Here is a 55,257-nt window from a genome sequence, read left to right as displayed (position 1 = left end):
GTCGACGATCTCGTCGGCGGCGGCTCCCGAGAAGTGATCCGCCGTGACATTCCGAATGCAGTTGCCCGAGGTCTGGATGGCGTGCATCTCGACTTCGGCAAGCTGCTCGAGGATATCGGGAATGTCCTTCAGCCGCGGCCAGTTGAACTGGATGTTCTGACGCGTGGTGAAATGGCCGTATCCACGGTCATAGGTGCGCGCGATATGGGCGAGACGGCGCATCTGCCGCGCATCCAGCGTGCCGTAAGGAATGGCAATCCGCAGCATGTAGGCATGGAGCTGCAGATAGACGCCGTTCATCAGCCGCAGCGGCTTGAACTGGTCCTCGGTCAGATCGCCGGCGAGCCGGCGCCGCACCTGGTCGCGAAACTGCTCGACCCGTGCCGAAACGAAATGCGCATCGAATTCGTCGTAGCGATACATCGCTGTCTCCTGGATCGGCAGGCGCCGCGCATCCAGCGCCGGCGGCCCGAAGTCTGTCTGGTCTGGGTTGCCGGGTATCCGCTCCGCCTGCTCAGGCGGCCGAAACCTCGCGGCGGGCTTGCTTGCCAAGGTCGAGGCGCGTCGTCGGCCCCTTGGCGCGGATCCGTTCGCGGAACCGGACCGGTACGATCTCGTTATCCTCCCGCCGCAGGTCGATCAGGTACGGCTCGACAATCAGCCGCTGGGCAACGGCCTCGATCCCCAGCGCCTCTGCCTCGGCAATCGCCTCGGCGTTCTCCAGCAAACGGGCGACATCCAGCGTCTCGACCCACTGGCCGGCACGGCCCAGCCAGACAACCTCGCCATCGATCAGACGGTTGGCAGTAAGAGCTTTCATGCAGTCGTTCCTTATGGCGTGCTCAAGCGGCGGCGACGGCTCGGGAGGCGAGCATCGCGCGCAAGGGCTGGCTTTCGGGTAGATCGGCGTGGCCGACCGCCTTGCCGATGACGATGAGTGCGGGCCCTGTCACGTCGTCGCGCCCTTCAAAGGCCGCGAGATCGCAAAGCGTCCCGGCATAGAGGGTTTCGCCCCGCTGCGCGGCGTTCTCCACCACCACGACAGGGGTCTCGGCGGCAAGCCCGGCTTCAGCCAGACGTTCGGCGACGCGCGCGGCAACACTGCGCCCCATGTAGACGGCCACCGTGGCACCGCCCATGGCGAGCCCCGCCCAGCCGGGCAAGGTGTCGCCGGAGCGGTCATGACCGGTCGCAAACACCAGATCGGAGGCAATGCCACGCAACGTCAGCGGAATGCGCGCACTGGCGGCCGCGGCAAGCGCCGCCGTCACGCCGGGAACGATGTCATAGGCGACACCGGCCTCGCGCAGCGCCGCCATTTCCTCGCCGGCACGCCCGAAGACCAGCGGATCACCCGCCTTCAGGCGGACAACGCGGCGCCCGAGCGCGGCTTCGCGCACCAGGATCGCGTTGATCTGCGCCTGAGACACCGAATGCGCGCCCTTGCGCTTGCCGACCGCGATGCGCTCCGCATCGCGCCGACCCATCGCAATCACTTCGCCTGGAACCAGCGCGTCATGGACAATGACATCGGCTTCCTGAAGCACACGCTGCGCGCGCAAGGTGAGAAGGTCCTCGGCGCCCGGCCCCGCGCCCACGAGCCAGACGAAACCGGCATCGTCGCTGCGGCTGTTGAGCAGGCGCTGCGCCTCGGCGCGGGCCACGTCCGGCCGCCCCGCCTGCAGATGCGCAGCCACGGGACTGGAAAAGAAGCGCGCCCAGAAGCGGCGACGCTCCGCGGCGCCGACGATCACCCGGGCGACCGTGTCGCGAAAGCTCTCGGCCAGGCGAGCGAGATCGCCGGTCTCGCGCGGCAACAGCGCCTCGATGCGGGCACGAATGTGACGTGCCAGCACCGGTCCGACACCCGTCGAGGTGATCGCGATGGCAACCGGCGCGCGGTTGACGAGCGCGCCGACATAGAAGTCGCAAAGCTCCGGACGATCGACCGCATTGGCGGGAATACCGAGTTTCCGGGCCGCTTCGACGACAGCCGTATCCTGTCTTTCCTCGCCGCTCGCGGCGAAGACCAACGCAGCGCCCTCGAGGAGCCCGGGCTGGAACCTGGCACGAACCCATACGCCACCTGCGGTGTCGAGAGCCGCGGCCACCGCAGGCTTTATCCGCGGGGCGATAACCTCGATCCGCGCCCGCGTCTCGGCCAGAAGCCGAACCTTGGCAGCAGCCTCCTCTGCGGAGCCGACCACCACAACCCGACGTCCCTCGACCTTGTGAAAGGTCGGGAAGACGGCAAGCTTTCGATTTGCTGCGTCATCCTGGCGGGTCATTCGGCGCGGTCTCCGGCTGAATTCTGAGTGAACCTACAGATAGAGGCTCACGTGCCGATCCGCCGGGCATGGCATTTCAAACGAGACGAGAAGAGGAGAAAAAACATCCCCGGGCGGGCATGTCGACACGGCAAAGGCAATGCCGCGCCCCTGCCGGCCGACGATTTCCCATGCGGAAAATATCCGTGCGAAGGTTCCTCAGGTGAAACGCCGCCCGCCACGGCTTTCCGGTTCTGCCGGCGCTGCCATCCGTTCACGGCGCACCGCACCGATACACGTCTTGCACCTGCGGGCATCGCATCCAGAGAGGTGTCATGTCAGAGACGTGCCTGCCGCCACGGCGCGGACCGTGGGCGGTTCGCGCAATATTACCACCTCTGGTTTCTCTTCGCCTGCACCACCAGCATGTGGTTACAAGTTATTGCAAGACACCAACGCAACCAAACCAAAATCCAGAGACGCACATTCATTTCGTGCAGGCCGATGTTTTTATTTGAATCGAACGCGAATGACTTCAACTCGCAACCATATTTTTCACAACGACAGGAAAATTAGATTCTGCAACGAATCAATTTCAAGGATGCTACTATTGTTTCGAGGCCTAGCACTCTTGGTTGATTCTCGCATCCGGACAACTAATACTACGCTGTCGCGAGACGTTTCAATCAAATCAATATCGAGTGAATCCCGTGGTAAAAGCTATTTTCTTTGATGTATTCGGCACCGTAATCGACTGGCGTAAAGGACTTGCCCATGGTTTCGAGCGGGCCTTTGCCAAGAGCGGTCGTGAGATCAGTTCCCACGCGCTGGCGGACGCCTGGTATCAGGCCTACAGAGCCCGTGTGCGGGATCCGCTTGCTCAGGATGTGCGCGGTGACGAAGTCGCAAGCGCATCCCTGCAGGATGTTCTGGAAACCGGGAAACTTGATCGGGTCCTTGGCGACAAGGACACAGCGCAACTTGCAAGCAGCTGGCAACGGCTGCCGTCCTGGCCCGACAGCGTTCCCGGTTTACGGGCATTGCGCCGCGAATACGTCATTGCCCCTTGCACGGACATCCCGACCTCGACCATGACCTGGCTTGCCAAGCATGCCGGCCTGCCTTGGGACCTGGTTCTGGGAACCGATCTGGTCGGCGAGGGCCGGCGTGGCGGGTTGCTGGCCGGGGCGGTGCAGGCGATCGGCCTCACACCGGGCGAGGTCATGTACGCCTCAGCCCACAATGCCGATCTTGCCGTTGCACGCAGCGCCGGCCTGAAGACGGCCTTCTTTGCCAGGCCGAAAGAATTTGGAGCCGAGCAGACCCACGACCTTGCACCTGAGGATTCATGGGAAGTCGTGGCTTTCGACCTGCTCGACCTCGCCCGGCACATGGAATCGGCGATCTATTGAGCCGGCGCGCGGCAAAGGGAAAAGCAAACGGCGCGGAAGCCGTTGCCCCGCGCCGCGATCATCTGCACATATCATCCGCCCGACCAGGCATGTTCGCTCGCCCAAACCCGGGGTCGGTTCCCGGCGCGCATCCGTGCGATGCCAATGCCGATGACCGAAACGCCCGCGCCCCGACCCGAGGTTGTGCCGTTTCCCGACAGGCCTGGAACGAGCTCCCGATCCAGCTCGTTAGCGCAGCGGTTGCAACACCGACACGTAGTTGGCGACAGCCGCTCCACCCATGTTGAAAATGCCGCCGAGCCCGGCGTTCTTGACCTGGATATCGCCGGCCGTACCGGTCAGCTGCATTGCCGAGAGGACATGCATCGAGACCCCGGTGGCTCCGATCGGATGTCCCTTGGCCTTCAGCCCGCCAGAGGGATTGACCGGCAAACGCCCGTCCGGCTGCGTCCAGCCTTCCAGGATGGCGCGGTGGCCTTCGCCCGGCTTCGTTAACCCCATCGCCTCGTACTCTATCAGCTCCGCGATCGTGAAGCAGTCATGCGTCTCGACAAACGAGAGGTCGTCAAGGCCGACGCCGGCTGCCGACAACGCCCGCCGCCAGGCTTCGCCGCAGCCCTCGAACGCAAGGATGTCGCGCTTCGACATGGGCAGGAAGTCCTGGACATGCGAAAGGCCACGGAATGCAACCGCCTTCTTGCGTCCCAGCGCCGTTTCGACATCGGTGAGCACCAGAGCTGCCGCGCCGTCGGAGACGAGCGAGCAGTCGGTGCGCTTCAGCGGGCCAGCGACGAACGGGTTCTTCTCGCTTTCGGCGCGGCAGAACTCGAAGCCCAGGTCCTTGCGCATCTGTGCATAGGGATTGCTGACACCGTTCTTGTGGTTCTTCGCCGCGATCGCGGCCAGCGCGTCCGAGCGGTCACCGTATTTCTGGAAATAGCCTTGCGCGATCTTGCCGAAGACGCCGGCGAATCCGCCCGGCGTGTCGCCGTCCTCCGGCAGATAGGACGCCTTGAGCAGGTTTTTACCGATCTCCGGGCCAGGTGTCGTGGTCATCTGCTCGACGCCGACGACGAGCACCACGCGCGCCTCGCGGGAATTGATCGCCCGCACCCCCTGATGGACCGCGGCCGAACCAGTTGCACAGGCGTTCTCGACCCGCGTCGCACGCTTGAACCGCAGGGCCGGATCGGCCTGAAGAACCAGGGACGCGGTAAAGTCCTGCGCCGAGAAGCCGGCGTTGAAATGACCGAGCACGATCTCGTCGATATCGCCGGGTTCGAAGCCCGCATCGGCAATCGCATCGCGCGCGACGGTGACGATGAGGCTCTCGACGCTTTCCTCGGAATGCTTGCCGAACGGCGTATGCGCCCAGCCAACGATCGCTGCAGTCATGGCATTGCTCCCTCGCGGTACCGCTTGCCCTGCGAGATGGAGCGCAGCGGGCATTGGCCCGGCGCCTCGGCAGGCAAGCGTCTTGCTGTTCCAGTCGGGAGAGAAGATTCCACCTTGGAGGCGGGGATGCAAGCGGCTTATTTACGAGAACGTCAATATATTCTATTTACTGTAATTAAAACATATGCTTAGAACAAAAAAGAAGCGACCGAATAGACGCCATTACACCGCATGAACCAGGCCGATGGGACGCCTCTCGTCGAGGCAACGCCGTTGCAATGCGCCCAAAAGAAAAGGCCCGGCGGTTTCCCGCCGGGCCCTCAATCCGATCTAGGAGATCAGATTAGAACGTGCGCTGCACGCGGAAGATACCGACGAGATCGTCAGAGTCCGCGCCAACGACGTTGGTGTTGCGGTTGCGGTACTCGAGCTCGGCACCGACATAGAGGCCGGAGACCGGACGCCAGATCAGGTTACCCTGAACGTTCAGGTCGCGGATGTCCGCACCGCCAGCAGCCTGGTCGAGGCTGTTGTAGGACACGGTCAGAGCCGACGAGATGGCCGGGGTCCAGAAGTGGGTGAAGCCACCACCGATGCCCCATGCGCTCGACAGCTTGAGAGCGCCGGCAGCGTTGTAGGAAGCGTCAGAGAAGACGCCGTCCCAAGCCGAGCTCACGTAGCCGATAGCGCCCTGCGAGTACGAAGCCTGGATCGACACGTTGTCGCCCGGAGCAATCATCGGCAGGTTGAACGTGGCGCCAGCGCCGATCGCCCAGCCGAGCTTGCCCTTGCCGTTGGTGCTGATAACAGCGCCCGGGAAGTTGGTGGCGGCAGTGCCGGTACCCATCGTGGCAGCGTTCAGCGAACGGCCGTAGACGTGGTGCAGAGCACCCATCAACTGAGCCGAACCCCAACCCTGGTCGACGCGCAGGTTGGCGACGAAGTCCGGGATCTTGTGACCGCCGTAACCGTCGATCGAAGCAGCCGGGGTACCAGAGAGCGCAACGGTACGGGTACCGATCTGAGCGCCGTTGTAGAAGATCTGGCCACGCTTGTTGGCAACTTCCACCGAGGCCGAAGCCGAGAAGCCGTTGCCGAACTGAGCGGTGTACGCGAACAGGTTGGTCTCGCCGAAGTCAGCGAAGCCCTGGTCGAGCACGGAACCCCAGTTGTTGCCCGTGTAGAACTGGAAGTACGAAGCGGTACGACCAGCGACGAAGCCGCCGAGCTGGATGAAGGCTTCATCCAGGTAGAAGTCCGAGCCACCAGCGTTGTCGGTGGTCGACCAAGCAGCGACGTAGGTGCGCAGCAGGCCGTACTCGGTGTTGGTGCGGCTGTCGAAGTTCAGGTAGCCACGAGCACGGATACCGGTCGAGGTATCGGTGCGGGCGTCCCAAGCGCTGCCGCCGTCCTGGAGCATGTCGAACGCACGGAATTCAACGCGAACGCCGCCGCCGATCTTCAGGCAGGTCTCGGTGCCCGGGATGTAGAAGAAGCCGGTGCCGAAAGCGTCGCAAACGCGGACGTAATCGACCGGCTCCGGAGCCACCGGAAGATCGGCGGCCTGAGCGCCCGTGGCCGCCAGGGCGGCAGCGGAAGCGCCGAGCAGGATGCTCTTAATGTTCATTTTCCTGACCTCGTCGTTGTTCCCTAGTGACCTTGTGGCCAACGGGAGATGAGAGTTGAGCAAGCTTCCCCGCGAGCTCGACCCTGTTCTAAGCCGGGCCGGCCGCGCCTCGCAACCGGCAAATGCCTGTTTGCGGCACTCCACGGACACAGTGTGTCTTTGCGGTGACACCCCGTTAAGCCTCTGTTAGCAAATGAGCCCCGTTTCCCGGCATTTCCGCCGTTTCGCGGCTTTTTGCGCAAACCGGGAGGTGGAGCACGCCGCGCCGCTTGCCGTCCGTCCGGCGCTTGCACCGCGATCCGCCTACATGCTTGATGACGGGAGAATCGCCACTTAAAGAAGGCGCGCGCGGTTTGCAGTTGCATCGCTCCCGCCTTTCCGGACTGACCGGGCGGGCGCGATTCGGCACGATCCCGTCGCAGAACCAGGAAGGCCGTTGCCTCAATGAGCGAAGCCCAGGCGATTTCCGTCTTTATAATAGCGCGGGACGAAGCGGACCGGATCGGACGCGCCATCGACAGCGTCAAACCCTTCGCCGACGAGATCATCGTCGTCGACAGCGGTTCGCGGGACGGCACGAGGGAGGTCGCCGAGCGGCACGGCGCGCGCGTGATCGAGAATGCCTGGTCCGGCTACGGACCGCAGAAGCGCTTCGCGGAAGACCAGTGCCGCAATGACTGGCTGTTCAATCTCGACGCCGACGAGGCCGCGACGCCCGCACTGGCGCTGGAGATCGAAACACTGGCGCGTTCCTCCGCCCTTGTTTCCAACCCGTTCTGGCAGGTGTCGATCCTGGATGTCTTCGCGCACGAGGACGGGCCGGCGCCCTGGGCCTACGGTTATATCCAGATCCGCCTCTACGATCGACGGGCCGGACGCTTTTCCGATTCGCCCGTGCACGACACCGTACGGCCGCCCGAGGATGCGCGACCCGCACGGCTCCGGCAGGCTATGGAGCATCGGTCGATCCGCTCGGTCGCCTTCCATGTCGAGAAGATGAACCGCTATTCCACGATGCAGGCGCTCGACATGGCAAAGCGCGGCCGCAAGGTGGCCCGCTGGCGCCTTCTCACCGAATTCCCGCTTGCCTTCCTCAAGGCCTATGTCCTGCGCCGCTACATGCTTTACGGATGGTGGGGGATCGTGATTTCCGGGAACTTCGCCTATACCCGTTTCCTGCGGATCGCCAAAGCCTACGAAGGCGACCTCGCTGCCCGCCGCGAGGCCGGGCCGCAACCCCGGGTCTGAAGTTCACCCCACTTCCCGGCAGGCTCTGAACGAACTTCCATTTCACCACACCGGGAATCAAGTCATGGGGAACCAAGTCATGGGCATCGCCAAACCCGCCGTTGTCGTTGTCGGCGCCGGCCCGGCCGGCCTCATCGCCGCCGACCATTTGTCGCGGCGCGGCGCGGCGGTGACCGTTCACGAGAGCATGCCCTCTCCCGCCCGCAAGCTTCTGATGGCCGGGCGCGGCGGCCTCAATCTCACCCACAGCGAACCTGTCGAAACCTTCCTCGGACGCTACCGCGAGGCTGAAGACCGGCTGACGCCAGTCATCAGGGCGTTCGATCCGCAGGCGCTGCGGACTTGGTGCGGGGAGCTTGGCATCGAGACCTTTGTCGGCTCGAGCGGGCGCGTGTTCCCGCGGCAGATGAAGGCCTCGCCGCTGGTGCGCGCCCTGCTCGCCCGCCTGGCGGCAAACGGCGTCCGTCTTCAGACCCGCTCAACCTGGACAGGCCTTGGCGAGGATGGTGCATTGCATTTCGAGGGACCGGACGGCTCCTCGCAGGCCCGTGCCGATGCCGCACTTCTGGCGCTTGGCGGAGCAAGCTGGCCACGACTTGGCAGCAATGCGCAGTGGGTGCCGCTGCTTGCCTCGCGCGGCGTCGCGGTATCGGACTTGCAGCCGGCCAACGCGGGCATCTCCGTTTCCTGGTCGCAGCACCTGCGCGAGCGTTTCGCCGGCACTCCGCTGAAGCGGATCGCCATCACCGTGGGCGACCGGCGGATCGCGGGCGAAGCCGTGGTCACGGCTTCCGGCCTCGAAGGCGGCGCCGTCTATGCCCTGACGCCGGAGCTTCGCGCCCGAATTGCGAATAGCGGGCGGGCCGATATCTCCATCGACCTGCGCCCCGATCTCGACCTCGAGAACCTGCGCCAACGCCTGTCGCGGCCGCGCGGAAAGCAATCGCTGTCGAACCACCTGCGCAAGAGCACCGGGCTTCCTCCCGTTGCCGTCGCGCTCCTTTCCGAACCCGGCGCCCGCCCGGCCGACCCGGAGCAACTCGCCGCCAGGATCAAGGCCCTGCCGCTGGTGGCCACCGGCTTTCCCGCCCCGGAACGCGCCATATCCTCGGCCGGCGGTATTATGTGGGATGCAATCGACGACACGTTCATGCTGACAGCCCTGCCCGGCATTCACGTCGCCGGCGAGATGCTGGATTGGGAAGCTCCGACCGGCGGCTATCTTCTTCAAGCCTGTTTCGCGACGGGACTGGCGGCCGCTCACGGGGCCGCCGCCCGGCTCGGACTTTAAAACTCGATTCAAATCGCACCTTTGCCCGCTAGCTGCTGTTTACGACAGCAGGTCTGCGATGGGTACATCCTCTCTTCGAACCTTGAAGCCCTGCGTCCTCTACGGCAGGTTCCGGCATCCTTCGCTTTTTTCGCGATGCACGGCACCCAGGACCGATCAACGGGACCGGCCGGGTCGGGCAGATCAGGTCGGGTCGAGATGCATGGACGGTTGACGTGAACGCACCGAAACCCGCGGGCAAGGTCAGGGCAACCATGGCCCCGGCAAGCAGATTTGAGGCAGGACCAGCCACAGAGTTGCACGCTCCGGCGACCGACGAAGACACCAGGCTCCATGCCGACGTCGCAATGACCCGGATATTGCGGATCGCACGTCGCTTGTGCGAGGTCGATGCCGTCTTCGTCTATCTGCCCGGTGGGCACGGTACGCGCGATCTGCATCGGGAGGGATGCAACGATCCGCTTGCCGCGCTGGCCCACGCGATCGCACGGGCCTGCGTGGCGACCGGGTCGTTCCTCTGGTCGCCCGGCACCGGCTCGTCCCATCGAGGCCTGCCCGACGAGGCCCGGCTTGCCGGCACCAGGATGACACTCCTCGCCGGGTTCCAGATGCGGGACAATGAAGGCCGCATGGTCGGATCGATCTGTCTCGCCGATGGCCGAAGGCACTGTCTCTCCCGACAGGACCTTGACGCGGTCGAGGACGTCGCCCAACTCGTCCTTCGCGAGTTGCAACAGGTGGCGGCCGAGCGCATCGCCACCTCGTTCTGGGAAACGCTCACGGAATCCATCGAGATCCTGCCTGACGGCTTTGCCCTGTTCGACGCCGATGACAGGCTGCTGATCTGCAATGAGCAATACCGGCGGGTCTATCCGGAACTGGCCCACGCCATCCGGCCCGGGCAGCACTTCGAGGAAATCCTGCGCGAGGGCCTGAGATGCGGGCAGTTTCCGCAGGCTCGCGGGCGCGAGAAGGATTGGCTTGTCGAGCGTCTCGCCGCCCACCGCACCTCCGCCGAGGCGATCGAGCAGTTGCTGCCCGACGGGCGCTGGATCCGGGTTCTGGAGAAGAAGCTCCCCAACGGGGGCACGGTCGGTTTCCGCGTCGACATCACCGCCCTGAAGCAGCGACAGGCGGAGCTCTATGACCTGGCTCATCGCGACGAGCTGACCGGCGCCATGTCGCGGCGGGCCATCCTTTCGGCGGCAAGGCACCTTGCCGAGCAGCCCGACATCGTGGCGGCCGGCCTTGGCGTCATTCTCCTTGATCTCGACCACTTCAAGCAGGTGAACGACTGCCACGGCCACCTTGCGGGAGACACTGTCCTGCGGGAGTTTGCCGGGCGCGCGCGCAGACTGTTGCGCGAGGACGATCATTTCGGCCGCCTGGGGGGCGAGGAGTTCCTCGTCGTCATGCCGCATGCCGACGCAGCCGCGGTCATGGCAATGGCGGAACGACTGCGCCTCGCCCTGACAGAGGCACCCGTCCTGTTCGGCGGCACTGCCATCACCGCGACCGTCTCCGGCGGGGTCACGGCGGTCGTGCGGGCAGAAGACATCGACGATACGTTCAACCGCGCCGACCAGCATCTTTACGCAGCCAAGCAAGCCGGCCGAAACCGCATCGCCGGGGACCGGCGCCAGTTGCCCTGATCTGAAGTTCTTGTCGCAGCTTGCCGCAACCAGTCTGACGAATTTCAAGCCCGCCGCGCCGGCGGGGCGAAGCATGCACGGGAAAAAGGCCGGCAAAAGCCAGCCTCTTCCAGGTTCCTGTCGACAGTTCCGCTCAGCGGCAGAACTTCACACGACCCGAATGGGTGCGGAAATAGCCGGTCGCCGGGTCGAACGAACGATACCTCGACGAGCAGTAGCGGTACCATTCGGGAGTCCACGGGGCCGGACGGCCATAGTAGGCCGGAGCCGGGACGTATTGCGGAGCGGGCTCGTAGTAGCGCGGCTGCGTCAAGGCGGAGCCGACAATGGCACCTGCGACGAACCCGCCGGCTGCTGCCCAGCCGTTCTGGTGATGCCAGCGACGCGCCTCGGCATCGGTGGTGGCGGAGGCCATAACCGCACCGGCGGTCAGGGCAACTGCAAGACTTGTGACTGCGATCTTCTTCATCATGACTTCATTCCCTCTGTTTGATGCCGCTCTTTTTCCTGTATGACGCCGCTTTTTCCTGCGTCCATGTTCTGAAGATAGCCGGCATTTCTGCAAATGAATGTGATCGCCATCACGAAGCGACGTAATGCGCAATTTCGCCATCCGGCGGGGTTTCGCTCCACCGATTGACATGAAACATGAATCATGCGTCATATATACGAGGTGCAACGAGGCAGACATGCTCGCGGAGGAACGGGCACGGCTTGCATGCGCCAACAGGGAGTAACGCCATGCACAGACAATTCGCCTTGGTGGCCGCGCTGGCCGCCGGCTTTGCCGCCGCACCGCTGGGTGCCGCCGCATTCGCGCAGGACATCAAAATCGCCCATGTCTACGGCAAGACGGGCGCGCTTGAGGCCTATGCCAAGCAGTCGCATACCGGCTTCATGATGGGGCTGGAATACGCGACCGACGGCACGATGGAGATCGACGGCCGCAAGATTGTCGTGATCGAGAAGGACACCCAGCTGAAGCCTGACATCGCCCGCGCGGCCCTGGCCGAGGCCTATGGCGACGACGAGGTGGACCTCGCAGTTGGGCCGGTCTCCTCGGGCGTGGCGCTTGCCATGCTTCCCGTTGCCGAGGAGTACGGCAAGCTGCTGATCGTCGAGCCGGCCGTGGCCGATAGCATCACAGGCGAGAACTGGAACCGCTACATCTTCCGCACCGGGCGCAACTCCTCTCAGGACGCCATCGCAAATGCGGTGGCGCTCGGCAAGGAGGGCGTCACCATCGCGACCCTCGCCCAGGACTACGCTTTCGGCCGCGACGGCGTCGCCGCATTCCGCGAGGCGCTTGCCGGTACCGGTGCGAAGCTTGCCTTCGAGGAATACGCCCCGACCGACACCCAGGACTTCACGGCCAGCGCCCAGCGCATCTTCGACGCCCTCAAGGATGTCGAGGGCCGCAAGTTCCTGTTCGTCATCTGGGCCGGCGGCAACAATCCGATCGGCAAGATCAAGGCGATGGAGCCGGAGCGCTTCGGCATCGAGATCGCCACCGGCGGCAACATCCTGGCCGCGATGAAGGCCTACAAGGCGCTGCCGGGCATGGAGGGCGCCACCTACTACTATCACGATATCCCGAAGAACCCGGCCAATGACTGGCTCGTCTCCGAGCACGAGAAGCGCCACGGCTCACCGCCGGACTTCTTCACCGCCGGCGGAATGTCCGCTGCCATCGCTGTCGTGGAAGGCATCCGCAAGGCCGGCTCGACCGACACCGAGGAGCTGATCACGGCGATGGAGGGCATGTCCTTCGAGACACCGAAGGGCACCATGACCTTCCGTGCGGAGGACCATCAGGCGCTGCAGTCGATGTACCACTTCAAGATCCGCGTCGATCCGGACGTCGAATGGGGCATTCCCGAACTGGTCCGCGAGTTGAAGATCGAGGACATGGCGATCCCGGTCCGCAACACACGCTGATCCGCTTGGTCCGCCCCCGCCCGCATGCAAGCGGGGGCGGACGGCCACGATTGCCTGCGATATTCCACCCAACTGCCGGAGATCCGCGCCGTGACTCGCGAACCGCCCGTTCTCGAGACAGAGAACCTGACGATCCGCTTCGGCGGCCATGTCGCCGTCGACAACGTTTCCTGCGCTTTCGAGCGCGGCACGCTGACGGCCATCGTCGGGCCGAACGGCGCCGGCAAGACCACCTATTTCAACCTGGTTTCCGGCCAGTTGCGTGCAAGCGCGGGACGCGTCCGCCTCAACGGCGAGGACATCACCCGCAAGGGCGTCGCTGAACGGTGCGACCGTGGCATCGGCCGTGCCTTCCAGCTCACCAACCTGTTTGCGAACCTCAGCGTGCGGGAAAACGTTCGCCTCGTCGTGCAATCCCGTGCCAATCGCGGGTTCGACATCTTCTCGCGCGCTAGCGCCCATGTGGAACTGATCGAGCGGGCCGAGCACGTGCTTGCCGAGGTGCGGCTCATCGACAAGCGCGACATGCCGGTCTCGGCCCTGCCCCATGGCGACCAGCGCAAGCTGGAAGTGGCGCTGATGATCGCCCTCAGCCCTCAGGTGCTGATGTTTGACGAACCCACGGCCGGCATGAGCGTCGACGAGGTTCCCGTCATTCTCGACCTGATCCGCGACCTCAAGAAGGATCGCGACCGCACCATCCTTCTGGTGGAGCACAAGATGGACGTCATTCGCACGCTCGCCGACAGGATCATCGTGCTGCACAACGGCGCGCTGGTCGCCGACGGCGAACCGGGCGAGGTGATGTGCTCGCCGATCGTCCAGGAAGCCTATCTCGGCAAGGCGCCCGAAGCGGCAAGCACGGAGGTGGTCCATGGCTGACATGCTCCTGCGCCTTGCCGGCGTGCACACGCATATCGGTCCCTACCACATCCTGCAGGACGTCACGCTCGACGTGCCGCGCGGCGGCGTTGCCGTGCTGCTTGGTCGCAACGGAGCCGGCAAGTCCACCACGCTGCGCACGATCATGGGGCTGTGGCGGGCGAGCGCCGGTGAGATCCTGTTCGACGGCAAGGCGATCCATTCCCTCGCGACACCCGAGATCGCTCGCTCCGGCATCGCCTATGTGCCAGAGAACATGGGTGTCTTCTCGGACCTGACCGTGGCGGAAAACATGCGGCTTGCCGCCGTCGACGGCCCGTTCGACGCACGCCGGCTCGCCTGGATCAAGGAGCTCTTTCCGCCGATCGCAACGTTCTGGGACAAGACGGCCGGCACGCTGTCGGGCGGACAGAAGCAGATGCTCTCCGTTGCCCGTGCAATCATCGAGCCACGCCGACTGATCCTGATCGACGAGCCCAGCAAGGGGCTTGCCCCGGCGATCATCGCATCCATGACCTCCGCCTTGCGCGAGCTCAAGGAGACCGACACCACCATCCTGCTGGTCGAACAGAACTTCGCCATGGCCTCGGCGCTTGGCGACACCGTCTCGGTGATGGATGACGGGCGCATCGTCCATGCGGGCGACATGCGCGCGCTCGCCGCCGACGCCGGCCTGCAGGAACAGTTGATGGGCCTCAGCCTGGAGGAACACCAATGAGCGAAACCGCGATCCGCCCCAAACTCGTCGGGCCGACGCCGCTGGAGCGGGTCAGGCGGGCGGCACCCTTGCTGCTTGCCCCCGTCATGGCGCTCGCCGGCCTTGCCGCCATCGGCGATCCCTCCGTGTGGCTCACGCTGACCGTTGCCGGCCTTGCCATGGGGCTGATGATCTTCATCATGGCATCCGGGCTGACCGTTGTCTTCGGCCTGATGGACGTTATCAATTTCGGCCATGGCGCCTTCGTTTCCGTCGGCGCCTTCGTCGGCTTCACCGTGCTCGCCTGGCTCGCCGGCTGGACCCAGAGCCCGGCCGTCATCCTCAACCTTGCCGCCGTCTTCCTGGCGATCCTTGCATCCATGGCGATCACCGGCGCTCTCGGACTTGCCTTCGAGCGGGTGATTGTCAAACCGGTCTACGGCCATCATCTGAAGCAGATCCTCGTCACCATGGGCGGGCTGATCGTCGCCCAGCAGCTCATCCACGTGGTCTGGGGGCCTGACGCGATCCATGTCGCCCGGCCGCAGTCGCTGCAGGGCTCCTTCATCTTCGGCGAGGCCGCGATCGAGAAGTACCGCGTCTTCGCCGTCGGCATCGGCCTCGTGCTCTTCCTCGCCATGCGCCACGTGCTGCGCGCCACGCGGCTCGGCCTGCTGGTGCGCGCCGGCGTCGAGAACGGCGAAATGGTGGAAGCGCTTGGCTACCGCATCCGCCGGTTGTTCCTGCTGGTCTTCATGGCAGGGTCCGCGCTTGCCGGCCTCGGCGGCGTCATGTGGGGCCTCTACCAGGAGACGATCACCGCACACATGGGCTCGGAAATCATGGTGCTCGTCTTCGTCGTCGTCATCATCGGCGGCCTCGGCTCAATCGAGGGCTGTTTCATCGGCGCGCTGCTCGTCGGGCTGCTCGCCAACTACATGGCGTTTCTCGCCCCCAAGATCGCGCTTGTCTCGACCATCGCTCTGATGGTCGGCGTGCTGATGTGGCGACCGCAGGGCCTCTATCCCGTGGTCAAGGCGAAATAGGTCCAACATGATCAACACGCTGTTCTCCGGGGACCGTCCGCAAAGCCGCATCCTGGCCGCGATCCTGATCCTGATCGGCCTGGCGCTTGCTTTCGCGCCGTTCCTTTTTCCCGGCACGAAGCCACTCGACACGGCCGCGCGCATCTGCATCTTCATCGTACTGGTGGCGAGCTACGACCTGCTGCTCGGATATACGGGAATCGTGTCCTTCGCCCACACGATGTTCTTCGGCATCGGGGCCTATGGTGTTGCCATCGCGCTTTCAGTCATGGGTCCGGGCTTCAGCGCGATCGGCGTCGGCGTCGTCGCCGGCACGCTCGTCTCAGCCGTTCTGGCTCTCGCCATCGGGCTCTTCTCGCTTAGGGTCAAGGCGATCTTCTTCGCCATGGTGACACTCGCGGTGGCCAGCGCCTTCGCCGTGCTCGTGTCGCAGATGTCCGGTTTTACCGGGGGCGAGGACGGTCTCACCTACCGCATACCGCGCGAACTGACGCCGGCTTTCCGCCTCGCCGATTTCCGTCTGTTCGACGTGCGCCTCGACGGACGGCTACTGGCCTATTACCTCGTCTTCTTCTGCGCGCTGGCGCTCTTCCTTGCCATGCTGCGGATCGTCAATTCGCCCTTCGGCACGACACTCAAGGCGGTGCGCGACAATGCCTTCCGCGCCGAGGCGATCGGCTACCGGGTGATCTGGTACCGAACGACGGCAACCGTCCTGTCGGCCGCCATGGCCAGTCTTGCCGGAGCACTGCTGGCGATCTGGATCCGCTACACGGGCCCGGCGACGACGCTTTCGATGGAGATCATGATCGACATCCTCTTGATGGTTGTCATCGGCGGAATGGGCACGATGTACGGCGCCGTGATCGGCGCAACGCTCTTCATCCTCGCCCAGACCTACCTTCAGAACCTGATGGGCGCGGCCGAGCAGGCAACCGAGGCGTTGCCGCTGGTGTCCGTGCTGCTCGCTCCCGAGCGCTGGCTGCTGTGGCTCGGCGTGCTCTTCATCCTGTCCGTCTATTTCTTCCCCGACGGCGTGGTCGGCCGGCTGCGGAGACGGGGATGACCAGTCTTTTCGTCCGCCGCGCCGGCACGCTGCGGCGCGGGCGGTGCCCCCTTGTCCTGCTGCATGGCTGGTCCTGCCACGGCGGCTTCTTCGAACCACAAATGCAGGCGCTGGGCGAACAGACACTGGTGCTGGCCCCCGACCTTCCCGGTCACGGCCGCAGCGCCGAGCGCCTCGCGCCGACCATCGAGGCGGGCGCCGACGCGCTTCACGACCTGCTTGCGGAAGACGGGATCGAGAATGCCGCCGTTGTCGGCTGGTCGATGGGCGCGCTTGTCGCCTGGTCGATGATCGAACGGCACGGCGCGGGCCGCCTGTCGGCGCTCGTGGTGGAGGACATGTCGCCCAAGGTGGTCAACGCGCCCGACTGGCAATTCGGGTCGCGCAGCGGCCTGGACGGCGACCGCAATGCGGTCTTTCTCAAGGCGATCGAGACGCAATGGCCGCTGCTCGCCGCACCGACCGCGCGGCGCACCTTCGCATCCGGGGCACCCCGGAACCTACTTTCCTTCGCGGAGAGGGAAATGCGCGCCGCCGACCCCAGGTCGCTTGCCGCCATGTGGCGGTCCCTGACCGCGCAGGACTTTCGCGACCTGATCCCGCGCCTCGAACTGCCCGTGGTGCTCGCGCGCGGGGCGCAAAGCCAGCTCTATGACGCCGGTGCCGCCCAGTGGCAATGTTCTCAGCTGGCGCGCGCGCACCTCCACACATTCTCCGCATCCGGCCATGCCCCGCATCTGGAGGAACCCGGTCCGTTCAACGCCATGCTGGGGGAAGTGATCGATCCGCGCCGCTCCCCCAACTGATGGCAGACAGCCGCGTTCCGCATCCCTCGCCTGCACCACGGCGCTTGCTGGCTTCCGTGTTTTCGCATACACTTCGCGCGTCGGGCCTAGGTCCGGCAAAAGCGGGCTTGAAAATTCGAACCCCGGTTAAGAAAGTTTCGGTATGCGGCTCTCTCCCGGTCTCCGTGACCGGTTCTGTCGAACAGAACTGCCTTTCCCGTTTCTGAATGCCACGCTCGCGCAAGCAAGCGCGCTTACTTGCGCTTTAACGTTTTGACTCGGGACAGGAGTTTCCCCCATGCGCCAGACCGGCACCCTCAAGTTCTTCAACCATGATCGTGGCTTCGGTTTCGTGACCCCGGCCGAAGGCGGCAAGGATGTGTTCGTCCACATCACCGCTTTCGAGCGCTCGGGCATCGCCGTCCCGGCGGAAGGCACGACCCTGACTTTCGTGACGGAAGAAGACCGTCGCGGCCGTGGCCTGCAGGCCGCCCAGCTCGAGCTCGCGTAACACGCGCTCCTCGGCCTGAAAGCTGTTTGACGAACGCCGCCGGCTTGCCGGCGGCGTTTTTCGTTGGGGGACGCATGTCCGGCGCTTCAGGCGCCAACATCTTCTACATAGACAAGCGCCCTGCCTTCGCACACGCGCCGACCGTCCGCGCACTCGCAAACCGTCTCCAGGTCGACAAGATGTTTCTCCGGCCGAAGCCGCGTCACCCTCACGCGCGCCGTCAGTTCCTCGTCGAAACCGGCCGGTGCAAGAAAGCGCATCTCCTGCTTGAGATAGTTGGTGCCGAAACCGGGCAATTCGACGCCCAGGAGATAGGAAAAAAGCCCGCCGATCAGCGGCTCCGGCACTGCGTCCGGAACACCGGCAAGACCCGCTAGCGCCGCGAAGGCACCCGCATCACTTGCGGGAAAGACGCGGCGAACTTCCGCCGTCTGACCGAGTTCCAGCGTCATCCGATCTCCTCCATCCGGCACTCACCCGACAGCACCACCTTTCCATCCGCGGTCCGCCGGATCTCGATGACCATCGTCTCGTCCTTCCCTTTCGTCTCGGCAGCCGAGAACCGGAAGGCGAGTTCCTCCCCCGCGTAGGCAGGATTGGGAAACATCAGCGACTGCATGGCGTGGCGGCGGCCCGGGTGACGGGCGCGCAGCAGCGCCCAGAGCCGGGAATAGAGCAGCATGCCGTGCGACACCGTCCGGCCGAAGCGGGTGCGAGCGGAAAAGGCCGGATCGACATGGATCGGATTGTCGTCGCCGGACAGTTCGGCAAAGGCATCGAAATCCGACTGGCTTGGAGTCCAGGTCGCGACAATCTCTCCGACAGGCAGAGCGAGAGTGGCGGACGGGGCGGTGTGCGAGTCTTCCGTCATCGGGCGCCCTCTTCATGCATGGATTTCAGGACGTGCTTCTGCACCTTGCCCGCGGCTGTGCGCGGCAGGTCCGCAACGACCGTCACGCTGCGCGGCACCTTGTAGCCGGCAAGTCTCTGGCGGCACCAGGCAAGGAGCCTCGCCGTGTCGATCTCCGCACCAGGTCTCGGGATCAGATAGGCGGCGCCCACCTCTCCCCACGTTTCGTCCGGCACGCCGACCACGACCGCATCCAGAATGTCCGCATGAGTGACCAGCACCCGCTCGACCTCGGCCGGATAGACATTCTCGCCGCCGGAAATGTACATGTCCTTGATGCGATCGACGATGTAGTAGTAGCCGTCCCCGTCGCGGCGGGCGACATCGCCCGAACGCAGCCACCCCCCGTCCACGAAGGCGGCCAGCGTTGCCTCCGGGTTGCCGTAGTATCCGGGCGTGACGCCGGAACCGCGGATCTGCAACTCGCCCTCGCCCGCCCCTTCCACGACGCTGCCGTCGGCTGTGACGAGACGTACCTCGGCAAGGATCTGCGCCTTGCCGACCGAACCGATCTTCTCCGCCGCGCGGTCCGCATCGGCGAGGAACACGGTCGGACCGGTTTCCGTCATGCCCATGCCGTTGCACACGGTGACACCGCGCTTGAGATAGGTTTCAAGCAAGGGCGCAGGCATCGGCGCGCCGCCGCAACCGAGCGAACGCAGTGCCGAGAAATCCGCATGCGCGAAATCCGGCTCCAGCGCCAGCGCCTGATAGATCGCCGGCACGCCGAAAAAGGCGGTCACGGCGCCCCCGGCGATCAGCTTCAGCACTGCCGGTGCGTCGAACTTGCGCAGCACGATGGTCTGGCCACCGGCGAGAAACAGCGGCAGCGCGAAGAGATTGATCCCGGCAGTGTGGAACAACGGCAGATAGTTGACGCCCGTGTCGCTGGCCAAAAGCCCGGTTGCCTGAGAATAGTTCACGGCATTCGCCCAGGCCATCGCCGCCGTCTGGATCACCAGTTTCGGCGTGCCGGTGGTACCGGACGTGGCGAGCAGATACCAGGGCGCCTCGGCATCGATCCGACCCTCGCCGAAAGCCTCCTCGCTCATCCCCTCCAGCAGCGCCTCGAGCGAGGCTCCATCCGCATCCGCGCCGGCACTCTCGCCGGCATCGGCGAATCCAACCCGCTCGCATCCCGTTCGCCGCGCCAGCTCCGCCGCCGTCTCCGCCGTCGCCGCATCATGCAGGAGAAGGCGCGCGCCCGCCTCGACCAGAACGGGCTCCAGTTCGGCCGCCGGTTGCCGCCAGTTGAGAGGCAGCAGAACGAGACCTGCCTTCTGGGCGGCAAAGAGCAGCACGAAGAAATCCGGATGATTGTGGCACAGCACCGCGATCCGGTCGCCGGCTGCACATCCGCGCGCGCATAACCAGCGCGCCATACGGTTGGCCCGGCGATCGACCTCGGAAAAGCTGAGAGCCGCCCCCGTCTCGTGGTCGCGAAAGGCGATCTTATCCGGCGTCAACTCGGCACGCTTCGCCGCCATGTCCGTCACGTGGATCATCTCGCGGGCTCCGCCGGACGGACCGCGGCGAGGAACCGCTGCATGCGCTCCAGCGTTTCAGGGCGCGCGATCAACGACAGGAACCCCTCGCGCTCGCGCTCCAGCGCGGTCGCGAGCCGGGCCCGGCGCGCCGGGCTCCAGACATTCGCGCGCGAAACCGCAAGGCTTGCCGCGTCCTTTTCCAGGATCATCGCGACCTGCCCGCCCGTGACGGCGCCCAGTCGGTCTGCCTCGCACACATGATCGGCAATGCCGAGCTTCAGGCAGTCGTGTGCCGAAAGGCGCTCGTTGAGATACAGTGCCTTCAGCGCCCGCGCGCTGCCGATGCGCTCGGGCAGAAGCGCCGTCCAGCCACCGTCGGGGGCGAAGCCGATCTCGCTGTAATAGGGTTGCAGGAAGGCCGTATCGCTCATCGCAACCATGTCGGCAGCGAGGATCAGCCCGGCGGACCCTCCCGTGACCGGACCGTTGACGGCGGCAAGGACAGGTGCGGGAAAGGCCAGCAGATCAAGGACCGCCGCGTTGAGTTCCCCGACGATCTCTGCCGCATAGGCCCGCAAGGCGACCGTGTCGGACGCATGAGCGGCGAAGACGCCAACATCCCCGCCGGCGGAAAAGGCCCGCCCGGCGCCGGTCACCACAAGCACGCGGGCGCCGGCGGTACGGGCCTCCGCGATCCGGGCGCGCAAGGCCGCCAGCAGTTCCGGCACCAGCGCGTTGCCCCGCCCCGGCCGGTCGAGCGTCAACCATGCAGCCTCACCGGCACGATCGAGATGCACGGTGGCGGTCATCGGCCGGCCTCGTCCTGGTCGTCCCGCGCCTTCAATCCGTTCTCGATCAGGTCGTGGGCGACCTCGACCATCGTGTCGAGCGGCGTCTTGCCACCGAAGACAACCTGAAACTCGCCGAGCGAGCGGGCGATGCCCATCAGCGCCCAGGCGCGGACTTCGGCATCGCCCGGCCGGATGGCGCCGTTGCCGGCAGCGCGTTCCAGTCCCTCGCGATAGCCGTCCGCAAAGGTACGGAAATAGGCGAGATAGGCATCCCGGTCGACGAATTGCGCCTCCTGGACGATCCGATAGAGCTCCGGATGGGCCGAAACGAAGCCGAGAAAGGCACGCAGGCCCTCGCGCTCGGCTTCCAAACGATCAGCATAACCGGACGTCGCCTCGCTGATGGCGTGACGCAGCATGCGGCCCATCTCGGCGACAAGCTCCGAGAACACCTCGTCCTTGCTGGCGAAATAGATGTAGAAGGTGCCCTGCGCGACGCCCGCCTCGCGGGTGATCGAGCCGATCGACGCCTCGTTGAAGCCCTGCCGGCCGATGGCCCGTTCGGCCGCTTCCAGGATGGCGCGCCGCGTCGCCGCCCCGCGTGCCGTCTTCGGCATGCCGGCGGCAAGCTCCCCTTTCGCCTCGGGCCGCTGCAAGGCGCTTGCCCCGCCCCGCCCGGTCGCGCCATTCTTGGATGGTTCTGTCTTGGGGGCGGTTGTCTTCACACCGGCCTTTGACCCGCGTGTCGCGCGGCCGCGATCCGGTGACCGCTCCGCGCCCTTGCCCGCCTTCGTCTTGCTCACGACATGCTCACCCGGCTCAATATGAATTATGAATCAGTATTCATATTTTTTGCCGGACGTTCAAGCCGAAATCGGGTGCGCGAGACTGGCTGACCGTCAGGCGGATGATCGACGGTAGGCGGCGAGAGATGCGGCCAGCGCCAGCAGCGCGCCGCCGCAGATGCGGTCGAGCCAGAGCGCCCCGGCATTCCTGAGAACATGCGCAAGCCGTGAACCGCAGACCGCATAGGCGAACATCACGAGGAGATCGATGGTTGTGAAGATGCAGGTCAGGGCGAGATATTGCGGCACCTGCGGGGCCGACGGATCGATGAATTGCGGCAGGAAGGCCGAAAAGAACAGATAGCCCTTGGGATTGGTCACCGCGACGAGAAAGCTCTTGAGAAAGATGGCCCGTGGCGAGCCGGCCTCCCGCCCAGCTTCGGCAAGAGCGCCGTCGACCGACCCGCGCGAACGCAGCAGCATCACGCCGAGGAAGGCGAGGTAGGCAACACCCAGCCATTTCACAACCTGGAACCAGAATTCGGACGCGGCAAGCAATGCACCGAGCCCGAGGGCAACGGCGCCGACAAGCACAAGGTCCGACAGGAGCGCCCCGGCCATGCCGTAGAGCGCCCGCCGGAGACCGAAGCGCGAACCGTTGGCCAACGCCAGCAGGACGGTCGGGCCGGGCGTGACTATGCCGATGAAGGCAACCATGGCGAATGCGGCAAGCGTCAACTCGTTCATCAGGTTCCTCCCTCCGGGCATCGACCGTTCGCGCCTAGCACCGCTCATACAGCCATGGCAAGCGGAATGATCGCAATGCAACCCGATCAAGCGAACCCCGTCACTCCATACCGTTTGCCGCCTTCAGACGCGCATTTTCCAGCGCGAACCGCTCGATCTCGGCCCGCAGCGGCGCCAGATGCGGCTCCAGCTCTTCCAGCGTGAAGCGCCGCGGGATATGCGAGGGACAGTTCCAGTCGAAAGCCTCGATCGTGATCACCACGGCACGCTCCGGCAGGGCGCGGTATCCGGGATCGACAAGGTTGCCGATCAGCGCCGGATCGTCCGCCTTCTGGATGACACGGGCATGGCCCCACAGCTTCAGCCGCCCCCGGTTGGGATAGTCCGTCAGGATCAGCGACACCCGATCGTTTCCAGCGAGGTTTCCAACGCTCAGATACTGCCGGTTGCCGCGGAAATCCGCATAGGCCACCGTCCGCTCATCGAGCACCTTGAGAAAGCCGCGCGGTCCGCCGCGAAACTGCACATAAGGCCAGCCAGTTTCAGAAACACTTGCCTGATAGAACCCGTCGCGCAGAGAGATGAAGGTTGCCTCGGCCTCGCCAAGACGGTCACGGGCCTCCACGCCTGGTTCCAGGAAGGGATCATAGGCGGCATTCGACCCTTCCTGCTTCTGAAGGGCGCGCACGGCCGGGGTGAAGGCGATTTCGGCGAAGGCTCGGGCCATGACATCCACTCCATTCGGGCAATGCATGACATGCCGTGGGCACCGATGCCCACCCGCTGCCGGCCCGACGCCGACACGGGCATTGCCGCGTTTCAGGCAATATGGCGAACACTGATTGTCGAGATAATCATCGAATATCGAATTAGTTTGTTTCATTATGCGCAATCATGGATCGTTTCACTGAGATGCAAGCCTTCGTCGCAGTGGCAGAACGCGGTGCGTTCAATGCCGCCGCACGCGCCCTCAACCGGTCGCCGGCCGCCGTTACCCGCCTGATCGCGGGTCTCGAAGCGCGCCTCGATGCCCGGCTCTTCCTGCGCTCCACCCGTGCCATAGCCCTCACCGAGGCCGGCGAACGTTTCCTCGTCGAGGCGCGTCAGGTGCTTGCCGCCCTCGCGGAAGCCGAGGAGACCGCCAGGGGCGCCCACGGCACGCCGCGCGGCACGCTGCGCATCACGGCACCGGTTCTTTTCGGCGAAATGCTGCTTGCTCCCGTGCTGCGCGATTTCCTCGATGCCAATCGCGAGGTCGCGGCCGAGTTGATGTTGCTCGACCGGATCGTCGACCTTGTCGAGGAAGGTTTCGACATCGCTCTTCGCATCGGCGAATTGCAGGGCGCCAGCCTGATGGCCCGGCGCGTCGGAACGCTACGCCTTGTCACCGTCGCAGCGCCTGCCTATCTGGCGCGCGCCGGCACGCCGGAAACGCCGGACGCACTTCGGAAGCATCGACTGGTCGCGGCCCGGGGCCTGGGCGACGGCGACTGGACATTCAGGAACGGGGAGCGCAGCATCGTTCATGCACGTGCGCCGGCGCTCAGCGTCAACACGGTTCGGGCGGCGATCGACGCGGCGGTTGCCGGTTTCGGCATCACCCGGGCACTGTCCTACCAGGTGCAGCCGGCGCTTGCCCAGGGAAGCCTTGTCGAGATCCTCGCCTCCTTCGAGACATCCCGCATACCGGTTCATCTCGTCCATCCGCACGGGCACCGCGTGCCGGCCCGCGTTCGCGCATTCCTCGACTTCGCCGCCAGCGCCCTCGGGCAACGGGCAGCTCCAGACAACCGGCCTTTTCCGTAAGGGAACAACCGCTGACAAAAACTTGACAAACAGAGGCATGTTTTAGCTCGCTTTCCCGTTGACGTGGGCCACCAAGCGCCTCATATCTAATGGCATGCGCCTGACTCAGCAGACCAACTATGCCGTCCGCACGCTCATCTACTGCGCGGCCAATCCCGGATCCCCAAGCCGTGTCGCGGATATCGCGGCAAGCTTCGAGATGTCGGAAACCCATCTGTTCAAGATCCTCAAGGTTCTTGTGGATGCGGGCTTCGTACGCACCCTGCGCGGACGCAATGGCGGCATCATGCTGGCACGCCCGGCCGAGGAGATCACGGTCGGGGCGGCTGTGCGCGCCGCCGAGGAAAGCTTCCTGCTGGCGGAGTGCTTTGAATCCGGACGCAAGGACTGCCCACTGATCACCTCTTGCGGCTTCAACGGCCTGCTTCACGAGGCGCTGGAGGCGTTCATGAGCGTGCTCGATTCTCACACGATCGCGGAACTCGCCGAGGATCGCACCGAAATCCGTTTCCTGCTGAACATGGATCCCGCCGCCAGTTCGGCCCAGCTGCAGCGCGCCTGACCTTCCCTCACCGGATAACCTGCCATGAGCGGCGGCCGGGTTCCGGCCGGCGCCATTTTTCGCGTGCGTGTTGAGTGGCCGCGCTGGCAGCATGGCGACACAACGCAAAACGGCGACACCGAAAGGCGCCGCCGCTTGCCTCGAAGGGGTTCGGAGCCGGGACGACCCCGCCTCCTTACTTCATTTCGGTAACGACCTCGAAGCCCTCGTCCGTCACCTTGAACAGCGCGTAAGCCCCCGGAACGTCGCCATTGGCGTCGAAGTTGTGATCGCCAGCAGCGCCCTTGTAGTCAATGGCCTTGCCGGCCGCGATCAGTTCCTTCGCCTTGGCCCACTCGCCGGGACGGATCGGCTCGCCCTCACCGCTGGAGATCTCGCGCAGCGACGCCGCGACCTTCGCCTTGTCGCCGCCGGCCTTTTCGATGGCCAGTGCCAGCATGAAGGCGGCGTCATAGGACGTGGTCACGAAAATCGCGCTCGGATCGCCGCCGACATCGGAAAAGGCCTTGCTGAACATTTCCAGCGCATCCGACTTCTCGCCGACCGGGGCCGATGCGAGGAAGGTCGCCAGGTTCTCCGCGCCGAGTTCCTTGATCGGCGCATCCGACTTCATGCCGTCGGCGCCGACGAAGTTCTCGAAGAAGCCGTTCTCAAGTGCCTGGCGCAGCATGGTCAGGCCCGATCCGTCGCCATAATCGAGAACGACGAGCGTGTCGGCGCCACCGGAAGCGAGTTCTGCAAGGTTGGAGCGATAGGAGGCCTTCTCGCCCTCATGCGCCGCGAAACCGGCGATCTCGCCGCCCTTCTCCTCGAATTCGGCGCGGAAGGCATCCGCCAGACCCTTGCCGTAGTCGTTGTTGAGATAGGCGACCGCGACCTTCTTGGTGCCGCGCTCCAGCAGCGTGCGCGCCAGCGCCCGGCCCTGATAGTCGTCGGAGGACACGGTGCGGAACACGGTGTCATTGTCCTTGAGCGACGTGATCTCGGGCGAGGTGCCGGACGGCGTCACAATGGTGATGCCGGCGGGGATGGTGACCGAGTTCGCCGCGGCGAGCACCGAGCCTGAGCAATGCGGGCCGACGATGGCCACAACGCCCTCGATGTTGACCGCCTTGGTGGCCGCATCGGTGCCGTTCTGCGGGTTGCAGGCGCTGTCGCCCACGACGCCGACAAGCTTTTCGCCAGCAAGAATGCCGCCGGCCTCGTTGACCTGCTGGATCGCCAGGTTGGCGCTGTCGATCATGGCCGGCGCCATCGCGGCGATGGGGCCGGTGACACCGCCGAGCAGGCCGATCTTGACATCCGCATGGGCGGGTGCCGCCAGCGCGGTCGCGCCGAAAAGCGCCGCCAGGGCGGCAGTACGGAATTTTTTCATGAGAAACCTCCACATTGTCGTTGTTCGGCCGGGCGCGCGATGGCCGGCCGTTTCCTTTTGCAGCGGGGAGCGTGTCGTGTCGCCCGCTTCGCGGATCCGGCCGCTGGCCGGAGCCGATCGTGGCGGCAGTTTCAACCGAAACGCGCCGCCGCCACAAGTCTCAATCCGCCCCTCCGGGCGAACGTGTCGCGGCGGGCGCCCTTCTCGCGTGCGCATCGCCCTGGGGCTCGGGCAACAGGCCCTCCGGCCGGAAGCGGAGAACCAGCTGCAGCATCAGGCCGATCAGGAAGACCCGCAGGTATTTCGCCTTGACCGCGTATTCATGCGGCAACTGATCGGTCACGATCTCGGACATGGACCAGATGATCCAGACGACGGCAACGCCCAGGATGGCGCCACGGTTGTTGCCCGATCCACCGAGGATAAGCATGATCCAGACAAGGAAGGTGGCGACCATCGGGTCGATCGCTTCCGGCGTGATCGTCCGGTTGAAATGGGCAAAGAGCGCACCGCCAAGCCCCATCAACGCGGATCCGAAGATGAACGCCTCAAGCCGCCGATAGGGCACATCCTTGCCCATCGCCCGGGCCGCGTCCTCATTGTCGCGGATGGCGCGCATCATGCGACCCCAGGGCGAGGCGAACTGCCGCTCGACCAGGAGATAGACGGCAAGCAGCGCGCCACCGACAACCGCCAGATAGGCCAGCTGCGACATCAGGTAGGCAAGGTCCCCGAAGGGACGCGGAATATCCGTGATGCCTCGCGCGGCATTGGTCAGCCAACCTTCCGACTTGATCACCAGGCGGATGATCTCGGCGACGCCGATCGTCGCGATGGCCAGGTAGTCGGAGCGCAGGCGCAGGCAGATCTTGCCGATCGGCCAGGCGATCAGGCCCGCGGCCAGCATCGCGCCGAGCCAGCCGACCGGCACCGGCAGGTCGAAGCCGCCGATCCGCCCGGCCGCTTCCGGCGAGGTGAGGATCGCCGAGGTATAAGCCCCGACAGCGAAGAATCCGGCGATACCGGCGTTGAACAGGCCGGTGAAGCCCCACTGGATATTGAGGCCGAGCGCCAGCAGCGCGTAGATGCAGATGAATATCGCCATGAAGACGGCGTAGTTGAGGAAGCCGAACCATTCCATTCGAGCCGTCCTTCCCTAAAGTACCTTGCCCTTGAGCAACCCGGTGGGGCGCACAAGCAGCATGAGCAACAAGATGGCGAAGGCCGTCGCGGCCTTGTATTCGGTCGGCAGGAAAAGCGTCGACATCTCCTCGGCAATGCCGACGATCAAACCGCCGAGAACCGCACCCTCGATGCGCCCGACACCGCCCAGGATCGCGGCCGCGAACATCGGCAGAAGCATGGTCCAGCCCATCATCGCCTTGAGCTCGTAGTTGAGACCGAGGAAGACGCCGGCGGCGGCGCAGAGCCCGCCGACGATCAGCCATGTCAGCGTCACCACCTTGCGATTGTCGACGCCGGAGAGGAGCGCAAGATCGGGATTGTCGGACATGGCACGCATCGCCTTGCCCCACTTGCTGCGCTTCAAAAAGACCTGAAGCGCAAGCACCAGCGCCACCATGGCAAGCACGGTGACGATCTCGCGGTCGCGCAGGCGGATGCCGAACCAGTTTTCAGGGCGCACGATGCCGCGTGAATAGGTCTCGGAATCGACACCCCACACGACCTGGACGAGCGAGCGGACCATCAGCGCCACGCCGAGCGAGGCCATGACGGTGACGATCTTCGGCCGTTCGCGAAGATAGGCATAGAACGTCTTGTCGATACCGACCGAGATGACAGCGGTCAGCAACATGGCTATCGGCAGCGCCACATAGGGGGAAACGCCGAGGATCGTGACCGCGCCGAGCGCCAGGAACGCGCCGAGCGTTGCCAGGTCGCCATGCGCCAGATGCGCATAGCGCAGGATGGCGAAGACGAGCGTGATGCCAACGGCGCCGAGCGCATAGATGGAGCCCACGACAATGCCCGGCACCAGATAGAAATTGACGATTTCCAGAGCACCCATCGCGCTCATCCTCCGAGGAACATGGCGGCGACTTCGCGGTCGGCCAGCAGTTCGGCACCGGTGCCTTCGTGACGATTGGCGCCGGAGGCCAACACATAGCCGCGATCGGCAAAGGCGAGCGCTTGCTTGGCGTGCTGCTCGACGAGCAAGATGGTGACGTCGGTGTCGCGCACATCGCGGCAAATCTGGAAGATCTGCTCCATGTATCGGGGCGACAGGCCGGCCGTCGGCTCGTCCAGCAGCAACAGCTTCGGCTCCAGCATCAGGGCGCGGCCCATGGCGACCATCTGGCGCTGTCCGCCAGAAAGATTGCCGGCAAGCGCCCGGCGGCGTTCCTTCAGGTCCGGAAAGAGCCCGTAGACCCGCTCATAAGCCGCAGACAGGTCGCCCGACCGCAGGAAGGCACCCATCTCCAGGTTCTCGTGCACCGTCATCTCTCGGAACACGTTGTCGACCTGCGGCACGTAGCAAACGCCGGCCTCGACAATGCGGTTGGGTTCAAGGCCGGTGATGTCGCGCCCGTCGACCACGATCGTTCCACCACGCACGTTGAGCAGGCCGAAGATCGCCTTCATCGCGGTCGACTTGCCAGCCCCGTTGGGGCCGACAATGGCCACGATCTCGGCTTGCCCGGCACGCAGGCTGACGCCCTGCAGGATGTCGGCCTCGCCATAGCCGCCGACCACCTGACGCATTTCCAGCATGTCGCTCATGCGGCGTCTCCGACCGTCTCGCCCAGATAGGCCTCGAGCACCCTGGGATCGGAGCGCACCGTTGCGAAATCGCCCTGGATCAGCACGTGCCCTTCCGCCATGCAGATCACCGGATCGCAAAGTTTCTCGATCATCTCCATGTCATGCTCGATCAGGATGAAAGTGTAGCCGCGCTCCCTGTTGAGGATCGCGATCTTCTCCTCCAGTTTCCTGAGCAGCGTGCGGTTGACGCCGGCGGCCGGTTCATCGAGCAGCACGAGCTTCGCGTCGGTCATCATCGTGCGACCCAGTTCGAGCAGCTTCTTCTGCCCGCCGGAGAGGTTGCCGGCCCGCTCTCCCGCGACATGCGAGAGCTCAAGGAAGGCGAGTGTGTCGAGCGCCCGGCGGCGCACCTCAGTCTCGCCTTCGCGCACGCGGCCCCAGGCGAACCAGTTGGCGGCGAGCCCCTCGCCGGCCTGCGCCGGCGGTACCATCATCAGGTTCTCCAGCGCGGTGAGGCGGTGAAACTCGTGCGGAATCTGGAAGGTGCGCACCAGGCCGCGGTGGAAGCGCCGGTCGGTGGAAAGACCCGTGATGTCCTTGCCCAGATAGCGGATGCGACCGGCGGTCGGCGGGAAGGCGCCGGCGATCAGGTTGAACAGTGTCGTCTTGCCGGCGCCGTTGGGGCCGATCAGGCCGGTAATCGTCCCCTCCCGCACGTCCAGCGAACAATCGTCGACAGCGCGAAACCCGCCATAGGTCATGACGAGGCCGTCAACCTCCAGCATCTTGTCTTGCCCGCTCATAAGTCCCTCGCCCTTCCCGCTGCGGCCTTCGGCGTGCCGCCTTCGTCTTCGAATGGGGCGCGCCACATCACAGGCGGCGCAACACCGCCCTGACGGGCGCTGCGTCGAGCCCTTCTAGCTTCAATGGCGGCGCGATCAACTCATAATCCCCGAAATCCGCCCGCGAAAGCGCCAGATTTTCGAGAATCCGCATGTCGTGGCGACGCACCGCCATGTGCGCCGGCAGGTCCTTGGAGGTTTCCGGATCGACCGACGGCACGTCGACCCCGACGAGCCGCACGCCCCGGGCAGCCAGCAGGTCCACAGTTTCTGGCGCCAGCGCACGAAAGCCTTCAGGCCAGACCTGCGGATCTAGGGTATCGGCAAGCCGCAGCAGCACGCGCGGCGGCGCGTCATCCAGCGCGGGAGCGATCTCCTGCGGCAGCACCAGCGGGCCGGACCCGCGCGCGTCGATCAGCCGGGCCGGCCCGATATAGTCCTCCAGCGCCAGCGCATCGATCGTGGCACCGTTTGCATCGTAGTGGGAGGGCGCGTCCGCATGGGCGCCGCAATGGGTGGAAAGCGAAACGGAGGTGACATTGACCGGGCAACCCGGACCGATCGCGAAGGTCTGGCTGACCGCATAAGGCGCGTCGCCGGGAAAGACCGCGGCGCCGACGCGCAAGGGCGGCGTGATATCGATCAAGCTTGCCATGGCAGGCCCCTCCCAAGGCCGGACAGCATGTGCAGGGTACCGGTTGCCCCCCGCAACCCGCCCCGCCTTACATGTCGGCGCGGATTTCCCACAGTTCGGGGAACAGCACGACTTCCAGCATGCGCCGCAAATAATGCACGCCCGACGTACCGCCGGTGCCGCGCTTGAAACCGATGATCCGCTCCACCGTCGTCACGTGATTGAAGCGCCAGCGGCGGAAATAGTCCTCGAAATCGACCAGCTTCTCGGCAAGGTCGTAGAGCGGCCAGTATTTATGCGGGTCGCGATAGACCTCGAGCCAGGCCTGGTGGACGCTGTCGTTGCGCTGATAAGGCTGCGACACGTCGCGCGCCAGGTGCGCCTCGTCGATGGATAGCCCCGAACGCGCCAGCAGACGCGTCGCCTCGTCGTAGATGCTGGTGTCGCGGCGGATCTGGTCGAGCCAGTGATGCAGGCGCGGCACATGTGCATGCGGACGCATCATCGCGGCGTTCTTGTTTCCCGCCAGATACTCGATCGCCCGGTACTGGTGCGACTGGAAGCCCGAGGACTGGCCGAGATCGCTGCGGAATTCGGTGTATTCGGACGGAGTCATCGTGCGCAGCACCTGCCAGGCGCCGGTCAACTGCTCGAAGATCCTCGACATGCGGGTCAGCATCTTGAAGGCCGGCTGCAGGTCGCCGGCGGCGATCTTCGCCTTGGCCGCGGACAGCTCGTGAATGGCGAGCTTCATCCACAGTTCAGATGTCTGATGCTGGATGATGAACAGCATCTCGTCATGGGCTTCCGACAGCGGGTTCTGCGCCGTCAGGATGCGGCTGAGACGCAGGTAGTCGCCATAGGACATGCGGCCGTCAAAAGCCATCTCTGCCCCGTCCTCGGCCGGATCGAACGGCTCCGACGCATAGGGCGAAAGATCCTCCCCCTCCCCGCAGGCGCTCATGTGACCTTGGCCCGCTTGTGAAACTCGGGGCGGTCCCAGGCGCGCGTCGCGACGATCTCCTCGATAATGTCGCAGGCGGCGATCACATCGGCATGGGAAAGATAGAGCGGCGTGAAGCCGAAGCGGACGATGTCCGGCGCACGGAAGTCGCCAATGACGCCGCGCGCGATCAGGGCCTGCATCAAGGCATAGCCGTGCTCGAAACGGAATGACACCTGACTGCCACGCACCTGCGGATCGCGCGGGCTCGCCAGCACCAGATCCGGACAGCGGCGCTCGACCTCCTCGCGGAAAAGCTCGCTCAGGGAGATCGACTTGGCTCTCAGCACCTGCATGTCGACGCCATCGAAGGCGGCAAGCGCCGCTTCCAGCGCGATCAGCGACAGGATCGGCGGCGTGCCGACGCGCATGCGGCCAATGCCGGTGTCGGCGCGGAAATCAAGATCGAAGGCAAAGGGCGCCTCGTGCCCCATCCAGCCGGTCAATGGCGGCGTCACCGTGTCGTGATGACGCGCCGCGACATAGAGGAAGGCCGGAGCGCCGGGACCGCCGTTGAGATACTTGTAGCCGCAGCCGACGGCGAAATCGGCGCCGGCCGCGTCAAGTTCCACCGGCAGGGCGCCCGCCGAATGGGCAAGGTCCCAGATGGTCAGAGCGCCGGCCGCATGGGCCTTCGCCGTCAAGCCGGCCATGTCGTGCAGGCGGCCGGTCTTGTAGTCGACCTGGGTCAGCATGACGACGGCGACGCTCTCGTCGATCGCATCCTCGACTGCTTCCGGATCGACGATCTTCAGCTCATGACCGCGCCCCAGCAGATCGCGCAGCCCTTGCGCCATGTAAAGGTCGGTCGGAAAATTGCCGTTGTCGGAGAGAATTACCTTGCGCTCCGGGCGCAGCGCCAGCGCAGCCGCCAGAACCTTGAAGACGTTGACCGAGGTGCTGTCGCTCGCCGTCACGGTGCCCGGCGCCGCCCCGACGATCCGTGCGATGCGGTCGCCGACGCGCTGCGGCAGATCGATCCAGCCATGCGCATTCCAGGCCCGAATCAGGCTCTCGCCCCATTCGATCCTGACCGCCTCCGCCAGACGTTCCGGCACTGCCCTGGGCAGCACGCCGAGCGAATTGCCGTCGAGATAGATCACGCCTCGCGGAATCGAAAAGAGCTCGCGCCGCGCCTTGAGCGGGTCGTCGCGGTCGAGGGTGTCGATATCGACCCCGGTCCTTGTCAGCATCGGGCCTGTCCTTGATCGGGCCTGTTCTTGGCACTCATTGACGGACGCGGACGGCAAGCCATCCGCGTTGATCGTGCCGGCACGGTAGCAGGGTGGACGGAGGGTCTCAACAATTATATATAATCAGTAGCATTATATTTCCATCAACCGGCACGCCGTGCCGGCATCCAGCATCGGGCCACAATGGCAAAGAGCAGCGAAGCCTACGACCGGCTGAAATCGGATATCCTGCGCGCCATAATCGCGCCAGGCACGCCGCTGGTCGTGGCCGGGTTGAAAGAGCGCTACGGTCTCGGCTGGACCCCCTTGCGCGAGGCCCTGTCGCGGCTCGAGATCGAAGGGCTCGTGGTTCTCGAGCACAATCGCGGCTACCGGGTCGCCCCGGTTTCGGCCGGCGCGATCCGCGATCTTCAGCTTGCCCGCCGCACGGTGGAGGAAACGCTGCTGCGCCGCTCCATCGAGAGCGGCGATGCGAACTGGGAAGCGGGCATCGTCGCCGAACATCACCGGCTGTCGCGCACGCCCTCGCCCGCACCGGGCATCGACGAAGCCGGCATGACTTTGTGGGAAGAGCGGCATGACGCCTTCCACGGAGCCCTTCTGGCGGCGGGGCGCTCGGAGAGCCTGACGCGCTTCCAGCGCCAGATCACAGAGCAGTTGCAACGCCACCACCGCCACATGCTGTTCGATCCGGCGGCACGCCAGGAACTCGATCCCCAGGCGCAGCCCTCGTTCGGCGACCTGGTCGAGCGCACGCTCGGACTTGCCCATCATACCCGGCTGATGGAGGCCGCCCTTGACCGGGATACGGACCGTGCCGTCGCGTTGCTTGTCGAGCACATCGGTTTTTCGCTCGCCGTCTACGCCTTCCTGTGGCCGCTCGAAGCCTGAAAGCGACAGCGATTTTCCCGTTTCCGCCATGCCACGCGGCAACGGGTGACAGACGATGAAATGCCAAGCATGATCGCCTCCGAAAGGGTGCAGCAGACACCCGTATCGGGGCCGGCCGGGAGGGTCACTTGTTCATCAGCGTCTTCGACATCTTCAAGATCGGGATCGGGCCTTCATCCTCGCACACGATGGGGCCGATGGTGGCGGCCGGCCGCTTCCTGCAAGGCCTTCGCGAGACCGGAGTGAAGCCGGCGCGCATTTCCGTGTCGCTGCACGGCTCGCTTGCCTTCACCGGCAAGGGCCACGCCAGCGACCGCGCCATCTGCCTCGGCCTTCTCGGCCATGATCCGGCAACCATCAACCCCGACTGCGTCGATGGCGAAATGGCACGCCTTGCAGGCGACAAGCGCATTGCCATCGAAGGCATCGGGCATATCGCCTTCGACCCGGAAGCGGATCTCGTGTTCGACTACGGCCCGCCGCTGCCGGGCCACGCCAATGGCATGATCTTCCGCGCGCTTGGTGCCGACGGTGGAACGCTTGCCGAGGAAACGCTGTACTCCGTGGGTGGTGGCTTTGTCGTCAGCGCGCAGGAACTTGCCAATCGCGACGAGCCGCTTGCGACCAATGTTGAGGAAGGTGTGCCGCATCCCTTCAAGTCGGCCGCCGAAATGCTGGCGATGGGCCGCGACAGCGGTCTCACGATCGCCGCGATGAAGCGTGCGAACGAGGAAACCCGCGCGCCTGAGACAGACCTCGATGCCGGGCTCGACCGTATCTGGGAGGCGATGAATGCCTGCCTGGAGCGAGGTCTTGCCCAGGAGGGCACGCTTCCCGGCGGGCTCAAGGTCAAGCGGCGCGCCCACCAGATCCACCGCAAGCTCATCGGAGAAGCGGGGCAGAACCGCCCCTTCCAGCACACCGTGATGGACTGGCTCAGCGTCTATGCGATGGCGGTCAACGAGGAGAACGCTGCCGGGGGAACCCTCGTCACGGCTCCGACCAACGGGGCGGCAGGCGTCGTGCCGGCGGTATTGCGCTACTATCTCGACCATTGCCCCGACTGCTCGCAGGCGGGCATTCGCGATTTCCTGCTGGTGGCGGCCGCCGTCGGCGGCATCATCAAGGCGAACGCCTCAATCTCGGGCGCGGAGGTCGGTTGCCAAGGCGAGGTCGGTTCCGCCTCGGCCATGGCCGCCGCCGGACTGTGCGCCGCGCTCGGCGGCAGCAACGAGCATGTGGAGAACGCGGCCGAGATCGCGCTCGAACATCATCTCGGCATGACTTGCGATCCGATCGGCGGCCTCGTCCAGGTGCCTTGCATCGAGCGCAACGCGCTCGGTGCAGTGAAGGCGGTGACCGCCGCCTCGCTGGCCTTGCGCGGCGACGGCACTCATTTCGTGCCGCTCGACAATTGCATCGAGACAATGCGTCAGACCGGCCTCGACATGACCGACAAGTACAAGGAAACCTCGAAGGGCGGACTTGCCGTGAACGTCGTCGCCTGCTGAAGGGCGAAATCAGGCAGCCGGCACGAAGGCCTCTTCCATCTCGCGTCTGATGCGCACCGCCGTCTGCGTCGTGTCGATGGCGACATCGTCCCAGGCGAGCATCGCGCCTTCCGCGACATCGCGCACCAGCTTGACGTGGGTGGCAAGACCCAGCGGCAGCAGACCGGCCCGCACCGAGGCCTCGGCCGGTTGCTGCTTGCCCCAGACCGTCGCCCCGCCTTCGCCGTCCAGCATCTCTCCCGCCTTAAGGTCGCGCTTGGCCGTCGCCACCACATCCGCGACAAAGCCGCGCGGCGCGCCCGTCGGCTCCTTGCGCAGGACGGCGGAGGCCACCGACAGCCCGAGTTCCATGCCGATCATATGGGTTGGCCGGTAGAGCGCGGCGAAACGCCCGCTCTCGTCCTCGAGCATGTGATACTCGCGGAAACACTGGCGCGCGTAATCCGTCTCGCCCTCAATCACGACGAAGGTACCCATGGCCAGATGATGCGGGACGTCGACGCCCTCACGGGTCAAAGAGGAGACGACTTCGGTCGTGCCGGTGATCGGCAGGGCACCGCCCGCATCCTTCGGCCTCAGCACCGTGGAAAGCTCGAAGCGGCTCGCCGGGGGGAAAGACAGCCCGTCCGGTTGCGGCAGGAGGCCGGTCGCGTTGCACACTGCCGTCATCTCGATGCCGGACTTGGTGCCGTCCAGGAACGAGTTGAACATCTTCGGATTGATCAGGCTTCGGTCGGTGATGCCGAGATACTGCACCAGCACATCCCAGACGGTGTCCGGGGTCAGTTGGTGATAGGTGGGCAGATAGCGAGTGCCCTTGCCGGCACACACGACCTTGAAACCGCAGGTCCTGGCCCAGTCGACATGCTCGCAGATCAACGCCGGCTGATCACCCCAGGCAAGTGAGTAGACGACGCCTGCCTTCTCGGCCTTGCGCGCCAGCAGAGGCCCGGCCAGCACATCCGCCTCGACATTGACCATGACCACATGCTTGCCGGCCTCGATCACGGCAAGCGCATGGCGGATGCCGACGGAGGGATCGCCAGTCGCCTCGATCACCACCTCGACGCGCTCGTCGTCAAGCACCCCGGCAAGGTCGTCGGTGATGAAGGTCGTCCCGGCCTGGACGGCGTCATTCAACGAAGTTGCCGCCGACTGCTCCTCCGGCCAGCCGCAAGTGGCCAGCGTCGCACGCGCCCGGCCCGGGTCGAGATCGACGATCGCCGTGATGTGCACGCCCACGGTCAGGCGGGCCTGCGTCAGGTACATGGAGCCGAACTTGCCGGCACCGATGAGCGCAACGCGGAGCGGCCGCCCGGACTGCGCGCGGTGGGCGAGCATGTGAGACAGATTCATAAAGTCCTCCCCTTTTGCGCGAGCATGGCCGGGAAAAAGCCGATATTACAAGGCGGATTTCGTAATATCTCATATCGCACGGGAGGCATGCCCGATGACCGGAACGACACCGTTCCTGATACTGCTGGGCGGCGATCTCACCCCCACACGGAGAATCCGGCGCCAGATCGCGGGTGCGCGCACGATCGCCGCCGATGGAGGCATGCGTCACGCCGGGGTTCTCGGCGTCGAGCCGGAGTTGTGGGTCGGCGACTTCGATTCCAGCCCGCCCGCTCTGGCCGGCGACTGGTCGCATGTGGCACGGCAGAGCCACCCGGCTGCCAAGGACGCGACCGACGGGGTACTTGCGGCGGAGGAAGCGATGGCGCGCGGCGCGGACCGGCTGGTCATCGCCGGCGCGCTTGGCGGCGAGCGTTCCGACCACGCCTTGCAGAACCTCCTGCATGGCGCGGCGCTGAGGGCGCGCGGATTGCCTGTGTTGCTGACAAGCGGCCACGAGGAAGCCTGGCCGCTGGTGCCGGGCGAGCAGGCGCTCGACCTGCCGGCCGGGTCGCTCTTCTCGGTCCTTGCGCTGACCGACCTCACGGCGCTGACGCTGGAAGGTGTCGACTGGCCGCTGCTCGACCGCGATGTGCCGATGGGCGGCTCGCTGACGCTCTCCAACCGGGTGGCGCGAGATGCGAACGGCATCCGTGTTCGCCTCGGTGGCGGCAGGGCCGTGCTTCTGTCACGGCCGTATGATCTCGAAAACCCTTGATTTCCGGGCGATATCGAGGCGTCAGATCGTGTCCGTGCTTTCCCGCGACCAACTGGTCATCCGCCGCGTGAGGACGGAAACCAGCGCGTAGAGCGCAACGGCGAACGCGGCGAGCACGAAGAGGCTGGCGAACATCAGGTCCGTCTTGGCACGTCCATTGGCGAGCAGCATCAGGTAGCCGAGCCCCTTGGAGGCACCGACCCATTCGCCGATCACCGCGCCGATGGGCGCATAGACGGCGGCGAGCCTCAGGCCCGAGCCGAAGGCCGGCAATCCTGCGGGAAGTCTCAAGAACAGCAGCGTGCGCGCCGGCGTTGCTCCCATGGTGCGGGCAAGGTCGATCAGCCCCGGATCGGTCCTGCGCAAACCGTCATAGAAGGTCGAAACCACCGGAAAGTAGATGATCAAGAGCGCCATGGCGATCTTCGAGGCCATGCCGTATCCGAGCCACAGGGTCAGGATCGGCGCCAGCGCGAAGACCGGAACCGCCTGGCTGAAGACCATGATCGGCAGGGCGATACGGCGAGCTGCCGGCGACACCATCAGGTGCAGCGCGGTGACGGCGCCGAGAGCCGCGCCGACGACGAGGCCGATCAGCACCTCGGCGATGGTGATCATTGCATGGTCGGCGATAAGCCCGATATTGGCAACGAGTGTCGTTGCCACGCGCCAGGGTCCGGGCAGGATGAAAGCCGGCACACCGGTTGCCCAGACAATCCCCTGCCACAAGGCAAGCGCCACGCCGGCGGCGATCAGCGCATCGCGCGAGCGCCCGATGAAACGCTGCGCGGGGCTCATGTCGCCACTCCGCCGCGCAAGGCACGGAAGAGCCGTGCCTGCATCGCCAGCGTTTCCGGTGCATCGACCTCGCGAATGGATGGCAAGGCCGGCGCCTCGATGCCGGCGAGCCCTTCTTCCGAAAGGATGAAGATGTGATCGCCGAGGCGCACCGCCTCGGCCGGATCATGGGTGACGAGGAGCACGGTGCGCCCTTTCAGCGTCTCGAAAGCCAGTTCCTGCATCTCGGCCCGGGTGCGTGCGTCGAGCGCCGCGAACGGCTCGTCCAGAAGCACGATCGGGCGGTCCTCCATCAGTACGCGGGCGAGCGCGACGCGCTGGCGCATGCCGCCGGAAAGGCTCGCGGGGCGCTTTTCGGCGTGTTCGGCAAGGCCGACCTGCTCAATCAGGGTGCGGGCGCGCGTCCGGTCGGACGCCTCGCCGCGCAGCCGGGCGCCGAGCGTCACGTTGCCGAAGACGTCGAGCCAGGGGGCGAGCAGGTCACTTTGCGCCATGAAGGCAATGCGGCCTGCAACGGGTTCGCCGTCACCCGCCGCGATCTTTCCGGAAAAGCTGCCACCGGTGTCGAGGCCGGCAATAAGTCTCAGGATCGTCGACTTGCCAACGCCCGAGGGACCCAGCAGGCAGGTCCAGCCGCCCGCCGCCACCGTGAAGTCGAGACCGGAGAAAAGCGGCCGCCCGGCGTGGTGGAAGTCGCCGGAAAGCCGGATATCGGGAGCCTGCGTCACGCAGCGCGCTCCGGAAGCGCACCGCCGCGCAAGCCCATGTCCCAGAAGCCGATTTCCAGCTCCGTCGCGGTTCGGAAGCGCTTCGAGAGAAACGCCCAGCGCGGCACGGAGGCGGGATCGGGCCCGAGCCTTGAGGCGGCCGTCTCCTCAAGCAGGGCCGCAACCCGCTGGCAGACATCCTGGTAGTCCTTGCCCGAATAGGTGTCGATCCAGGCCCGGTAGGGCGTGTCGGGCGAGGCCTCGCGGGCAAGCCGGGCGCCGATCACGCCATAGCCGAGCGCGCAGGGCGCAAGGGCTGCGACGAGATCGAGGAAATCACCGGTGAGACCCGATTCAAGCACATAACGGGTGTAGGCGAGATTCTCACGCTCCTCGGCAGCGCTCTCAAGGTCCCGTTCGCTGATGCCGGCCTCGGCGCAGACGCCGACATGCAGCGCCAGTTCGGTGTTGAGCAGCGCATCGACCGTGCCGGCGGCAAAACGCGCCTCGGCCGGTGTTTCGGATTTCACCACCGCCAGCGCCCAGGCGCGGGCATAGTGATGCAGGAAGACATAGTCCTGCACCAGGTAGTGCAGGAAGTTTTCCCGCTTCAGGCTGCCGTCGGCAAGACCCGCCACGAAGGCGTGGTTCGTATAGGCAGCCCATGCGGGGCCGGCTTCCGCCCGCAGGCGGGCGAAGACCGGCGAACCGAAATCCGTTTCGCCGTCAAACCCCTTGTGTTCCATGGCGGTCATCATCATCCCTCCTCGATATGCGTCACGCGTTCCTGCGACCGCGCCTTACTGCGCGGTCACGTCGATGGCGATGTCGGAGACCGGGCGCACCGCCTCGATCAGGCCGTTTTCCTTCAGGAACGCCTCGAAGCGCGCATAACGGCCATGGTCGAGGGCGGCGGGACGCAGCGCGAAGCGGCGGATCGTGTCGGCCCAGGAGCGCTTGTTGAGTTCATCGTCAAGCTCCGGCGCGGTGCCGGCATAGACGCGGAAACTCTCCTCCGGGTGGTTGACGATATACTGGGTGGCACGCTCGGTCGCCTCGAGGAAGCGGGTAATCCTGTCCACGTCCATGGTCTGCGGATTGGCGACATAGATCAGCTCGTCATAAGGAGGGACGCCCTCCTCCTCGATGAAGAAGCAGCGGCCCTTGACGCCCTCGATCTCCATCTGATGCAGCTCGACATTGCGATAGGCGCCGATCACTGCGTCGACCTGGCCGGACATGACCGACGGGGCGAGCGACCAGTTGACATTGACCATCTCGACATCGTCGATGGTCAGCCCGTGACGACCGAGCAGCGCCTTGACCTGGGCGCTTTCGACACCCGAGACCGAGTAGCCGATCTTGCGGCCTTTCAGGTCGGCGATCGTCTTGACCGGGCCATCGTCCCTTACCATCAGGCAGTTAAGCGGCGTGGCGACAAGCGTTCCGACGCGCTTCAAGGGCAGTCCCTCGGCCACCTGGAGATGGATCTGCGGCTGGTAGGAGATGGCAAGGTCCGCCTTCCCGGCGGCCACCATCTTCGGCGGGGCGGACGGATCCGCAGGGGCGATGATCTCGACATCGAGGCCGGCGTCAGCGAAATAGCCCCTCTCTTTCGCGATGATGACGGGACCGTGGTCCGGGTTCACATACCAGTCGAGAAGCAGGGTCATCTTGTCGGCGGCAAGTGCGGGAGAAGCCATAGCGATGGCGGCTGCGAGTGCGAAAATTCGGATCATTTCTGACAACTCCGGCGTCGGTTTTTCGAAAAATTGATCGGATTCTGCTCGATATTGCACGTTGCGTTATTCGTGCGGACGGGTGGCGGCGAGCCATTCCCGCACCCGCCCCTCGGGGTCGGCGTTGAGCGTGATGTCGGTGACGGCGGAGACGATGTCGGCTCCGGCGGCGAAGGCGCCTGGCGCACGCTCGACGCTCATGCCGCCGATGGCAACGAGCGGGATGTCGCCGATCCGGCGTTTCCAGTCGCCGAGCTTGTCCAGCCCCTGCGGCGCCCATTTCATCTTCTTCAGGATGGTGGGATAGACCGGTCCGAGCGCGACATAGTCGGGACGCGCGGCAAGCGCGGTGTCGAGTTCCTCGTCGTCATGGGTGGAGAGACCGAGCTTGAGGCTAGCGGCGCGGATCGCGCTGATATCGGCCCCGGCCAGGTCCTCCTGCCCGAGATGAACGAACCGGCATCCCTCCTCGATGGCGATCCGCCAGTGGTCGTTGACGACCAGCATGCAGCCATGGGCAAGGCAGGTCGCCTCCGCCGCGCGGATCTCGGCGACAAGTTCGGCTTCCGGCCTGTCCTTGACGCGCAGCTGGACGAGCTTGATGCCGAGCGGCACGAGGCGGTCAATCCAGGCGGCGCTGTCGAGGATCGGGTAGAAGGGGTCGAGCCTTGCGGCACGCGTCGTCGCGGTCATTCGAGGAAGGCCTTTCCGAGAACCGGGGTGGAAGGGGCGGCCATGTCGCGCGGTTCCATCGCGCCGGCCTCGAAACCGATGCGGCCGGCCTCGACGGCGCGGGCGAAGGCGTCTGCCATGGCGACCGGATCGCTGGCCTTGGCCACGGCGGTGTTGAGCAGCACCGCGTCGTAGCCGAGCTCCATGGCGGCCGCCGCATGCGAGGGCAGGCCGAGGCCTGCATCGACGATAAGCGGCACGTCCGGGAAATGGGCCCGCAGCGAGCGCAGGCCGTAGACATTGTTGAGGCCGCGGGCCGAGCCGATCGGCGCGCCCCAGGGCATCAGGACCTCGCAACCGGCCTCGATCAGGCGGGCCGCAACACCGAGATCCTCGGTGCAATAGGGAAACACCTGGAAGCCCTCATCGGTCAGGATGCGCGCCGCTTCGACAAGACCAAAGACGTCGGGAGCGAGCGTCTCGGCATCGTTGATCACCTCGAGCTTGATCCATGGCGTACCGAAGACCTCGCGCGCCATTTTCGCCGTGGTCACCGCCTCCTTGACCGAGTGGCAACCGGCGGTGTTGGGCAGGACGCGAACACCGAGGTCGCGGATGAAGCCCCAGAAATCCTGCCCCGTACGGGCCGAGCCGGACTCGCGCCGCAGCGACACGGTGACGATATCGCAGGCAGAGGCCCGCACCGCCTCGGCCATGATCGCCGGGGAAGGATAGAGCGAGGTGCCGAGCAGCAGCGGGCTCTCGACGATTTCGCCGTAGAAGACGGGCATGGCTCAGCCTCCCTGCATGGGGGCGAGGATCTCGACCCGGTCGCCGTCGCGCACCTGCGTGTCGGCGCGCTCCTCTGCGGGGACGAAATCGCCGTTGAGGGCGGTGGCGACGATGGCATCGCCGTACTCGAGCGCCTCGAGGATCGCGGCCAGCGACCCCGGCGCAAGCTCAAGCGGAGCGCCGTTGACGGTTATGGCCATGGAAGAACTCCGGTTCGGTTTCAGGTTCGAGCAGAAGTGCGGCCGCCTGCTGTGCAAGAGCCGGGGCCAGCAGGTAGCCGTGGCGATAGGTGCCGTTGGCGCGCAGGATGCGGCCCTCTCGCAGGAGCCTCGGCAGGTTGTCGGGAAAGGCGGGGCGCGCGTCGACGCCGGTCTCCAGTATCTCCGCCTCGGCAAAGGCGGGGTTGAGCGTATAGGCGGCGCCGAGCAGCTCCATCATGGAGCGGGCGGTGATGCGCCAGCGCTCGCCGCTCTCGATCATGGTGGCGCCGACCATGAAGACGCCCTCCCCGCGCGGCACCACATAAAGCGGGATGCGCGGATGCAGCAGGCGGACCGGACGCGAAAGCGATATGTCGGGCGCATGCAGCACCAGCATCTCGCCCTTGACGCCGCGCAGCTCCGGCAGGTCGTCCCGCGCACCAAGACCGCGGCAGTCGATGACCTTGTCGCCAGGAGCGTCCTGCGGCGACACTTCCGTGCCGAAGCGCAGTTCGGCGCCAAGCCCTTGTAGCCGCGCGACAAGGTCGGCAAGCGCCCGGCGCGGGTCGAGATGCCCCTCGCCGGCAAAGAACAACCCCCGGCGGAAGCGGCCTTCCAGATCCGGTTCCAGCGCGGCGATGCGCTCCGCATCGACCGCCTCATGGCACTCGGTCATCCGGGCGAAACGGCGCAGGTCTGCCGCATCGCGCGGCGTCGCGACCACGAGGCTGCCGTTGAGCACGACACCGCCGACACGCTCCGACCACCAGGTGATGGCCTCGCGACCGAGCCGGACGACCGGTTCCTCGGCGCTCTCGCCCTCGCACCAGGGCGCGAGCATGCCGCCCGCCCACCAGGAGCAGGCGGCCGGACCCGGCGCCTCGGCGCGTTCGTAAAGCGTCACGTTGAGCCCGCGCTCGGCGAGAACCGTCGCAACGCAAAGACCGACGACACCGCCGCCGATGACGGAGACCTTCATCGCAGGCCCTCCCACAGCCGGTGGAAGTGATGGACGGGACCATGGCCGGAGCCGACGGAAAGCATGTCGGCGGCACGGATTGCACCGTGAAGCCAGTCATGTGCCTCGCCAACGGCCTGAGGCAACGCCAGACCCTTTGCAAGGCCCGCGGCAATCGCCGAGGAAAGCGAGCAGCCGGTGCCGTGGGTGTTGCGTGTGTCGAGCCGCTCGGCAGTGAAGGTCATTGCCGGCCCGTTCGCCACAAGCAGAAGGTCGGTGCAGACCTCCCCTTCCGCGTGGCCGCCCTTCATCAGGACGGCGGCCGGACCGAGCGAAAGAAGCGCCCTGCCCTGGCGTTCGACTTCCTCCGCATCGCCGGCCGGGGCGCAGTCGAGCAGGGCGGCGGCCTCCGGCAGGTTCGGCGTGATCACGGTCGCGCGCGGCAGGAGCCGTTCCTTCAGTGCCGCGATCGCCTCGTCGCGCAGGAGCTTGGCGCCGGACTTGGCGACGATGACCGGGTCGAGCACAACGGGGCCGGCGTAGCCGTCCAGCGCGCGCGCCACGCTCTCGACGATCTCAGGCGAGGACAGCATGCCGATCTTGATCGCCGCGACATCGAGATCGTCGAGCACGGCGACGATCTGGCCCTCGACCACATCGAGCGGGATGTCATGAATGTGGGTGACAACGCGGGTGTTTTGCGCGGTCACCGCCGTGATGACGCTGGCGCCGTAGACGCCAAGCGCCGAAAAGGTCTTCAGGTCCGCCTGGATGCCGGCGCCGCCGCTGCTGTCGGAGCCGGCGATCGTCAGTGCGATGGCCGGGGCGTCGCGGCCTGGGCGACCGATCCCTGTCACCGATCCGGGCGCTGCTGCAATCGTCTCTGCCACGGCCTGTCCATCTCCCCAGGCGCCGCATCGGGCGCGTTTTGCGGACACGCGAAAGCGTCCGCGAACATACGGGATCCAGGACATGAGAAGCAGGAAACGGATGGCCGGACTTGCGGCTGTGGCCCTTTGCGCGCTTCCCGTGGAAGCTTTCAGGCCGTCACATTCGTTCCCTACGCCGGCATGACCCGGATCAGGTTCAGTGGGTTGACGCGGTCGCGTCTCTCAGCCGGCTAAGGCACCCCAACGAATTTCGCGGCACGATAGGAGCAAGTCCGGCAGGCGTCAAGCAGGGCTGCACGGTAAAGGAACGACCCGCGCCATGAAGACCTGTTCGCCGTCTCTACCCCGGGTTAGGCTGGCATCCCCGCGACCGCGACGGACGCTGCGTCAGGGACGGCAATGCGGGCCGACATCGTGAGTGAGGAGAACAACATGCCAGGCAGCGCAGTATCCGTGAACCCGGACGGCATCGTCCCCGGCACGTCGGTCGCGGCAAGGTTGCGGCGAGCGGCCCGGGCAGCAGCCCTCGCGGCGCTGGCGGGCGTGTTTTCCGGGGCAGGTCCGGCGACGGCCGAAGGGCTGGCAACGCCTGCCGACGCGGTGCAGCGGTTCGTCGCGGCAACGGCTGCCGGCGATGCCGACGCGATTGCCGCCATGTATGACCCGAAGGCGCTGTTCATCGCTCCCGGGAGCGCGCCGATTGCCGGCCGCGACGCCATCCGGGCCGTCTTCCAGCGGAACTTCTCGCTTGGCCGCAACCGCATCGTCTTCACCAAGGTGCAGACCGAGACGGGCGGCGACCGGGCCGCCACCTACTGGGAATGGTCGGCACAGATCGACGGACAGGGCGGCACGCAAACCCGGCTGAACGGGCGCTCGCTGGTCTATTTCAAACGACAGGACGACGGTTGGTTGATCAGCGCCGACATGATGCACGTCTCTCGCGCCAAGTAGAGCAGGCGGGCGTCAGCCGGCCGGCGCCTGCGGCCGGGCGCGGCCGCCGGACAGAAACCAGCGCAGGACACGGACCCTGAGCGACCAGCGGCGGGCCGTTGGCGGCAGGCTCAGCTCGACTTCGGCGCGGGTCAGCGCATCCTCGACCAGCGCGTCGTGCAAGGGACGGAAGGCGAGCGGCCAGGACAGGCGCGCTGCCCCCGAGACCGTCATTTCCAGCCTGTGACGCAGCAGGCTCCGGCCACAGCCGAGCGCCTCGATCTCGAGCCCGTGGCCGCCGGCAAAGCCGGCGGGGCGCAGGAAGGCGAACCAGACAGAACGGCCCGGCTGCCAGGACTCGACCCGGTAGCCGATCGGACCGTGACCACCGATCGCGCCAACCTGCAAGGGACGGTCGAAGGCCATTTTCGGCCAGGCACCAACCGGCCAGAGCCGGTCGGCGCGGGACGACAGCGTGTCGAGCAGCGCGCCCAGCGCGTCCGGTTCCGCCGCATAGATCCGCTCGTGGATGTTGACGACCCGCACCCGTCTCTCCCTGCCCTTTGAGGGATGCAGAATGCGCGCGGCACGACGCGTCCGCAACCGGGAAGGGAGCGACGGGTCGTCGCAACCTTGCCGCCGGGAACGAAGCGCTGCGACAGCAGGTGGTCCGGTTACATCGCCCAGCCCCCGTCGATGGCATACGCTTGGCCGGTGGTGTAGGTGGCCCCGGCAAGGTGTACGGCAAGGTCGGCGATTTCTTCCGGCGTCCCGAGTCGGCCGATCGGCTGGCGAGCGATGAAGGCCGCGCGCGCCGCTTCCAGATCGCCACCGAGCGCACGCATTCGGTCGGCAAGCGAAGGGCTTTCCACCGTGCCGGGACAGATGGCGTTGCAGCGAATGCCCTGGCCGACATAATCGGCGGCGACGGACTTCGTCAGGCCGATCACCGCCGCCTTTGTCAGCGTGTAGGCGCAGCGGTTGGGCACGCCCTTCATGCTGCTGGCGACCGAGGCCATGTTGATGATGGCGCCGTCGCCGCGCTCCAGCATGCCCGGCAGGACGGCCCGGATGGTGCGCACCATCGAGCGCACGTTGAGGTCCAGCGCGAAATCGAGATCCGCATCGGGCATCTCCAGGATCGAGCCGGCATGGACGAAGCCCGCGCAATTGAACAGCACGTCGAACGGTCCGCGCGCGGCGACGACCGCGGCAACGTCCTTGTCGTCGAGCACGTCAAGCCGGCAGGTTTCGATGCCGGACGTTGCCTGCAGCTCCGCCAGCCGCTCCGTGTTGACGTCGGTGGCGAGCACCTTTGCGCCGGCGGCCGCGAAGGCCAATGCGCTGGCGCGCCCGATTCCCTGCGCCGCTGCCGTCACCAGCACCGTCTTGCCGTTCAGATTTCCACTCAAGTCCCGTTCCTCCCGTGTTGTCGTGCCGGCGCTCCGCGTGGGGCACGTCAGGCTTTCTAGCCGTTGGCAAATATCTCGCGATGGCGCGCAGCGTAGTCGCGCAGTTCTCCGGTGACCGTATCGATATGCGCGGTCATTGCATGCCGGGCGATGTCCGGATCGCCGCATTCCAGCCCGGCGACGATCGCCTCGTGCTCGCGCAGCGTCGCCGTCAGGCGCCGTGTCGAGCCGACCACCCGGCGCGCCCGGTCGAGCGACAGACGCAGCTTCTCCACCGTACCGCGCAACCGCGGATAGGACAGCGCGGTGGCAAGCGCGTCATGGAAGGCAAGGTCGAGCTCGTGGAATCCGTCGCTGTCATCCGCCTCGATGGCGGTCCGCTGGTAGCGCAGGTTGCGGTGCAGGTCATCGAGGAGACCAGCATCCTTTCGCACCGCCAGCCGCGCGACGATCTCCGCTTCCAGCGCCCGGCGCATGAGCAGGTCCTCCTCCATGTCCGCCAAGCGGATATGGGAAACGCAGGATCCACTCTGAGGGCGGATGTCGACCAGCCCCTCGCTACGAAGCTGGTTGAGGGCCTCGGAAATCGGGTAGCGCGACACACCGAAACGCAGCGCCAATTCCCCCTTGTCGAGCGTCTCGCCAGGCCGCAGCCGCAAGGCGACGATCTCGCGCCGCAACGCATTGGCGATCAGCTCACCGACATTGGTGCGCGAGGCCCGCGTTTGCGGCGCCCGTGTCAGGATGGTGGAATTCGGCATTGAATTCATACTAATATGTTAGTATACAGGCATGGGTTTGGGAACCGAAAAGTTGTGACGGAGGCGCGATTTGCGCCGGGAGGCCGTCACTGCAATGCGGCAACGCATCGGTCCGGATCTCGTCAGAAAGGGAGGAAAACCTAGTGAAGAACCTCAAGCAATCGCTCATCGGAACCGTCGCGCTGCTCGCCTTCTCGGGATCGGCCGCGATGGCCGAGACGGCCCTGAAATGGGCCCATGTCTACGAGTCGACCGAGCCGTACCACACCTGTGCCGTGGCCTCTTCGGACAAGCTGAAGGCGGCAACGGACGGCCGCTACTCGATCGAAGTCTTTCCGGCCTCGTCGCTGGGCAAGGAGGTCGACATCAACGAAGGCCTGAGCCTGGGCACCGTCGACATCATCTATACCGGCCAGCTGTTCGCCGGCCGCGCCTTCGGCCCGATTGCCATCGGCGGCGCGCCGTTCATGTTCCGCGACTACGAGCACTGGGACAAGTACCGCAACTCGGAGCTGTTCGAGGAGCTGTCCAAGGGCTACCAGGACGCCACCAAGAACCACATCACGTCGGTGACCTATTACGGCGAACGCCATGTCACCTCCAACGTGCCGGTCGACAAGCCGGAGAACATGTCCGGGCTGAAGATCCGGGTGCCGAACGCCCCGCTCTACATGATGTTCCCGCGCGCGGTAGGCGCCAACCCGACGCCGATCGCCTTCGCCGAGGTCTATCTCGCCCTGCAGCAGGGCACGGTCGACGCGCAGGAGAACCCGCTTCCCACCATCCAGGCGAAGAAGTTCTACGAGGTGCAGAAGCACATCAACCTGACCGGCCACATCACCGACGCGCTGCTGACCATCGTCGGCGACCCGACCTGGCAGCAGATGGACGAGGCCGACCGGGCCGCGCTCGGCACGGTCCTCGACGAGGCGGCCGACTGCGCCACGCAGCAGATCATCGACAAGGAAAAGAGCCTGGTGCAGTGGTTCAAGGACCAGGGCGTCGATGTGCGCGAAGTGGATCGCGGGCCGTTCCGCGAGGCGACGATGAAGCTGCACAACGGTGACGACGCCACGTGGGACCAGGCCACGTACGACAAGCTCCAGGCCATCAAGTAGGCCTTACCCCGTCCGCATCCGCTTAAAGCCGGACCGCCGCGCGGCCGCCCCACCGGGCAATCGCGCGGCGGCATGGGAGGAGTCACTCATGGACACCAAGCAGCAGCCGGACGGCGACATCGACGCCGCATCCGAAGACCTTTCCGATATCTCCTGGGGTGACGGCATCGTCCTTTCCGTCTTCTGGATCCTCGCCTTCGTCGTCTTCCTGCAGTTCTTCACGCGCTACGTCCTCAACGATTCGCTCGGTTGGACGGAGGAGATCGCGCGCTTCCTGCTGATCGGCGTAACGTTCCTCGGATCGTTCATGGCGGTGCGCAAGGAAAGCCATATCGCCGTCGAGTTCTGCTACCGCTATCTCAGCCGGAGCGCCCGCTTCGCGCTGCAGATCACGGTCGATGTCATCTGCCTCGTCTTCTACGTCGTCGCCGGCTGGCTGTGCGTCCAACTCGCCGGCAACACCCAGCAGATGATGGTCTCGATCGACGTGCCGAAATCCTCCGTCTACTGGATCGTCGCAGCCTGCTTCGCCGCGATGTCCCTCTACGCGCTGCAAGTGCTCGCGCGCCACTGGCGTTCCGGCACAAGCCGCCTCGTCGATCCCGACGAGGCCGCCGTTCCCGGCCCCAATCTCTGAGAGGCCCCGCATGCTGCTCGCGCTGCTCTTCGTGCTGCTGTTCCTGCTTATCGCCATGGGCGCTCCCGTCGCCATCGCGCTGGCCGGCTCGTCGGCCGTCTTCATCCTGCTCGACGGCCGGGTGCCCGACGTCATCGTCATCCACCGCATGATCAACGGCGTGGACTCCTTTCCGCTGCTGGCGGTTCCCTTCTTCATTCTCGCCGGCAACCTGATGAACACCGCCGGCATCACGGCCAGGATCTTCGACTTCGCCAAGGCTCTGGTCGGTTGGATGCGAGGCGGTCTCGGCCACGTCAATGTGGGGGCCTCGGTGATCTTCGCCGGCATGTCGGGCGCCGCCGTCGCCGATGCCGGGGGACTGGGCGCCATCGAGATCAAGGCGATGCGAGACGCCAATTACGACCCGGGCTTCGCCGTTGGCGTCACCGCCGCCTCCTCGACCATAGGGCCGATCATCCCGCCATCGCTGCCGATGGTGATCTACGGCGTCGTCGCCGGCGCGTCGATCGGGCAGTTGTTCGCGGCCGGCTTCATCCCCGGCCTGATCATGGCCGTGGCGCTGATGATCATGATCGCGATCTATGCGCGGCGGCGCGGCTACCCGCGCGATCAGGCATTCAGCTTCTCGGTGCTCGGCACCTCGCTGTCGCGCGCGGCGCTGTCGCTGATGACGCCGGTGATCATCGTCGGCGGCATCCTGTCGGGTGCCTTCACGCCCACGGAAGCGGCCATCGCCGCCTGCGCCTGGGCGCTCGTGCTGGGGCTCTTCGTCTACCGGACGCTATCGCTGCGGCGCTTCCTCAGGGTGTCGTTCGACACGATCGAGACGACCGCCGTGGTGCTGTTCATTGTCGGCGCTGCATCGGTGTTCGCATGGATCCTCACTTCGCAGCGGGCGCCCGAGCATTTCGCGGCGCTTATCCTGACGATCTCCGACAACCCGATCATCGTGCTGCTGCTGATCAACCTGATCTTGCTGATCGTCGGTTGCTTCATGGAGACTGTCGCGGCGATCACGATCCTGGTGCCGGTGCTGCTGCCGATCGCGCTGAAGATGAACATCGACCCGGTGCATTTCGGCGTCATCGTCGTGCTGAACCTGATGATCGGGCTGCTGACGCCGCCGATCGGGATGGTGCTCTACGTCCTGTCGCGGGTCGCCAAGCTGCCCTTCGAACGCTGCGTCTCGGCGACGCTGCCGTTCCTGGTGCCGCTGTTCCTGGTGCTCGTGCTGGTGACGTTCGTGCCGGCCGTGACGATGTGGCTGCCGACCCTGCTCTACCGCTGAGGCACGTGCGATCCCGGCGCATGTCCCAGCGCGCGCGGCCCCGGCACACCACCTGCCGGGGCCGCGCGGCGCCGTTCTTCAGGCAACTCCTTCAGGCACTCGCATTCAGGGATGATAAAACACCGGCTCCATCGCCGCCCACCATTCACCCTCAGCGCGGGTTTCAAGCGGCTGCTGCAGCGGATCGCAGATCTCCCACCATTCACGCATCGCGGGATCGAGCTTCATCTGTTCCATGTCCTGAGCGAAATCCTCGCCGACATATTCCCAATAGGCGAAAAGCAGGTTCTCCGGCTCCTTCAGGAAGATCGAATAGTTGCGGATATTGGCGGCCGAAATCGCGGCCAGCACCTGCGGCCAGACAGCAGCGTGAAGTTCGCGGTACCTCGCCACCACGCCCGGCTTCAGGCCTATGCACATGCCCATCCTGGTCATCAACACCCTCCTCGCTCAGGAAAACGTCAAGGAAACAAACGGAATGACGAAGGCTTTCACCTTGACACTTTCTATTATTATATTAGTATTCATATACAGTTCAGCATGGCTTCGCAACCTGACCCTGCTCACCCCGAAAACATCGACGGCACAATGACCCGCGCTCTCAGACTTACCGATGCCGACAACATCGTCGTGGCGATCGAGGCCATCAGCCCCGGCGAGACAGCGGGCGGGATCAGCGCCGCGCAACGCGTGCCGCGCGGCCACAAGATGGCCATCGAGCCGATCGGCAAGGACGCGGCCATCGTCAAATACGGGCAGGTGATCGGCTTCGCCCGGGACGCCATCGCACCGGGCGACTGGGTTCACGAGCACAATGTCTACCTGCACGCCTTCGACCGGGACTACGATTTCGGGCGCGATGCCCGACCGACCACCTATGTCCCCGCGGAAAAGCGGCGCAGCTTCCAGGGCTTCAAGCGCGCCAGCGGCAGGTACGGCACCCGCAACTACATCGCCATCCTGACCTCGGTGAACTGCTCGGCGAGCGCTTCGCGCTTCATCGCAGACGAGGTCACCCGTTCCGGCGTGCTCGACGACTATCCCAATGTCGACGGAGTGATCTCGCTGGTGCATGGCACCGGCTGCGGGCTCGACGTCGATGGCGAGGCCTACGAACTTCTCAAGCGCACCCAGTGGGGCTTTGCCACCAACCCCAATATCGGCGGTGTCCTGATGGTCGGCCTCGGCTGCGAGGCGTTCCAGATCCCGCGCTGGATGAATTCTTACGGCATCAAGGAAGACAGCGCCTTCCGCACGCTGACGATCCAGGAGGTCGGCGGCACGCGCAAGACCGTCGAGGCCGGGGTCAAGGCGGTGCTGGAGATGCTGCCCATTGCCAATGCCGCGACGCGCAGCAAGGCTCCCGCCTCGGAACTGATGCTGGCGCTGCAATGCGGCGGTTCTGACGGCTATTCGGGCATCACCGCCAACCCGGCGCTTGGCATGGCGGTCGACCTTCTGGTCGCGGAAGGCGGCACGGCGATCCTCTCCGAGACGCCGGAAATCTACGGCGCCGAGCACCTCCTGATGCGCCGCGCCGAACAGGCCGCCATCGGCGAGAAGCTGGCCGGACGGATCCGCTGGTGGGAAGAATACACCGCCCGCCACAACATGGAGATGAACAACAACCCGTCTCCGGGCAACAAGGCGGGCGGGCTGACCACCATCCTTGAAAAATCGCTGGGTGCGGCGGCCAAGGGCGGTTCGACCAACCTGACCGGCGTCTTCGACTATGCCGAGGCGGTCGATACCAAGGGTCTGGTCTTCATGGACACGCCCGGCTACGACCCGGTCTCGGCCACCGGCCAGGTCGCCGGCGGCGCCAACATCCTGTGCTTCACCACCGGGCGCGGCTCGGCCTTCGGCTGCAAGCCGACCCCCTCGATCAAGCTTGCCTCGAACTCCTATATCTACGGGCAGATGAACGAGGACATGGACATCAATTGCGGTGACATCCTCGACGGCGTCACGCTCGCCGACAAGGGCGAGGAGATCCTGCAACGGGTCCTCGCCGTCGCATCCGGGGAGCGGACCAAGTCGGAAGCGCTTGGCTATGGCGACAGCGAATTCGTGCCCTGGCAGGTCGGCGCGACGATGTAGTCCCGCCCTTTCGCGAAACGCGGCCCGACCGGTTCCGGGGGGCCCTGGCTTCCTCCGCGCCGGCTATTCCACCGCCTCGAGGGCGCTCCAGAGTTCATCGGGAATGTCGCGCTCGAACCAGTCGATGCTGGCCGTGACGTCCTGCGGGCTTCGCGCACCCACGAGGACGGAGGCAACGGCGGCGTTGCGAAGAGGAAAGCGGATCGCCGCCGCGCCGAGCGAAACCTCGAAGCGGGCGCAGATCCCGGCCAGCCTGTCGGCCTTGCGCAGGATTTCGGGCGGGGCGTCGGCATAGTTGAACTTGCGGTCGCCGCCGGTTGCCGACGCCAGAATTCCCGAATTGTAGACACCGCCCATGACGACCGCGACATCGCGCGCCTTCGCCCTGTCGAGAAGCGCCGCCCCGCTGCGGTCGAGCAGCGTGTAGCGCCCGGCCAGCAGGCAGCAGTCGAGATCGGCCTCGTTCATGGCCGCATCGATCACCTCCGCCTCGTTGACGCCAAGCCCGAAACCCTTGATCAGCCCGGCCGAGCGCAGTTCCGAAAGCGCCCTGAAGCCGCCGCCCGACACAAGCGCGGTCCAGTGGCCTTCATGCCGCTCGCCATGGGTGAGGCGGCCGATGTCATGCACGAAGAGAAGGTCGATCTCCGGCCGGCCCATCCGCTGCTGGCTGTCGTCGAAGCTGCGCATGATGCCGTCATAGCCGTAGTCGAAAACCTCCTGGAAGCGCAGGCCGTTGCACCAACCGGAATCCAAGGGATTAGCCGGTGCCGGCGGCGGCAAATCACGGCCGGGACGGGCGCGCGCCATCAGCCGTCCCGCCTTGGTGCTGACCACGGCATCGCCGCTGTCGCCCGCCTCCTCACGCAGGAAATGGCCGAGAAGATGCTCGGCCCGGCCGAGCCCGTACATGGGGGCCACATCGAAATGACGGATGCCCGCCTGCCAGGCAGCAGCGAGGGTTGCGAGCGCCTGCGGCGCCCCTGCCGATCTGTAAAGGCCGCCAAAGGCGGCGCATCCCAGACCGAGTGCGGTCACCTCCAGACCGGCCCTTTTCAACGTCCTGCGGTCCGATACCTTCACGGGCTGCCTCTCTCTTCTTGTCCGGATCAGGCTGACGGCACAGCGCGGCTGTCGGGATCTGTGTCGAGATAGGCCAGCGTATTGCGCAGCGAGGTCTCCAGATGCTCGCGCAAGGCGGTCATGGCGCCCTCCTGGTCCCGTTTTTCCAGTGCCGCCAGGATGGCGCGATGCTGGGCAATGGTTTCCTGGGCGGCCCCCGGCGAGGGAATGGTGCGCAACCGGCAGCGATCCATCTGGGCCTTGGAGACGTCGACCGCCTTCCACAGCATGGTGAGGCCGTTCACCTCGGCGATATAGCGATGCAGGTCGTCATCACGCGCGATCGCCTCGTCGTAGCGCTCACGTTTTACCGCAACTTCCTGGGCGTGGATAATGTCCTCGAGATCGTGGATCTGGGACGGTTCGATGACCAGCGCCGCCCGCTTGATGCTCTCCAACTCCAGCGCGATGCGAATGATGTAGGCCTCCTCGACCTGCTTGCGACTGATCGCGGAGACGAATGTGCCATGCTGGGCAAAAACCTCGATCAACCCCTCGTCGCTGACTTTCTTCACCGCCTCGCGCACGGGCGTGCGCGAAATGCCGAGCTTGTTGGCGATCTCGATCTCGTTGATCGGAGCGCCCGGTTCCAGCTTGCCGATGACGATCGCCTTGCGCACAAGGGCATAGACCTGGTCGCGCAGGGGGATGGTGCGGTTGAGCGTCACGCCGTCCAGGAACCCCGAGAGCTTGAGCTTGTCCGCCTCTTCCCGCATTTTCGCAGCCATGTTCCAAACCCCAATTTGTCCGCGGCCGTCTTGACCGATTGACCTCGGATTGTCGCGAAAAATAGCATGCGTCAATCAAATCGCGGGCGTCATCCTTGTTCACTCTATTATTATACTAGTGTAACATAAAAGAACAATCCGCAATGCGGACGGGCCGCAGGGCGGCGACGGACGGCGGCCCGGCCCTTGCAACAGGAGGAACTTCCAAGGTGAACACGATTGATCTGGGCGGCCAGTCGGCTGTCATCACGGGCGGCGCGCAAGGGCTCGGACTGGCCTTCGCCCGCCGCATCCTGGCGTCCGGCGCCAAAGTCGCCCTGTGGGACATGAACGCCGAGCGCCTTGCTGCCGCCCGCCGGGAGCTGGGCAGCAGCGTTGAAAGCGTGGTCGTCGACATCACGGACGCGGAGGCCGTGGTCGCAGCGCATCGCGAGACCGAGCAGCGCCTCGGCCCGGTGTCCATCCTCGTCAATTCGGCCGGCATCGCGGGTCCCAACCACCGTTTGGAGGACTACCCGCTGGAGGACTGGCGGCGGGTCGTCGACATCAACCTGAACGGCACCTTTCACGTCAACCGTGCCGTCGTCCCCTCGATGAAGGCGCAGGGCTACGGCCGCATCGTCAATGTCGCCTCGATCGCCGGCAAGGAAGGCAACCCCAACGCCTCCGCCTACTCCGCCTCCAAGGCGGCGGTGATCGGCCTAACCAAGTCGCTGGGCAAGGAACTTGCCGGCCAGGACATCGCTGTCAATTGCGTGACGCCGGCCGCCGCCCGCACGCCGATCTTCGACCAGATGAGCCAGGAGCATATCGACTACATGCTGTCGAAGATCCCGCGCGGACGCTTCCTGGAGGTGGACGAGGCCGCCAACATGGTCGCCTGGCTGGTGTCGAAGGAGAACAGCTTCACCACCGGCGCCGTCTTCGACCTGTCGGGCGGACGCGCCACCTACTGATCCCTCCCCCCCTATCCGATCTTTCCAACTTTTCCGGAGACATGACATGAAGCTTCTGCGCCATGGCGAAGCAGGCAATGAAAAGCCCGGCATCCTCGATGCGGACGGCAAGATCCGCGATCTTTCCGGCGTGATCGGCGACATTGGCGGCGCGCATCTCCACCCCGACGCGCTGGCAAGGCTCGCAACGCTCGACACGACAACACTGCCGCTCGTTGCCGGCAATCCGCGGCTCGGGCCCTGCGTCAGCGG

The 55,257-nt window shown here is 65.5% G+C and carries 60 protein-coding genes and 1 riboswitch (2 of these 61 running past the window's edge); of the genes, 23 read left to right on the top strand and 37 right to left on the bottom strand.

Translation table 11 applies throughout. The features are described from left to right. From RBB46_RS00840 to cysG, 3 genes are all read right to left on the bottom strand, one after another. Positions 1-423, bottom strand: the beginning of a protein-coding gene (locus tag RBB46_RS00840; RefSeq protein WP_306026936.1) for a nitrite/sulfite reductase. 1,233 nt of this gene lie to the left of the window's left edge; 423 of the gene's 1,656 nt are visible here — the first part of the coding sequence; the start codon lies at positions 421-423; the stop codon falls past the left edge of the window. Positions 424-514: 91 nt separating this feature from the next. Beyond that, positions 515-820 (bottom strand): DUF2849 domain-containing protein, encoded by a 306-nt coding sequence (locus RBB46_RS00835; protein ID WP_306026935.1) that lies wholly within the window; start codon positions 818-820, stop codon positions 515-517. 22 nt (positions 821-842) lie between these two features. Beyond that, positions 843-2,288 carry a siroheme synthase CysG gene (cysG, locus tag RBB46_RS00830; RefSeq protein ID WP_306026934.1) on the bottom strand — a complete coding sequence of 482 codons (1,446 nt, stop codon included), beginning with the start codon at positions 2,286-2,288 and terminating at the stop codon, positions 843-845. A gap of 614 nt (positions 2,289-2,902) precedes the next feature. On the opposite strand from cysG, the gene RBB46_RS00825 reads away from it, so the two are divergent. Then, positions 2,903-3,679, top strand: coding sequence for an HAD family hydrolase (locus RBB46_RS00825; protein ID WP_306026933.1), 777 nt, complete (start codon positions 2,903-2,905; stop codon positions 3,677-3,679). A 228-nt stretch (positions 3,680-3,907) separates the two neighbouring features. On the opposite strand, the gene RBB46_RS00820 is transcribed toward RBB46_RS00825, so the two are convergent. Together RBB46_RS00820 and RBB46_RS00815 are read right to left on the bottom strand one after the other, a co-directional pair. Continuing rightward, positions 3,908-5,074, bottom strand: coding sequence for an acetyl-CoA acetyltransferase (locus RBB46_RS00820; RefSeq protein ID WP_306026932.1), 1,167 nt, complete (start codon positions 5,072-5,074; stop codon positions 3,908-3,910). A 343-nt stretch (positions 5,075-5,417) separates the two neighbouring features. Then, a complete protein-coding gene (locus tag RBB46_RS00815; RefSeq protein ID WP_306026931.1) occupies positions 5,418-6,701 on the bottom strand; it encodes a porin in 1,284 nt (427 codons plus the stop codon). Between the two features lie 444 nt (positions 6,702-7,145). Here RBB46_RS00815 and RBB46_RS00810 point away from each other — a divergent pair, with 444 nt between their 5' ends. The 3 genes from RBB46_RS00810 to RBB46_RS00800 all read left to right on the top strand — a co-directional run bounded on the left by RBB46_RS00810 (position 7,146) and on the right by RBB46_RS00800 (position 10,892). After that, positions 7,146-7,949 carry a glycosyltransferase family 2 protein gene (locus RBB46_RS00810; RefSeq protein WP_306026930.1) on the top strand — a complete coding sequence of 268 codons (804 nt, stop codon included), beginning with the start codon at positions 7,146-7,148 and terminating at the stop codon, positions 7,947-7,949. Next, the gene (locus tag RBB46_RS00805; protein WP_336623127.1) at positions 7,867-9,240 is read left to right on the top strand and encodes a TIGR03862 family flavoprotein; all 1,374 of its coding nucleotides are present in this window, start codon (positions 7,867-7,869) and stop codon (positions 9,238-9,240) included. Before RBB46_RS00810 ends, RBB46_RS00805 begins: the two co-directional genes overlap by 83 nt. 347 nt (positions 9,241-9,587) lie before the next feature. Then, positions 9,588-10,892, top strand: a complete 1,305-nt coding sequence (locus RBB46_RS00800) for a sensor domain-containing diguanylate cyclase (protein WP_306026929.1) — start codon at positions 9,588-9,590, stop codon at positions 10,890-10,892. 133 nt (positions 10,893-11,025) lie between these two features. Here the strand turns inward: RBB46_RS00800 and RBB46_RS00795 are convergent, their stop codons facing one another. Next, a complete protein-coding gene (locus RBB46_RS00795; RefSeq protein ID WP_306026928.1) occupies positions 11,026-11,364 on the bottom strand; it encodes a BA14K family protein in 339 nt (112 codons plus the stop codon). A gap of 269 nt (positions 11,365-11,633) precedes the next feature. On the opposite strand from RBB46_RS00795, the gene RBB46_RS00790 reads away from it, so the two are divergent. The 7 genes from RBB46_RS00790 (at position 11,634) to RBB46_RS00760 (ending at position 17,817) form a co-directional block, all read left to right on the top strand. Beyond that, entirely contained in the window at positions 11,634-12,830 is a 1,197-nt protein-coding gene (locus RBB46_RS00790) for a substrate-binding domain-containing protein (RefSeq protein ID WP_306026927.1), read from the top strand. Positions 12,831-12,920: 90 nt separating this feature from the next. Next, on the top strand, positions 12,921-13,712 hold the full coding sequence (locus tag RBB46_RS00785) for an ABC transporter ATP-binding protein (protein WP_306026926.1): 792 nt from the start codon (positions 12,921-12,923) through the stop codon (positions 13,710-13,712). Next, positions 13,705-14,430, top strand: a complete 726-nt coding sequence (locus RBB46_RS00780; RefSeq protein WP_306026925.1) for an ABC transporter ATP-binding protein — start codon at positions 13,705-13,707, stop codon at positions 14,428-14,430. Before RBB46_RS00785 ends, RBB46_RS00780 begins: the two co-directional genes overlap by 8 nt. Further along, a complete protein-coding gene (locus RBB46_RS00775) occupies positions 14,427-15,455 on the top strand; it encodes a branched-chain amino acid ABC transporter permease (RefSeq protein WP_306026924.1) in 1,029 nt (342 codons plus the stop codon). Before RBB46_RS00780 ends, RBB46_RS00775 begins: the two co-directional genes overlap by 4 nt. A gap of 7 nt (positions 15,456-15,462) precedes the next feature. Further along, positions 15,463-16,521, top strand: coding sequence for a branched-chain amino acid ABC transporter permease (locus tag RBB46_RS00770; protein WP_306026923.1), 1,059 nt, complete (start codon positions 15,463-15,465; stop codon positions 16,519-16,521). After that, on the top strand, positions 16,518-17,327 hold the full coding sequence (locus RBB46_RS00765) for an alpha/beta fold hydrolase (RefSeq protein ID WP_306026922.1): 810 nt from the start codon (positions 16,518-16,520) through the stop codon (positions 17,325-17,327). Before RBB46_RS00770 ends, RBB46_RS00765 begins: the two co-directional genes overlap by 4 nt. A 277-nt stretch (positions 17,328-17,604) precedes the next feature. Further along, complete coding sequence (locus RBB46_RS00760; RefSeq protein WP_306026921.1) at positions 17,605-17,817, top strand: cold-shock protein; 213 nt, start codon at positions 17,605-17,607, stop codon at positions 17,815-17,817. An 86-nt stretch (positions 17,818-17,903) separates the two neighbouring features. Here the strand turns inward: RBB46_RS00760 and RBB46_RS00755 are convergent, their stop codons facing one another. The 7 genes from RBB46_RS00755 to RBB46_RS00725 all read right to left on the bottom strand — a co-directional run bounded on the left by RBB46_RS00755 (position 17,904) and on the right by RBB46_RS00725 (position 23,264). After that, positions 17,904-18,269 (bottom strand): phosphate acetyltransferase, encoded by a 366-nt coding sequence (locus tag RBB46_RS00755; RefSeq protein WP_306026920.1) that lies wholly within the window; start codon positions 18,267-18,269, stop codon positions 17,904-17,906. Beyond that, a complete protein-coding gene (locus tag RBB46_RS00750; protein ID WP_306026919.1) occupies positions 18,266-18,688 on the bottom strand; it encodes a MaoC/PaaZ C-terminal domain-containing protein in 423 nt (140 codons plus the stop codon). The genes RBB46_RS00755 and RBB46_RS00750 overlap by 4 nt, the downstream gene beginning before the upstream one ends. Further along, positions 18,685-20,232 (bottom strand): class I adenylate-forming enzyme family protein, encoded by a 1,548-nt coding sequence (locus RBB46_RS00745; RefSeq protein WP_306026918.1) that lies wholly within the window; start codon positions 20,230-20,232, stop codon positions 18,685-18,687. The genes RBB46_RS00750 and RBB46_RS00745 overlap by 4 nt, the downstream gene beginning before the upstream one ends. Then, on the bottom strand, positions 20,229-21,023 hold the full coding sequence (locus tag RBB46_RS00740; protein ID WP_306026917.1) for an enoyl-CoA hydratase/isomerase family protein: 795 nt from the start codon (positions 21,021-21,023) through the stop codon (positions 20,229-20,231). Before RBB46_RS00740 ends, RBB46_RS00745 begins: the two co-directional genes overlap by 4 nt. Next, on the bottom strand, positions 21,020-21,808 hold the full coding sequence (locus RBB46_RS00735) for a TetR/AcrR family transcriptional regulator (RefSeq protein ID WP_306026916.1): 789 nt from the start codon (positions 21,806-21,808) through the stop codon (positions 21,020-21,022). The genes RBB46_RS00740 and RBB46_RS00735 overlap by 4 nt, the downstream gene beginning before the upstream one ends. A gap of 96 nt (positions 21,809-21,904) precedes the next feature. Then, on the bottom strand, positions 21,905-22,537 hold the full coding sequence (locus RBB46_RS00730) for a LysE family translocator (RefSeq protein WP_306026915.1): 633 nt from the start codon (positions 22,535-22,537) through the stop codon (positions 21,905-21,907). A 100-nt stretch (positions 22,538-22,637) separates the two neighbouring features. Beyond that, positions 22,638-23,264, bottom strand: a complete 627-nt coding sequence (locus tag RBB46_RS00725; RefSeq protein ID WP_306026914.1) for a pyridoxamine 5'-phosphate oxidase family protein — start codon at positions 23,262-23,264, stop codon at positions 22,638-22,640. A 167-nt stretch (positions 23,265-23,431) separates the two neighbouring features. On the opposite strand from RBB46_RS00725, the gene RBB46_RS00720 reads away from it, so the two are divergent. Together RBB46_RS00720 and RBB46_RS00715 are read left to right on the top strand one after the other, a co-directional pair. Then, entirely contained in the window at positions 23,432-24,343 is a 912-nt protein-coding gene (locus RBB46_RS00720) for a LysR family transcriptional regulator (RefSeq protein ID WP_306026913.1), read from the top strand. 94 nt (positions 24,344-24,437) lie between these two features. Further along, complete coding sequence (locus RBB46_RS00715; RefSeq protein WP_306026912.1) at positions 24,438-24,905, top strand: Rrf2 family transcriptional regulator; 468 nt, start codon at positions 24,438-24,440, stop codon at positions 24,903-24,905. A gap of 175 nt (positions 24,906-25,080) precedes the next feature. Here RBB46_RS00715 and RBB46_RS00710 read toward each other — a convergent pair whose 3' ends face one another. From RBB46_RS00710 to kynU, 8 genes are all read right to left on the bottom strand, one after another. Further along, positions 25,081-26,280 carry an ABC transporter substrate-binding protein gene (locus tag RBB46_RS00710; RefSeq protein WP_306026911.1) on the bottom strand — a complete coding sequence of 400 codons (1,200 nt, stop codon included), beginning with the start codon at positions 26,278-26,280 and terminating at the stop codon, positions 25,081-25,083. A gap of 160 nt (positions 26,281-26,440) precedes the next feature. Continuing rightward, a complete protein-coding gene (locus RBB46_RS00705; protein ID WP_306026910.1) occupies positions 26,441-27,421 on the bottom strand; it encodes a branched-chain amino acid ABC transporter permease in 981 nt (326 codons plus the stop codon). Between the two features lie 15 nt (positions 27,422-27,436). Further along, positions 27,437-28,309, bottom strand: coding sequence for a branched-chain amino acid ABC transporter permease (locus RBB46_RS00700; protein WP_306026909.1), 873 nt, complete (start codon positions 28,307-28,309; stop codon positions 27,437-27,439). A gap of 5 nt (positions 28,310-28,314) precedes the next feature. Then, a complete protein-coding gene (locus RBB46_RS00695; RefSeq protein ID WP_306026908.1) occupies positions 28,315-29,022 on the bottom strand; it encodes an ABC transporter ATP-binding protein in 708 nt (235 codons plus the stop codon). Further along, positions 29,019-29,789 (bottom strand): ABC transporter ATP-binding protein, encoded by a 771-nt coding sequence (locus RBB46_RS00690; protein ID WP_306027332.1) that lies wholly within the window; start codon positions 29,787-29,789, stop codon positions 29,019-29,021. Before RBB46_RS00690 ends, RBB46_RS00695 begins: the two co-directional genes overlap by 4 nt. An 85-nt stretch (positions 29,790-29,874) precedes the next feature. Continuing rightward, a complete protein-coding gene (gene kynB, locus RBB46_RS00685; RefSeq protein WP_306026907.1) occupies positions 29,875-30,501 on the bottom strand; it encodes an arylformamidase in 627 nt (208 codons plus the stop codon). A 67-nt stretch (positions 30,502-30,568) separates the two neighbouring features. Then, a complete protein-coding gene (gene kynA / locus RBB46_RS00680; RefSeq protein ID WP_306026906.1) occupies positions 30,569-31,444 on the bottom strand; it encodes a tryptophan 2,3-dioxygenase in 876 nt (291 codons plus the stop codon). Continuing rightward, positions 31,441-32,676 (bottom strand): kynureninase, encoded by a 1,236-nt coding sequence (gene kynU / locus RBB46_RS00675; protein ID WP_306026905.1) that lies wholly within the window; start codon positions 32,674-32,676, stop codon positions 31,441-31,443. Before kynU ends, kynA begins: the two co-directional genes overlap by 4 nt. A 183-nt stretch (positions 32,677-32,859) precedes the next feature. Here kynU and RBB46_RS00670 point away from each other — a divergent pair, with 183 nt between their 5' ends. Together RBB46_RS00670 and RBB46_RS00665 are read left to right on the top strand one after the other, a co-directional pair. Continuing rightward, on the top strand, positions 32,860-33,567 hold the full coding sequence (locus RBB46_RS00670; RefSeq protein WP_306026904.1) for a GntR family transcriptional regulator: 708 nt from the start codon (positions 32,860-32,862) through the stop codon (positions 33,565-33,567). 128 nt (positions 33,568-33,695) lie between these two features. Further along, complete coding sequence (locus RBB46_RS00665) at positions 33,696-35,078, top strand: L-serine ammonia-lyase (RefSeq protein ID WP_306026903.1); 1,383 nt, start codon at positions 33,696-33,698, stop codon at positions 35,076-35,078. Between the two features lie 9 nt (positions 35,079-35,087). Here RBB46_RS00665 and RBB46_RS00660 read toward each other — a convergent pair whose 3' ends face one another. Then, positions 35,088-36,434: an NAD(P)H-dependent oxidoreductase gene (locus RBB46_RS00660; RefSeq protein WP_306026902.1), complete on the bottom strand. Its 1,347-nt coding sequence runs from the start codon at positions 36,432-36,434 to the stop codon at positions 35,088-35,090. Positions 36,435-36,528: 94 nt separating this feature from the next. Here RBB46_RS00660 and RBB46_RS00655 point away from each other — a divergent pair, with 94 nt between their 5' ends. After that, complete coding sequence (locus RBB46_RS00655; RefSeq protein WP_306026901.1) at positions 36,529-37,191, top strand: thiamine diphosphokinase; 663 nt, start codon at positions 36,529-36,531, stop codon at positions 37,189-37,191. A gap of 21 nt (positions 37,192-37,212) precedes the next feature. Here RBB46_RS00655 and RBB46_RS00650 read toward each other — a convergent pair whose 3' ends face one another. The 9 genes from RBB46_RS00650 to thiD form a co-directional block, all read right to left on the bottom strand. Beyond that, positions 37,213-37,989, bottom strand: coding sequence for an ABC transporter permease (locus tag RBB46_RS00650; protein WP_306026900.1), 777 nt, complete (start codon positions 37,987-37,989; stop codon positions 37,213-37,215). Beyond that, a complete protein-coding gene (locus tag RBB46_RS00645; protein WP_306026899.1) occupies positions 37,986-38,717 on the bottom strand; it encodes an ABC transporter ATP-binding protein in 732 nt (243 codons plus the stop codon). Before RBB46_RS00645 ends, RBB46_RS00650 begins: the two co-directional genes overlap by 4 nt. Beyond that, entirely contained in the window at positions 38,714-39,451 is a 738-nt protein-coding gene (tenA, locus tag RBB46_RS00640) for a thiaminase II (RefSeq protein ID WP_306026898.1), read from the bottom strand. Before tenA ends, RBB46_RS00645 begins: the two co-directional genes overlap by 4 nt. A 45-nt stretch (positions 39,452-39,496) precedes the next feature. Continuing rightward, positions 39,497-40,435: an ABC transporter substrate-binding protein gene (locus RBB46_RS00635; RefSeq protein WP_306026897.1), complete on the bottom strand. Its 939-nt coding sequence runs from the start codon at positions 40,433-40,435 to the stop codon at positions 39,497-39,499. A gap of 66 nt (positions 40,436-40,501) precedes the next feature. After that, positions 40,502-41,128: a thiamine phosphate synthase gene (locus RBB46_RS00630; RefSeq protein WP_306026896.1), complete on the bottom strand. Its 627-nt coding sequence runs from the start codon at positions 41,126-41,128 to the stop codon at positions 40,502-40,504. Next, positions 41,125-41,898 (bottom strand): thiazole synthase, encoded by a 774-nt coding sequence (locus tag RBB46_RS00625; protein ID WP_306026895.1) that lies wholly within the window; start codon positions 41,896-41,898, stop codon positions 41,125-41,127. Before RBB46_RS00625 ends, RBB46_RS00630 begins: the two co-directional genes overlap by 4 nt. A gap of 3 nt (positions 41,899-41,901) precedes the next feature. After that, positions 41,902-42,099 carry a sulfur carrier protein ThiS gene (gene thiS / locus RBB46_RS00620; protein ID WP_083202509.1) on the bottom strand — a complete coding sequence of 66 codons (198 nt, stop codon included), beginning with the start codon at positions 42,097-42,099 and terminating at the stop codon, positions 41,902-41,904. Further along, positions 42,068-43,078: a glycine oxidase ThiO gene (gene thiO / locus RBB46_RS00615; RefSeq protein ID WP_306026894.1), complete on the bottom strand. Its 1,011-nt coding sequence runs from the start codon at positions 43,076-43,078 to the stop codon at positions 42,068-42,070. Before thiO ends, thiS begins: the two co-directional genes overlap by 32 nt. Next, positions 43,075-43,914, bottom strand: coding sequence for a bifunctional hydroxymethylpyrimidine kinase/phosphomethylpyrimidine kinase (thiD, locus tag RBB46_RS00610; protein WP_306027331.1), 840 nt, complete (start codon positions 43,912-43,914; stop codon positions 43,075-43,077). Before thiD ends, thiO begins: the two co-directional genes overlap by 4 nt. Before the next feature lie 183 nt (positions 43,915-44,097). Continuing rightward, positions 44,098-44,200, bottom strand: a riboswitch (TPP riboswitch). A gap of 179 nt (positions 44,201-44,379) precedes the next feature. Between thiD and RBB46_RS00605 the strand changes: the two genes are divergently transcribed. Then, positions 44,380-44,901: an SgcJ/EcaC family oxidoreductase gene (locus RBB46_RS00605; protein ID WP_306026893.1), complete on the top strand. Its 522-nt coding sequence runs from the start codon at positions 44,380-44,382 to the stop codon at positions 44,899-44,901. A gap of 12 nt (positions 44,902-44,913) precedes the next feature. Here the strand turns inward: RBB46_RS00605 and RBB46_RS00600 are convergent, their stop codons facing one another. From RBB46_RS00600 to RBB46_RS00590, 3 genes are all read right to left on the bottom strand, one after another. Beyond that, positions 44,914-45,426 (bottom strand): hypothetical protein, encoded by a 513-nt coding sequence (locus tag RBB46_RS00600; RefSeq protein ID WP_306026892.1) that lies wholly within the window; start codon positions 45,424-45,426, stop codon positions 44,914-44,916. 128 nt (positions 45,427-45,554) lie between these two features. Continuing rightward, entirely contained in the window at positions 45,555-46,292 is a 738-nt protein-coding gene (locus tag RBB46_RS00595; protein ID WP_306026891.1) for an SDR family oxidoreductase, read from the bottom strand. A gap of 56 nt (positions 46,293-46,348) precedes the next feature. Next, positions 46,349-47,053: a GntR family transcriptional regulator gene (locus tag RBB46_RS00590; protein WP_306026890.1), complete on the bottom strand. Its 705-nt coding sequence runs from the start codon at positions 47,051-47,053 to the stop codon at positions 46,349-46,351. Positions 47,054-47,196: 143 nt separating this feature from the next. Here RBB46_RS00590 and RBB46_RS00585 point away from each other — a divergent pair, with 143 nt between their 5' ends. The 3 genes from RBB46_RS00585 (at position 47,197) to RBB46_RS00575 (ending at position 50,099) form a co-directional block, all read left to right on the top strand. After that, complete coding sequence (locus tag RBB46_RS00585) at positions 47,197-48,171, top strand: sialic acid TRAP transporter substrate-binding protein SiaP (protein ID WP_306026889.1); 975 nt, start codon at positions 47,197-47,199, stop codon at positions 48,169-48,171. An 88-nt stretch (positions 48,172-48,259) separates the two neighbouring features. Then, a complete protein-coding gene (locus RBB46_RS00580; protein WP_306026888.1) occupies positions 48,260-48,808 on the top strand; it encodes a TRAP transporter small permease in 549 nt (182 codons plus the stop codon). A gap of 10 nt (positions 48,809-48,818) precedes the next feature. Further along, positions 48,819-50,099: a TRAP transporter large permease gene (locus RBB46_RS00575; RefSeq protein ID WP_306026887.1), complete on the top strand. Its 1,281-nt coding sequence runs from the start codon at positions 48,819-48,821 to the stop codon at positions 50,097-50,099. A 105-nt stretch (positions 50,100-50,204) separates the two neighbouring features. Here the strand turns inward: RBB46_RS00575 and RBB46_RS00570 are convergent, their stop codons facing one another. Beyond that, the gene (locus tag RBB46_RS00570; protein WP_306026886.1) at positions 50,205-50,534 is read right to left on the bottom strand and encodes an L-rhamnose mutarotase; all 330 of its coding nucleotides are present in this window, start codon (positions 50,532-50,534) and stop codon (positions 50,205-50,207) included. Positions 50,535-50,687: 153 nt separating this feature from the next. Between RBB46_RS00570 and RBB46_RS00565 the strand changes: the two genes are divergently transcribed. Further along, positions 50,688-52,199 carry a UxaA family hydrolase gene (locus tag RBB46_RS00565; RefSeq protein WP_306026885.1) on the top strand — a complete coding sequence of 504 codons (1,512 nt, stop codon included), beginning with the start codon at positions 50,688-50,690 and terminating at the stop codon, positions 52,197-52,199. A gap of 63 nt (positions 52,200-52,262) precedes the next feature. On the opposite strand, the gene RBB46_RS00560 is transcribed toward RBB46_RS00565, so the two are convergent. Both RBB46_RS00560 and RBB46_RS00555 read right to left on the bottom strand, forming a co-directional pair. Beyond that, complete coding sequence (locus RBB46_RS00560) at positions 52,263-53,282, bottom strand: aldo/keto reductase (protein ID WP_306026884.1); 1,020 nt, start codon at positions 53,280-53,282, stop codon at positions 52,263-52,265. Positions 53,283-53,308: 26 nt separating this feature from the next. Next, on the bottom strand, positions 53,309-54,049 hold the full coding sequence (locus tag RBB46_RS00555) for a GntR family transcriptional regulator (RefSeq protein WP_306026883.1): 741 nt from the start codon (positions 54,047-54,049) through the stop codon (positions 53,309-53,311). Between the two features lie 209 nt (positions 54,050-54,258). Between RBB46_RS00555 and RBB46_RS00550 the strand changes: the two genes are divergently transcribed. Beyond that, on the top strand, positions 54,259-55,005 hold the full coding sequence (locus RBB46_RS00550) for an SDR family NAD(P)-dependent oxidoreductase (RefSeq protein ID WP_306026882.1): 747 nt from the start codon (positions 54,259-54,261) through the stop codon (positions 55,003-55,005). A 46-nt stretch (positions 55,006-55,051) separates the two neighbouring features. Further along, positions 55,052-55,257, top strand: partial view of a fumarylacetoacetate hydrolase family protein gene (locus tag RBB46_RS00545; RefSeq protein ID WP_306026880.1) — the start only. Its footprint extends 640 nt past the window's final position; the window shows 206 of its 846 coding nt (coding positions 1-206); it begins with the start codon at positions 55,052-55,054; its stop codon lies beyond the right edge, outside the window.

This window comes from Stappia sp. MMSF_3263, assembly GCF_030733745.1.
GTDB lineage: Bacteria > Pseudomonadota > Alphaproteobacteria > Rhizobiales > Stappiaceae > Stappia.
This window is presented reverse-complemented; position numbering and strand designations above follow the sequence as displayed.

Bases quoted from the DNA above. Each gene is read 5' to 3' on its own strand.
- RBB46_RS00790 (WP_306026927.1), top strand. From the start codon at position 11,634: ATGCACAGACAATTCGCCTTGGTGGCCGCGCTGGCCGCCGGCTTTGCC.
- RBB46_RS00605 (WP_306026893.1), top strand. From the start codon at position 44,380: ATGCCAGGCAGCGCAGTATCCGTGAACCCGGACGGCATCGTCCCCGGC.
- RBB46_RS00635 (WP_306026897.1), bottom strand. From the start codon at position 40,435: ATGATCCGAATTTTCGCACTCGCAGCCGCCATCGCTATGGCTTCTCCC.
- RBB46_RS00740 (WP_306026917.1), bottom strand. From the start codon at position 21,023: ATGACCGCCACCGTGCATCTCGATCGTGCCGGTGAGGCTGCATGGTTG.
- RBB46_RS00730 (WP_306026915.1), bottom strand. From the start codon at position 22,537: ATGAACGAGTTGACGCTTGCCGCATTCGCCATGGTTGCCTTCATCGGC.
- RBB46_RS00815 (WP_306026931.1), bottom strand. From the start codon at position 6,701: ATGAACATTAAGAGCATCCTGCTCGGCGCTTCCGCTGCCGCCCTGGCG.
- tenA (WP_306026898.1), bottom strand. From the start codon at position 39,451: ATGACCGCCATGGAACACAAGGGGTTTGACGGCGAAACGGATTTCGGT.
- RBB46_RS00555 (WP_306026883.1), bottom strand. From the start codon at position 54,049: ATGGCTGCGAAAATGCGGGAAGAGGCGGACAAGCTCAAGCTCTCGGGG.
- RBB46_RS00720 (WP_306026913.1), top strand. From the start codon at position 23,432: ATGGATCGTTTCACTGAGATGCAAGCCTTCGTCGCAGTGGCAGAACGC.
- RBB46_RS00745 (WP_306026918.1), bottom strand. From the start codon at position 20,232: ATGATCCACGTGACGGACATGGCGGCGAAGCGTGCCGAGTTGACGCCG.
- RBB46_RS00775 (WP_306026924.1), top strand. From the start codon at position 14,427: ATGAGCGAAACCGCGATCCGCCCCAAACTCGTCGGGCCGACGCCGCTG.
- RBB46_RS00690 (WP_306027332.1), bottom strand. From the start codon at position 29,789: ATGCTGGAGGTTGACGGCCTCGTCATGACCTATGGCGGGTTTCGCGCT.
- RBB46_RS00660 (WP_306026902.1), bottom strand. From the start codon at position 36,434: ATGAATCTGTCTCACATGCTCGCCCACCGCGCGCAGTCCGGGCGGCCG.
- RBB46_RS00795 (WP_306026928.1), bottom strand. From the start codon at position 11,364: ATGATGAAGAAGATCGCAGTCACAAGTCTTGCAGTTGCCCTGACCGCC.
- RBB46_RS00820 (WP_306026932.1), bottom strand. From the start codon at position 5,074: ATGACTGCAGCGATCGTTGGCTGGGCGCATACGCCGTTCGGCAAGCAT.
- RBB46_RS00810 (WP_306026930.1), top strand. From the start codon at position 7,146: ATGAGCGAAGCCCAGGCGATTTCCGTCTTTATAATAGCGCGGGACGAA.
- RBB46_RS00670 (WP_306026904.1), top strand. From the start codon at position 32,860: ATGGCAAAGAGCAGCGAAGCCTACGACCGGCTGAAATCGGATATCCTG.
- thiS (WP_083202509.1), bottom strand. From the start codon at position 42,099: ATGGCCATAACCGTCAACGGCGCTCCGCTTGAGCTTGCGCCGGGGTCG.
- RBB46_RS00565 (WP_306026885.1), top strand. From the start codon at position 50,688: ATGACCCGCGCTCTCAGACTTACCGATGCCGACAACATCGTCGTGGCG.
- RBB46_RS00750 (WP_306026919.1), bottom strand. From the start codon at position 18,688: ATGACGGAAGACTCGCACACCGCCCCGTCCGCCACTCTCGCTCTGCCT.
- RBB46_RS00625 (WP_306026895.1), bottom strand. From the start codon at position 41,898: ATGCCCGTCTTCTACGGCGAAATCGTCGAGAGCCCGCTGCTGCTCGGC.
- RBB46_RS00700 (WP_306026909.1), bottom strand. From the start codon at position 28,309: ATGGGTGCTCTGGAAATCGTCAATTTCTATCTGGTGCCGGGCATTGTC.
- RBB46_RS00630 (WP_306026896.1), bottom strand. From the start codon at position 41,128: ATGACCGCGACGACGCGTGCCGCAAGGCTCGACCCCTTCTACCCGATC.
- RBB46_RS00770 (WP_306026923.1), top strand. From the start codon at position 15,463: ATGATCAACACGCTGTTCTCCGGGGACCGTCCGCAAAGCCGCATCCTG.
- RBB46_RS00760 (WP_306026921.1), top strand. From the start codon at position 17,605: ATGCGCCAGACCGGCACCCTCAAGTTCTTCAACCATGATCGTGGCTTC.
- RBB46_RS00575 (WP_306026887.1), top strand. From the start codon at position 48,819: ATGCTGCTCGCGCTGCTCTTCGTGCTGCTGTTCCTGCTTATCGCCATG.
- kynA (WP_306026906.1), bottom strand. From the start codon at position 31,444: ATGAGCGCCTGCGGGGAGGGGGAGGATCTTTCGCCCTATGCGTCGGAG.
- RBB46_RS00800 (WP_306026929.1), top strand. From the start codon at position 9,588: ATGACCCGGATATTGCGGATCGCACGTCGCTTGTGCGAGGTCGATGCC.
- RBB46_RS00755 (WP_306026920.1), bottom strand. From the start codon at position 18,269: ATGACGCTGGAACTCGGTCAGACGGCGGAAGTTCGCCGCGTCTTTCCC.
- RBB46_RS00710 (WP_306026911.1), bottom strand. From the start codon at position 26,280: ATGAAAAAATTCCGTACTGCCGCCCTGGCGGCGCTTTTCGGCGCGACC.
- RBB46_RS00715 (WP_306026912.1), top strand. From the start codon at position 24,438: ATGCGCCTGACTCAGCAGACCAACTATGCCGTCCGCACGCTCATCTAC.
- RBB46_RS00590 (WP_306026890.1), bottom strand. From the start codon at position 47,053: ATGCCGAATTCCACCATCCTGACACGGGCGCCGCAAACGCGGGCCTCG.
- RBB46_RS00835 (WP_306026935.1), bottom strand. From the start codon at position 820: ATGAAAGCTCTTACTGCCAACCGTCTGATCGATGGCGAGGTTGTCTGG.
- cysG (WP_306026934.1), bottom strand. From the start codon at position 2,288: ATGACCCGCCAGGATGACGCAGCAAATCGAAAGCTTGCCGTCTTCCCG.
- RBB46_RS00580 (WP_306026888.1), top strand. From the start codon at position 48,260: ATGGACACCAAGCAGCAGCCGGACGGCGACATCGACGCCGCATCCGAA.
- RBB46_RS00705 (WP_306026910.1), bottom strand. From the start codon at position 27,421: ATGGAATGGTTCGGCTTCCTCAACTACGCCGTCTTCATGGCGATATTC.
- RBB46_RS00780 (WP_306026925.1), top strand. From the start codon at position 13,705: ATGGCTGACATGCTCCTGCGCCTTGCCGGCGTGCACACGCATATCGGT.
- RBB46_RS00695 (WP_306026908.1), bottom strand. From the start codon at position 29,022: ATGAGCGACATGCTGGAAATGCGTCAGGTGGTCGGCGGCTATGGCGAG.
- kynU (WP_306026905.1), bottom strand. From the start codon at position 32,676: ATGCTGACAAGGACCGGGGTCGATATCGACACCCTCGACCGCGACGAC.
- RBB46_RS00725 (WP_306026914.1), bottom strand. From the start codon at position 23,264: ATGGCCCGAGCCTTCGCCGAAATCGCCTTCACCCCGGCCGTGCGCGCC.
- RBB46_RS00765 (WP_306026922.1), top strand. From the start codon at position 16,518: ATGACCAGTCTTTTCGTCCGCCGCGCCGGCACGCTGCGGCGCGGGCGG.
- RBB46_RS00655 (WP_306026901.1), top strand. From the start codon at position 36,529: ATGACCGGAACGACACCGTTCCTGATACTGCTGGGCGGCGATCTCACC.
- RBB46_RS00570 (WP_306026886.1), bottom strand. From the start codon at position 50,534: ATGACCAGGATGGGCATGTGCATAGGCCTGAAGCCGGGCGTGGTGGCG.
- kynB (WP_306026907.1), bottom strand. From the start codon at position 30,501: ATGGCAAGCTTGATCGATATCACGCCGCCCTTGCGCGTCGGCGCCGCG.
- thiO (WP_306026894.1), bottom strand. From the start codon at position 43,078: ATGAAGGTCTCCGTCATCGGCGGCGGTGTCGTCGGTCTTTGCGTTGCG.
- RBB46_RS00650 (WP_306026900.1), bottom strand. From the start codon at position 37,989: ATGAGCCCCGCGCAGCGTTTCATCGGGCGCTCGCGCGATGCGCTGATC.